Raw genomic sequence first — 55158 nt, forward strand, 5'->3', positions numbered from 1 at the left:
GAGGCGCGTGCCAACGAACTGGCCAACGAGATCATCGCCGCGGTCCGCGAGGGCAGCTCGCTGGCCGATGCCGTGAGCGCGGTCGCGGAAAGCAGCGGCTTTGCCCTGCCCGCGCCCGAAAGCCCCGAGCTGACCCGTCTCGAGCTCGGCCAGTTCGGGGGCCAGCCCCCCGCCCCGCTCGCCATGCTGTTCCGCCTGTCGGAAGGTGCCACCCGCACCGTCGGCGATGCCGAACAGCGCGGCGTCTTCGTGGTCGAGCTGACCGAGATCGAACGCGGCAATGCGCTTTCGCGTCCCTCGCTCATCAGCCAGACGGCCGAAGCCTTCGCCCCGACGCTGGAGGGCGAGCTGCAGCAGCAGTTCCTCGCCGCGATCGAGCGTGAAGTCGGCGTCACCCGCGAGCCTGCCGCCATCGAGGCGACCCGCGCGCGCATCATCGGCGGGGGCAACTGATCCCCCGCCTGCTCGCGCTCGACAATCGCGACAGCTTCACCTTCACGCTCGTCGATTATCTGCGGCAGGCGGGCGCCGAGGTCGTCGTCACGCGCAGCGATGCCATGAGCGTCGAGAAGGCGCTCGCCGAGGGCCGCGACGGGATCATGGTCTCGCCCGGCCCGGGCACGCCCGAGGACGCAGGCATTTCGGTCGCTCTCGCCGCCGCCTGCATCGAGGCGCGGCGGCCTTACTTGGGAGTCTGTCTTGGTCACCAGGCACTGGCGCTGGCCTGTGGCAGCACCGTCGGGCGCGTGCCCCCCGTCCACGGCAAGGTCGCACATGTACGGCACGACGGCAGCGGCCTGTTCGCCGGCCTGCCCTCGCCGCTCGACATGACGCGCTACCATTCGCTCGCCGTGCCCGATCCCCGGCCCCCGCTCCTCGCCAATGCGTGGAACGAGGAGGGGCTGTGCATGGGGCTACGGCACGAGGCGGCGCCTGCGCACGGCGTCCAGTTCCACCCCGAGAGCATCGCCAGCAGCCACGGCCGCGCGCTGGTTGCCGCCTTTGTCGCTCTTTGCGGCCGCGAAACGGCTTGACAGCTGCCTTGAAGGTTGCCTAGATGTTCCGCGTTCGTTCTCTAACGGGAACATTTGCGGTCAAGGGGGACCCGAGATGCTGACGCCGAAGCAACACGAGCTGCTCGCCTTCATCCACCAGCGCCTGTCGGAGACGGGGATCAGTCCCAGTTTCGACGAGATGCGCGAAGCGCTCGACCTCAAGTCCAAGTCGGGCGTCCACCGCCTGATCGGCGCACTCGAGGAGCGCGAGTTCATTCGCCGCCTCCCCAATCGCGCCCGCGCGCTCGAGGTGCTGAAGCTGCCCGAGGGCATGGCCGAAGCCCCGCCCGCCGAGGCCGCGCCCGTCAAGGCCGCCGCGCCCAGGCGGGTCGATGTCATCCCGACACCGGCAAATGACGTGGTCGAGATCCCGCTCCACGGTCGCATCGCCGCGGGCACGCCGATCGAGGCGCTGCAGGGCAATGAGGGCTTTGCCGTGCCTGCCGCGCTGCTCGGCCCGGGTGAGCATTATGCGCTCGAGGTGGCGGGCGATTCGATGGTCGAGGAAGGCATTCTCGACGGCGACTTCGCGCTCATCCGCAAGGTCGACAATGCGCGCGACGGCGAGATCATCGTCGCGCTCGTCGATGGCGAGGAGGCCACGTTGAAGACCTATCGCCGCGAGGGCCAGATGGTCCGGCTCGATCCGGCCAACGCCGCCTACAGCCCGCAGCGCTACGAGGAAGGCCGCGTCGCCGTGCAAGGTCGTCTTGCCGGCATCATCCGCCGCTACTGATGCACCGCCTTTTCACCCTTGTCCCGGCGCTGGCGCTCGCCGCCTGCGCCGCCCCCTCCCTTGCGCCCGAGGAAGACCCCATGCCCACCGCCCGCTTCGATTATGTCGAACTGCCCGCCACCGATATCGACGCCACTAGGGCCTTCTACGAACAGGCCTTCGGCTGGGAGATGACGGGGTTCGGGCCCGACTATGCCGCGACGATCACCGGCGATACCGATGTCGGGATCACCAGCGATGCTGTGGAAAAGCCCGCTGCCCCGCTGCCCGCCATCCGTACCGATGAACTAGAAGCCGTTCTCGAGAGCGTCATCGCGGCGGGCGGGCGGCTCGAAAAGCCGATCTTCGCCTTTCCGGGCGGGCGCCGCTTCGAGGCGGTCGACCCCTCGGGCAACCGCTTCGCGGTCTACGAACCCGACGCCGAATAGGGCGACCAGGCGAGGTGGCGACTGCGCGCTGCCACCGTCTCCACCCGCGGCTGCTCCCCGAGATGGATTGCCATTCCGCCAGTGCGCGCGAGCGTTTCGCGATCGAGCTTGAGCCAGCGCGGGCTACAAGCCTTCGGTAGCCATCGTTCGCTGACCACGATATCGGCGCCCTCGCAGGCGTCGACCAGTTCGCGCCAGGCAATGAAGTCGCGCGACCGCGTCGCGAGCACGCGCCATTGCCGTCCTTCCCGTTCGATCACCGCGAGGCAGGCATCGCGGTTGCAGCGCGCGAGCGGCGAATCCTCGAGCGCGGGGAGCGCACCGTCATGCCCCGCCCCCTCGGCGAGCATGTCGCGCACGAAATCGCCGGCCCGCGCGCGCAGGAGGTGCGGCACGCCCGCCTCGTCGAGGAGGGCAAGATGGCGGCCGTCGCCCGTGACCAGCAGCGCCGGGCGCGGCGCCGCCATCGCCATGCCGATCCCCGCCAGCCACAGCGGCAGGCCGAGCCAGCGCCAGCGCTGCTGCCACAGGCACAGCCACAGGAAGCCGCTGATGCACAGGGCGAAGGCGGCGGCGGGCATGCTCGGTACCATCGCGACCGCGCCGGGGCTGGTCGCCACCCCGTGCGCGAGCGCGGTCAGCAAGTCCAGCGTCAGTCCCGTCAGCCACCAGAAGGGCGCGCCCAGCCCGACGAGGTCGAGCAGCAACGCGGCGGCGAGCGCGGGCATGATTACGAAGGTGGTGAGCGGGATGGCGATGAGATTGGCCGCCACTCCGTAGAGGCCGGCCTTGTGGAAATGGAACAGCGCGAAGGGAATGAGCGCCAGCTCGACCGCGAGACCGGTCAGGAGGAGCGCGAGGAAACCGCGCGCCATCCTGCCACTCCACCCGTCATCCCTTGGCGCCAGCCATCGCTTGGGCACGGGATGCGCATGGAGCGCGATGATCGCGGTCACCGCCGCGAAGCTCAGCTGGAAGCTCGCCCCCGCGATCGCCTCCGGGCGAAAAAGGAGGATGATCGTCGCCCCGGCCGCGACCATCCGTAGCGACAGCGCCTCGCGCCCGAGCGCCATGCCGAGCAGCACCAGCAGCGCGGCGATGCACGCGCGCACGGTCGCCACCTGCATACCCGTCAGCAAGGTGTAACCAACCCCCGCCAAGGCACCGATCGCCGCCGAGACGATAATGAGGTTGGTCCGCGCCGCCAGTCTCGGGAACAAGGCCAGCAACCGGAGCGAGAGCAGCATCGTGCCCCCGACTACCGCGGCGATATGGAGCCCCGACACCGCCAACAGGTGCGCAAGCCCCGAGCGCCGCATCGCCTCGGCATCCTCAGCTGCCACCGCATTCTTGTCGCCGGTCGCCAGCGCGGTGGCGATGCCGTCGCCGCGCCCCGGCAAGCGTGTCCGCACCCGCTCTCCGAGCCCCATGCGCCAGCTTGCGAGCCCCGAGGGCTCGGCGGGGGCGAGCACCTCCACCTCGCCGAGCGCCGTCCCGACAGCACCGATCTTTCGAAACCAGGCCGTGCGCGCGAAGTCGTAGCCGCCCGGCACCGACATGCTCGGCGGCGGGGTGAGCCGTGCCCGCAACCGCAGCCGCGCCCCCTCGCCCATCACCGCCTCATATTGCGCCGTCCGGAGCGATATCCGCATCCGTGCGGGCAGCCCCGCCTCCTCCACCGCCAGCGTGAGCCGCCACTTGTCCTTGGCCGTAAGCGGCTCGACCTTCTCGACCTCGGCCTCGAAAGAGGCGATCCGCACCCTGTCCAGCACCTCGTGTGCGACCATCTCGGCGCGCAGCCAGATCCACCCGCAACCGAGACTCGAGGCGATGAGCCCCGCCATCAGGAAGCGCCGCGCCCGGCCCTGCCCGCGCGCCGCCAGCCCCGCCAGGCCGAGGCCAAGCAGCATCGCCCCTGAGCGCGCTTCCACGCCAGGCAGCACGAACCACAAGGCGACGCCCGCGCCGAAAGCGGTGACGATCCAAAGCGGTAGCTGGGCCCGTTCGGCCTCGAGCAGCCGTTCGAGCCCCTTGCGCACAAGGGCCCACGCCGATACGAGGCCGCCGAGCCGACCCGGTTGCATGGACCTTCGCCATTGCGGGGTCTGCAAACCTTTCATGGCCGTAACAACAAAGGATTTGTCGCGTGAGCGCAAGCGAAACTGCAAACCAGGTGGTCACCCGCTTTGCCCCCAGCCCCACGGGCTTCCTGCATATCGGGGGCGCGCGCACCGCGCTGTTCAACTATCTCTTCGCCCGCCACCACGGCGGCAAGTATCTCGTCCGCATCGAGGATACCGACAAGAAGCGCTCGACGCCCGAAGCGATCGAGGCGATCCATGACGGCCTCGACTGGCTCGGCCTGCTCGGCGACGAGGAACCCGTGTTCCAGTCGCAGCGCGCTGGCCGCCACGCCGAGGTCGCGCAGGCGCTGCTCGACAAGGGCGCGGCCTACAAATGCTATCTCACCAGTGAAGAGCTGACCGCGCGCCGCGAAGCCGCGCAGGCTGCCAAGAAGCCCTTCCGCCTCAACAGCGAGTGGCGCGACTGCCAGCCCGGGCCGGACCAGGAAGGCCAGCCCTATGTCGTGCGCCTCAAGACGCCCAACGAGGGCGAGACGGTGATCGAGGACATGGTCCAGGGCCGCATCTCGGTGAAGAACGAGGAGATCGACGACTTCATCCTGCTGCGCTCGGACGGCACGCCGACCTACATGCTCGCGGTGGTGGTCGACGATCACGACATGGGCGTCACGCACATCCTGCGCGGCGATGACCATTTGAACAACGCCTTCCGCCAGCTGCCGCTGATCAAGGCGATGGGCTGGCCCGAACCGAAATATGGCCACGTCCCGCTGATCCACGGCGCAGACGGCGCCAAGCTTTCGAAGCGCCACGGCGCACTCGGCGTCGATGCCTATCGCGACGACATGGGCCTGCTGCCAGAAGCCGTGTTCAACTATCTCCTCCGCCTCGGCTGGGGTCATGGCGACGAGGAAATCATCGACCGGACACGCGCCATCGAACTGTTCGATGCCGGCGGCATCGGCAAGAGCCCCTCACGCTTCGACACCAAGAAGCTCCTGAACCTCAACGGTCACTATATCCGCGAGGCCGACAATGCCCGCCTCGCCGAGCTGACCGCCGCCGAAGCCGGTGCGACGAGCGAGGAGGACAAGGCGCTCCTCACCCGCGCCATGCCCGAGCTCAAGGCGCGAGCCCGCGACCTCCATGAACTGGCCGCCGGCGCGACCTTCCTGTTCAAGTCGCGTCCCCTCGAGATGGAGGAAAAGGCCGCGGGCCTGCTCGATGCCGAAGCGCGCCAGAATCTCGCCCTTGCCCATGCAGCCTTGGCCGATCTCCCGCGTTGGGAAATGGAAGAGGTTGAAACTGCCGTTCGCGAGGTTGCGGACAAGGCGGAATTAAAGCTAGGGAAGCTCGCCCAGCCGCTGCGTGCGGCATTGACGGGCAGCAACACCTCCCCGGGCATCTTCGATGTCCTCGTCCTTCTGGGCCGCGATGAATCGCTGGCCCGCATTGCTGATCAGATGACCAACGGAGCCGAATGAATGAGCGACAAGACCGCCACCCTGAACGTTGACGACAGCAGCCTCGAACTGCCCGTCCTGCCCGGTTCGGTCGGCCCCGAGGTTGTCGACATCCGCAAGATGTACGGCCAGACCGGCAAGTTCACCTACGACCCCGGTTTCACCTCGACCGCCTCGTGCCAGAGCGCGATCACCTATATCGACGGTGGCGAGGGCATCCTCCTTCACCGCGGTTACCCGATCGACCAGCTCGCCGAGAAAGCGAACTTCCTCGAGGTCGCCTATCTCCTCCTCCACGGCGACCTGCCCAAGAAGGAAGAGCTGGAAGAGTTCACCAACACCATCACCTATCACACGATGGTGCACGAGCAGCTGGCGCAGTTCTTCCGCGGTTTCCGCCGCGATGCGCACCCGATGGCGGTGATGACCGGCGTCGTCGGCGCGCTGTCGGCCTTCTATCACGATTCGACCGACATCACCGATCCGCAGCAGCGCCTCATCGCCTCGCACCGTCTCATCGCCAAGATGCCGACGATCGCCGCGATGGCCTACAAATATTCGGTCGGCCAGCCCTTCGTCTATCCGCAGAACGATCTCAGCTACACCGGCAACTTCCTGCGTATGACCTTCTCGGTCCCCGCCGAGCCCTATGAGGTCAACCCGATCATCGAGCGTGCGATGGACCGGATCTTCATCCTCCACGCCGATCACGAACAGAACGCCTCGACCTCGACCGTGCGTCTTGCCGGCTCCTCGGGCGCCAACCCCTTCGCCTGCATCGCGGCGGGCATCGCCTGCCTGTGGGGCCCCGCGCATGGCGGCGCCAACGAAGCCGCGCTCAACATGCTGCGCGAGATCGGCGACGAGAAGAACGTCAAGACCTATGTCGACCGCGCCAAGGACAAGAACGACCCGTTCCGCCTGATGGGCTTCGGTCACCGCGTCTACAAGAATTACGATCCGCGCGCGAAGGTGATGCAGCAGACCGCCGAGGAAGTGCTCAAGGAACTGAACATTTCCGACCCGGTCCTCGATGTCGCCCGCGAGCTCGAGCATATCGCGCTCAACGACGACTATTTCATCGAGAAGAAGCTCTACCCGAACGTCGACTTCTACTCGGGCATCATCCTCAACGCGATCGGCTTCCCGACCGAGATGTTCACCGCGCTCTTCGCGCTGGCCCGCACCACCGGCTGGGTCGCGCAGTGGAACGAGATGATCTCGGATCCCGAGCAGAAGATCGGTCGTCCGCGCCAGCTTTATGTCGGTGCGACGCAGCGCGACTACGTCCCCGTGGGCGAGCGCTAAGCGACAGGAAAAAGGGTCAGGGGCGCGGCAGCTTCAGCGTGAAGCGCGCGCCCTCGCCCAGCGCACTTTCGAGGCTCAGGTCCCCGCGCATCGATCGGGCGAGCCGACGGGAAATTGCCAGACCCAGCCCGGCATGGCCCTCGCCTGCCGGGCCTAGTCGTTCATAGGCCTCGAAAATCCGTCCCTGGTCGGCGCGCGCGATCCCCGGCCCCTGGTCGGCGATGGTCACCGACACATCGCGATTGTCTTCGTCGAACACGACCGCCACGGCACCGCCCTCGGGGCTGTGCTCGATCGCATTGCCGATGATGTTGACGAGGATCTGGAGGACACCGCGCGGCTCTCCCGCCGCCTTCAGTGCGTCCGTCTCCTCGACCTCGATCTCGATATGCTTGTCGCGCGCCTCGGCGCTGGTCATGGAGACCGCCTCGCGCACCAGTTCGAGAAGGTCGATCTCCTCGCGCGTGTCGCCGGCGGCCTTGCCAATCGAGCGGATGACCGAGAGCAGATGCCGCCCCGCCGTCGCGATATCGCCGGCATAATTGGCATAGTCCGAGCGCAGAGGCCCGTCGGAGCGGTCGACGATCTGGTCGGCCGCCGCGATGATCCGCGTCAGCGGGGTACGCAGCGTGTCGTCGAAATGCTCCTCGGCCGGTTTCTCGGGCGCGCCCTGTCCAAGGACGGTCATGGCAAAGCCGGTGACCTCGCCATTCTCGACCACGGGCTGGCCCGAAAAAGCGAACGCGAAATCGCGCGAGCGCACGTTGGCGCGCTGGCGCTCGAAACCCGTGCCGCGGGCGAGCGCGTCGAGGAAAGGCAGGCTCCCGTCCTTGCCCGGGATAAGCGTGACCTGGTCGGTGAGCGGCTGTGGCAGCGCATCGAGATCGACCCCGAAGCGGCGCGCGATGGCAGGTCGCAAGCTCGTCATGCGCATGCGCGTATCGACGGTGAAGTCGGGCGCATCGTCATTATCGGGTTCGGCGGTGAAGCGCGCCTCGCCGCGAGGGCGCACGCGCATGTCCTCGATCGTGATATTCGCGCCGCCCTCGCGCGGCACGACGCGCACGCGCAATTCGTAATCATGCCCCTCGTCGGCAGCGATAATGGCGCGGCGCAGTTCGCGGCCCCGCTTCACCGCTTCGCTCACCACGGCGCGGAGCTGCGGCACCGCGACCGGCTGGCCGAGCTTTGCGCCCGCTGCCGCCTGCAGGGCGTACAGCGGGGCATCGGCCGCAACGAGCCGTCCCTCGGCATCGGTCCGCCCCAGGAAGGGCAGGCTGGCCGGATCGTGGCGAATGGATTCGCTCATGACCCTTCCATTAGCGTAACAAAGTTAACGAGGGTTCAACCCTCACGCCGATGCACATAGAGGAAGCTCGCCGCCGATAGAAGCGCGAGGAGGAGCAGCGTATAGCCCGGCTGACCCGCCGCCACGCCGATCATCATCACGAGCAGCATCGGACGCCAGTGGAACAGCCACAGGCCGGTGCGTTCGCCAACCGGGCGTCGGCGGCGTTCGAGATCGCCCGACATGGCGAAGATCATGGTGACGGCGGCAAGCCCGGCTGCGCTCCAGCCCCATTCGGGGAACACGCGGAAGGCGAGCGCGCCGAGCAGCGCCGCGCCGGCCCAGCGGCGATAGAGGCGCCAGTGCACCGGTTCGGCCTGCAGGCGGCGGCGCGCGACCTGCCGCGCGACGAGGTCGGGAAAGAGGGCGAACAGGCCCGCCAGCATCACCGTCCACCACGGCCCCGTCGCGAGCGCGAGCATGACGAGGAACAGCGCGGCCAGCCCCATGACCTGCCAAAGCGCGGGCCGGATGCTCCATCCGGCGGCGCGGTCGCTGAGCCATTGCTCGGCGGGAAAGAGGACGTAGCGCGACAACCAGTCGCGGCGGTCACCGCGCGCGGCCTGCCGCAATCGTTCCTCATAGGGTCGCGCATCGGCGGCGGTCGCGACCCGCAGTGGCGGCTCGGCACCCAGTTCGCTCACGGGCAACAGCGCGACACGTGCCTGCACCATGCGCCGGAGGAGTGTCGAGACGAGGTCCCAGTCGCCGACCATCTTGGCGGTCGAACGAAGCCCCTCCCCGCTGGTCAGCGCGAGCCCCGCCCAGCGCCATTCGAGGTCGATCCGCTCGAAGGCCTCGCTCTCCTTGGCATCGGCCAGCGCCACGACCGCGGCGCGGTCGAGGCCGGCGACACCGGCAAGATGTTCGGGGCTCGGCACGATACCGTCTCCGAGCACGATGACGCGGTCATCGGGCGAGAAGCGCGCGGCCGCCTCCAGCGCATCGCCGACCAGCACCACGGGGAGCCCTTCGCCCTTGAGGCGCAGGACGGCCGCCTCGAGGTCGGCTTCCACGGCTTCGGGATAGATGACGATCGGGGCGACGCCCTGCGCGGCGAGCGCGCGCGCCTGCAGGTCGATGAGCGGCCGACCGCCCAGCGCGACCAGCGCGTGCCGTCCTTCCTCGCTCTCGCCATTGGCACCGATCAGCGCACCGAGCGCCATGCCTTTCCCTCCCCGAATCCGGATGTTGCGCGTCTCTGCCCCGCTGCCCCTGCGATGCCATCGGGCGCGGCCCGATGCAACGAAGGCGTGCAACGAAGGCTTTCCAGCGCGCCGATCCATGGTAAACAGCCCGGATGAGTGGACATCCCCTGCGTGGCAAGCTTGGTGGCGGGCAGCCGCCCCAACCCCCTGAAGATGGCGAAGAAGAGCGCCAGGTCGAACAGCAGCCGGTCGAGGCGCCGGAGGAGACCCTTGCGCCGCCGATCGAGCCTGGAGAAGCGGCCGCGACCACCATCGACGTGCCACCGGCCGATGCCGACGGCGACGGGGTGCCCGACCCCTTGGGGCCCAGTTTCCGCGTCTTCAAGAAACCCACCGTCACCCTACCCCCCGATCCCGATCCGCCGCTCGACCTTACCGAGGATGCCGAAGTCGAGCATGGCGCCGATCCGGTGAACCTCATCGAGGACGAATGGCAAAGCGAGGAGGCGCCGACCTATCCCGCGCAGCAGGCGGGCGAGGCGCTCGAAGCCCATCCCGAACCGCTCGCAGGGGAGCCGCATTACGAGGACAATGCCTTCGCCGAACCCGAAGTCGAGGCGCATGAGGCCTCCCACTGGGACCAGCCTGCGCCGCTCGAGAGTGTGGACGACGAGGATATGGTCGACGACCATCTCCTGCCCGACTTCAACGAGGAAGAGGACATCGGCTCGCCCGAACCGGTCGAGGTTCATGACGAGCCCGTGCCCGCCTACGAGGCCCCCGAACCCCTCGCCGAAGCGGCGCCGGTCGAATGGGCGGTCGATCCCGCCCATTACGAGGAAACCGTCGAGGACGTCCCCGCCACCCCCGCGGGGCGCAAGCTGCTTGCCTCCATCCTGATCGTCGCGGGGCTCGGCTGGCTCGGCTTCATCTTCTGGTCGGCGGGCCGTGCGCTCGCCGCCGACGGGCTCGCCGCGCCCGAGGTCGCGCTGTGGATCTCGGCGGCCACCGTGCCGCTCATCCTCCTCGCGCTCGTCTGGATGATGTTCGGTCGCACCCGCCGCCGCGAGGCCGAGGCCTTCACCCACCAGGTCGCGCTGATGCGCGCCGAGGCCGACGCGCTCGACCGCCGCCTCACCTCGATGAGCGCCAATCTCGGTGCCAACCGCCATCGCCTCGGCGAACTGGCGGGCGAGGTGGAGAACCGCGCCGACCAGGCCGCCGTCCGCCTCACCGCCATCGGTGCCGATCTCGAACGCGAAGTCGGCCGTCTCGCCCAGCATGGCAGCTCGATCGACCGCTCGGCGAGCGCCGCGCGCGCCGACATGAGCGCGCTCATCAACGCCCTGCCAGAGGCCGAGGAAAAGGTCGGGCGGATGACCGAGAAGCTGCAGGGCGCCACGCGCTCGGCCGTCGAGGATTCGGAGCGGCTCGAAGCCGCCATCGCCCGCCTGTCCGAAGGCGCCGGCGAAGCCGAAAGCCGCCTGCGCGACGCGGGCAGCGGGCTTGCCGAACAATTCTCGGCAATTCAGCAGTTCGGCGGCGACAGCTTCAACCAGGTCGAGGCCGCGCGCCGCGAGACGGCCATGATGGTCGACGAGCTCCTGTCGCGCTCGAAGGCCACGATCGAGGAAATCCGCGACGGCCTCGAAGCGCAGGGCCAGGCCGTCGATGTGCTCGTCAATCGCGCGCAGGGCGGGATGGAAGACCTCGGCACCGGCGCGGTCGGGGCGCTCTACGACCAGATCGAGAAGACCGAGGGTGCATTGTCGCGCATCGGCGAGCAGGTCCGCGAACGTGACGAGCAGGCCCGGGCCATGATCGCCGGCCTCGACCAGGGGCTCGGTTCGCTCGGCCAGCGCTTCGAGGCGCTTGGCGCCGATGGCGATGCCCGCGCCGAGCGCATCGCCGCCACCTTGTCGACCGTGCGCGAACAGCTCGCCGCGACCTCCGAGGAAGCGCGCGAGCAGGACGGCATGCTCGACACGCTCGCGACCCGTTCGGAAGGCATCCGCGACACGCTCACCCAGCTCAGCAACTATCTCAACCAGCAGCTCGCCGGCGATATCGGCGGGGCGCAGGACGCGATGGACCGGCTCGCCGGTGCGGGCGACGGGCTCGCGCCCCAGCTCGCCGAGATCCGCACGCAGGCGAGCGAGAGCAGCGAGGCGATCGAACGCGCCGGGGCGCGCATCGCCGACAATCGCGAAGCCCTCGCCGCGTTGGTGGAAGGGCTCGATGCCGGCACCAGCGAGGCACAGGCGAAACTCGCCGAGTTGCAGCAGTCGATCACCATCCTCCAGGACGATGCCAAGTCGATGACCGCCGAGACCGGCCCCGCGCTGGTCGATGCGCTGGTCAAGGTGCAGGAAGCCAGCGCGCGCGCCCGTGACGCCGCGCGCGAGGCGATCGCCAAGGCGATCCCCGAGGCTGCCGGCAACCTGTCGGAGGAAGCGCGGAAGGCGCTCGAAAATGCGGTCGAGGACGTCGTCCTGTCGCAGATGAAGGAGCTCGATTCGCTGTCGGCCCGCGCGGTTGATGCCGCCAAGGGCGCGAGCGACCGCCTGTCGGCGCAGATGCTGTCGATCGGCCAGACTGCCGCCGCGCTCGAGGAGCATCTCGCCCATGTCGAGGAGGAAGGCCGCGAGGCACAGTCCGAGCGCTTCACCCACCAGGTCTCGCTGCTCATGGAAAGCCTCAACTCGGCCGCGATCGACGTCGAGAAGATCCTGTCCGACGACGTCGACGACAAGAGCTGGGCCGCCTATCTCAAGGGCGAACGCGGGGTCTTCACCCGCAAGGCCGTGCGGCTCCTGTCACAGGGCGAAGCGCGCGAGATCGGCGACATCTACGATAGCGACCCCGAGTTCCGAGGTGCGGTCAACCGCTTCATTCACGACTTCGAGGCCATGCTCCGCCGCGTGCTCGCCGAACGCGATGGCGGCATGATCGGGGTCACGCTGATGTCGAGCGACATGGGCAAACTCTATGCCGCGCTCGGGCAGGCGATCGAACGCAAGGTCGGTCGCTAGCCCCGGCTAGCGGCCACCGCTCCTAATTGTAGAAGTCGAGCCACTCGATGCCGACCCATCCGTAGATGTAGTTGGCAACATAGAGCGCGGTGACCGGCACCGCGATCAGCGCGGCGCGGCCGAGGTGGCGCCAGAGCGCGAACTTGTGCGGTGCGCTCTCGGCCTGTCCAGGTACCATCTCCGCCCCCATCTCCTCGTCGGTGCGCACGCCGAAGGGCAGCGAGATAAAGGCCACGCCGACGAAAAAGAGGAAGTAGATCGCGAGGACCGAGCCGATTTCCATCGCCTCAGTCCCCGACCGCCATCACTTCGACGATCGGTTTCTTGCCGGTCCAGGCAAAGGTGCAGCGACGCACCGCGATGCGCACCTTCTCGAGCGCCCTGTCGAGATCGCGGCCAGGCTCATAGGCCTTGGCCGCGCTATCGGCGAGATCGGCGAGGAAATCCTCCGCATCGGCCTCGACCGGCACGCCGAGGGCGCGCACTTCGGGCTCGCCCTTGAGGTTGCCCTTGGCATCGAGCCCAAGCGCCACCGCGATGACGCCATTGTAACCGATCTTGCGGCGCTTGCTCATCGTCTCGCCGTCGGCGGGCAGGATGACATCCCCGTCAAGGACGAGGCGCCCCGTGCGGACGTGATCGACCTTTTCGGGCTTGCCGGGCGCCAGCTTGATGACCTCGCCATTCACCTGGAAGACGGCATGCGGGATCCCGCTCTCGCGCCCCAGCTTGGCCTGCTCGCGCATATGGCGGTTCTCGCCGTGCACGGGCACCAGCACGTGCGGCCGGATCCACTCGTACATCTGACGGAGTTCGGGGCGGCCCGGGTGACCCGACACATGGACGTGCGCCTGCTTCTCGGTGACGATGTTGATGTCGAGGTCGGACAAGGCGTTCATCACCCGCCCGATCGAGATTTCGTTGCCCGGGATCTGCTTGGACGAGAAGACGACCGTGTCGCCCTTGGCGAGCTTCAGTTCATGGTTGCCCGTGGCAATGCGCGCCAGTGCCGCCCGCGGTTCGCCCTGCCCGCCGGTGGCGATGATCAGCAGCTTCTCCTTGGGCAGCCGCATGGCCTCGTCGAAGCGCACCGGTGTCGGGAAGTCCTGCAGATAGCCGGTCGCCTGCGCAACGCGGATGATGCGGTCGAGGCTGCGCCCCGCAACACAGATCTCGCGGCCGGTTTCCTTCGCGATCCGCCCAAGCGTCTCGAGCCGCGCGGCGTTGGAGGCAAAGGTGGTGACGAGCACGCGCCCCTTGGCGGCCTTGACCGCTTCGAGGAGGCCATCGTGCACCCCTTGCTCCGAGCCCGAGGAGTTTTCATCGAAGACGTTGGTGCTGTCGCACACGAGCGCGAGCACGCCCTCGTCGCCGATAGCATGCATGGCTTCATCGCCCGTCGGCGTGCCGAGCACGGGAGTCTCGTCGATCTTCCAGTCGCCGGTGTGGAACACCTTGCCATAGGGGCTGTCGATGAGGACGCCATTGCCCTCGGGAATGGAGTGCGACAGCGCGACGAAGCGCACGTTGAAAGGATCGAGGTCGACCGAACCGTCGCGGTCGATGATGCGCAGGTCGAGCTGGCCCGTCAGCCCCTCGGCCTCGAGCTTCTCGGCGATGAGGCCGGCAGTGAAGGGCGTCGCATAGAGCGGCACCTTCAGCTCGTCGGCAAGATAGGGAATGGCGCCGATATGGTCCTCATGGCCATGCGTCAGCACGATGCCGACCAGCTCCTCCTGCCGCTCCTCGATGAACTCGAGGTCGGGCAGGATGAGGTCGACGCCCGGATAATAGGGATCGGCGAAGGTCAGTCCGAGGTCGACCATCAGCCATTTGCCGCGGCAGCCGTAGAGATTGACGTTCATGCCGATCTCGCCCGACCCGCCGAGCGCGAGGAACAGCAGTTCGTCCTGCGGGCTCATGCGCGCACCGCCTGTTCGTGCATCAGCACGAGACCGCGCAGGGTAAGCTCGAAATCCACCTCGTCGAACAAGCCCTCATTATGGTCGAACAGCGCGGCGAGTCCGCCGGTCGCGATGACCTTGGCGGGACGCCCGATCTCGGCTTTCATCCGCTTCAGCAGGCCCTCGATCATGCCGACATAGCCCCAATAGACTCCGATCAGCATCTGGCTGGCGGTGGTTCGTCCGATCACGCTGTCATTCTCCGGTTCCTCGATGGCGATGCGCGGAAGTTGCGCGGTCTTGCCGGTCAGCGCATCGAGGCTGAGATTGATCCCCGGCGCGATGATGCCGCCCTTGTAGGCGCCGGTATAGTCGACGACATCAAAGGTCGTCGCGGTGCCGAAATCGACGATGATGAGGTCGCCCTCATGCGCGTCATGCGCGGCAACCGCGTTCAAGGCACGGTCGGCGCCGACATTCTGCGGCTCATCGACATCGAGCGCGAGCGGCCAGCGGGCACTGCCCTGCCCCGCGACGATGAGCTCGGTCCTGCAGTAGCGGGTGGCGAGCTGCGAGAGGTTGTGGATGGCGCGCGGCACGACAGTACCGACAATCATCGCATCGACCGCATCGAAGCCCAATCCCTCAATGTCGAGCAGCTGCTTGAGCCAGACGGCATATTCGTCGGCGGTGCGGCGCGCCTCGGTGGCGATGCGCCAGCGGTGGCGCACCTCGCCCCCCTCGACCAGCGCGAAGACCATGTTGGTATTGCCGACGTCGACCGCGAGCAGCATGCGTGCCTCCCCTTACGCTTCGGGCGGCGGCGAGAGCATGACGTCGCCGGCGCGGATGACATGGACACCATCGCCCGTGTCGAGCCGCATGGCGCCATCTTCCTCGAGCCCCGCGAAGCTGCCGCCGAGCGCCCTGCCCTCGCCATCATGGACGGTGAGCGGGGTGCCGACGGGATGGCCGCGCTGCATCCACGCCATCGACAGCGCCGACGGGGTGGAACTGCGCCAGGCCGAGAGCATGCGGGCAAAGGCGCCCGCGAGCAGCGGCGCGAAGGCCTGCGGGGCCATCTGGACATGATCGGCCAGCGAGGTCGTCGCGCGGCCCTCGATCTCGGGCGCGACGGCGAGGTTGACGCCGAAGCCCGCGACGATGCGGTCGCCCGAGCGCTCGAGCAGGATGCCGGCGACCTTGGCGCCGTCAAGCATCAGGTCGTTGGGCCATTTGAGCGTCACGCCTGCCTGCGGGGCCGCAAGCTCCACGGCATCGACCAGCGCGAGGCCGGCGGCGAGGCTGAGGCTGGCCGCCTCGGGATCGCCCTCCTTCAGGCTGACCAGCGTCGAGCCGAAGAAATTGCCCTCGAGGCTCTGCCACTCGCGTCCCTGGCGACCGCGCCCAGCTTCCTGCCGCCGCGCGACCAGCCAGTCGCCCTCGACCGCGGCGGGATCGCCGAGAAGGTCGCTGTTGGTCGACCCGGTCGTGTCGATGACGCGGATACGGCTCAGAAGAGCGCCCCCGCTGCGCTCGCCGACCAGTCGCCGATCGGGCGGATGGCGAGATAGCCGAGCGGGCTGATGATCAGCGCGAAGACGAGCACGAACAGCCCTTCGAGCAGGCCCGCATTCTTCGTCACCTTCTGCTCGGCATCGTCGAAGAACATGATTTTGACGATCTTGAGATAGTAGAAGGCGCCGACCACCGCGCCGACCGCAGCGGCCACGGCGAAGGCCAGCAGGCCTGCCTCAACAGCAGCGTTGAAGACGAGGAGCTTGGGAATGAAGCCCAAGAGCGGCGGAATGCCCGCGAGGCTCAGCATGAAGAACATGAGCGCCCAGGCCATGCCGCGATTGGTCGTCGACAGGCCCTTGAGGTCCTCCATCTCCTCGACCGGCTCGCCCTTTTCGTTGCGCAGCGACAGGACGACGAGGAAGGCGCCCAGCGTCATGACGGTATAGACCGCCATGTAGAAGAGCGCCGCGCTCGCGCCGTCGGCGGTGCCGGCGGCAAGACCGACCAGCACGAAGCCGATATTGTTGATCGAGGAATAGGCCAGCAGGCGCTTGATATTGGTCTGCCCGTAGGCCGCGATCGCACCCAGATAGATGGAGGCGAGCGAGGCGAAGATGACGATCTGGCGCCACGCGTCGACCGCGGGGCCCATCGCCTCGAAGCAGACGCGCATGGCGAGCAGCACGGCCGCGACCTTGGGCGCCGAGGCGAAGAAGGTCGTGACCGGCGTCGGCGCGCCTTCATAGACGTCGGGGGTCCACATGTGGAACGGCACCGCCGAAATCTTGAAGGCGAGGCCCGCCATGGTGAAGACGAGGCCGAACAGGAGGCCGATGCCGAGCGCTTCGTCGCGCCCGAAAGCCACCGCGATACCGCTGAAATCGGTCGTCCCGGTAAAGCCGTAGACGAGGCTGATCCCGTAGAGGAGGATGCCCGAGGCCAGCGCGCCGAGCACGAAATATTTCAGGCCCGCTTCGGCCGAGCGCGCGTCGGTGCGACGGTAGCTGGCGAGGATATAGGCGGCGAGGCTGTTGAGCTCGAGGCCGACGTAGAGGGTGACGAGGTTGGTCGCCGAGACCATGACGCTCATGCCCACCGTGGCGAGCAGCATCAGCACCGGATATTCGGGACCATGCTCCTCGTCACCGCCGAACCAGCGGTCGGCGGCGATGATGGCGACGACGCCCGACAGGTAGATGAGCACCTTGCCGTAGACGGCGAAGGGGTCGGCCGACAGGAGGCCGCCGAACAGCGGGCCCGCGACCGACGGCTCGGTCGTGAAGACCGCCGCGATCGAGGCGGCGATCAGCAGCGCGACCGTGCCCCAGGTGGTGATCTTGGTCGCGCGCGCACCCATGGTGCTCGCGGTCAGCATCAGCACCGGTTCCCCGAAGATGAGGATCAGTTCCGGCAGGATGGCAGCGAAATTGTAGGTCATCAGTGGGCCCCACCCTCGTGATCACTGTCGGCGGCGTCATGGTCGGCCACCACCTCGCCCGTGCCCTCGGTCGGGCGGGCATCGAAATGCGGTTCGGAAGGCTCGATACGCTCGAGCAGGTAGCCGACATCGTCGCGCATCGGCGCCATGAAGCTCTCGGGATAGATGCCCATCCACATGACGACCGCAGCGATCGGCACGAGGAGCAGCCATTCGCGCGTGACGAGGTCGGGCATGGCCGCCGCGTCGGCGTGTCGCTGCGTGCCGTAGCACATGCGCCAGTAGAGCCAGAGCATATAGCCCGCGCCGAGGATGATGCCGGTGGTGGCGACGATCGCCGCCCAGCTCGACATCTCGTAGGTGCCGACGAGGCTCAGGAATTCGCCGACGAAGCCCGAGGTGCCCGGAAGGCCCACGCTCGCCATGGTGAAGAGGAGGAACAGAACGGCATAGCCCGGCATGTTGTCGGCCAGCCCGCCGTAGCGCGCAATCTCGCGGGTGTGGAGGCGGTCATAGACGACGCCGACGCACAGGAAGAGCGCGCCCGAGACGAGGCCGTGCGACAGCATGACGATGAGACCGCCCTCGATGCCCTGCCGGTTGAAGGCGAACAGGCCGAAGGTGACGAACGCCATGTGCGCGACCGACGAATAAGCGATGAGCTTCTTCATGTCCTTCTGCACCAGCGCGACGAGGCTGGTGTAGACCACCGCGATGCCCGACAGGATGAACACCAGCGGCACGAAGGTCGCGCTCGCATCGGGGAACATCGGCAGGCTGAAGCGGATGAAGCCGTAGCCGCCCATCTTGAGAAGCACGCCGGCAAGGATGACCGAGCCCGCGGTCGGCGCCTGGACGTGCGCGTCGGGAAGCCAGGTGTGGACCGGCCACATCGGCATCTTCACGGCGAAGCTGGCGAAGAAGGCGAGCCACAACCACCATTGGACGCCGGCGGGGAAGTCGGTTTCCATCAGCACCGGGATGCTCGTCGTGCCGGTCTCGAGGATCATGTAGATCATCGCGATCAGCATCAGGATCGAGCCGAACAGCGTGTAGAGGAAGAACTTGTAGGCCGCCTTGATCTTCTCGGCGCCGCCCCAGATTCCGATGACGAGATACATCGGGATGAGGCCGCCCTCGAAGAAGATGTAGAACAGGAGCAGGTCCTGCGCGGTGAACACGCCGATGATCAGCGCCTCGATCCACAGGAAGGCCGACATATATTCGGGCACGCGGCGGGTGATCGCCTGCCAGCTCGCGCCGATGCAGATCGGCATGAGGAAGACCGACAGCATGATCAGCATCAGCGCGATGCCGTCGATGCCGAGCGCCCAGGCGGGGATCATGGTCCCCTCGCCCAGCGAGACGAACTCGGTGAACTGCCAGCGGTCGCCGCCGACCTCGAAGGCGCTCCACAGCCAGATGCCGAGAGCAAGGTTGACCAGCGTCGCGACCAGCGCCGTCCAGCGCGCGGCATTCGCGCCCATGAACAAGACGATGATCCCCGCGATCGCGGGAACGGCGATCAGAAGAGAAAGAATGGGAAAGTCCATCAGTTCGCCCACCAGAAGGCCCAGGTCGCCGCGGCAATGAGGCCGAGCAGCATGACCAGCGCATAACTATAGAGATAACCCGACTGCAGGCGGGTCGACAGACCATTGCCCCAGTCGACGAGCTTGGCCGCGCCGTGCGGGCCGAAACGGTCGATCGTCTTTTCATCGCCGCGCTTCCAGAAGAAGCGGCCGATGGCCAGCGACGGCTTCACGAAGAGGAAGTGGTAGAGTTCGTCGAAATACCACTTGTTCTTGAGGAAGCTGTAGAGACCACCGGTGGCCGCGACGATCTTCGCGGGGGTGCCGGGGTTCTTGATGTAGTTGTTCCAGGCAAGGAACAGGCCCAGCGCCATCACCGCGAAGGGCGACCATTTCACCCAGGTCGGGACCTCGTGCGCCGCGTGGACGAGATGCTCGTCATGGACGAGGCTGCCCGCCCAGAAGGCCGCGCCTTCCTCCACCCCGAAGAAGGGATAGTAGAAAACATAGCCAGCGAGCACCGCGCCGAGCGACAGCACGCCGAGCGGGATCAGCATCGAGACGGGGCTTTCATGCGGATGATAGCCCGCGGTGCCCTCGACCGGCTTGTCGGCATGGTCGTGATCGGTTTCCTCCTCGGGCAGCTCGTGATGGCCGTGCACCGCATGCTGGATATGCTCCGAAGCGGCCCAGCGGGGCTTGCCGTAGAAAGTGAGGAAGATGAGGCGCCACGAGTAGAAGCTCGTGAGCAGCGCCGCGAGCACGCCGATGAAGTAGGCGAAGCCGGCGGGCGTCGAGCCCATGGCAGCGGCCGCATAGGCGCTCTCGATGATCGCGTCCTTCGAGAAGAAGCCCGCGAAACCGAAATAGGTGCCGGGGATGCCGACGCCGGTGATCGCCAGCGTACCGAGCATCATCGCCCAGAAGGTCAGCGGGATCTCTTTACGAAGGCCGCCATAGTAACGCATGTCCTGCTCGTGGTGCATGGCATGGATGACCGAGCCCGCACCGAGGAACAACAGCGCCTTGAAGAAGGCGTGCGTGAACAGGTGGAACATTGCCGCGCCATAGGCGCCGACGCCCGCGGCGAAGAACATGTAGCCGAGCTGCGAACAGGTCGAGTAGGCGATGACGCGCTTGATGTCGGTTTGGACGAGGCCGACGGTCGCTGCGAAGATCGCGGTCGCCGCACCGACATAGGTGACGATGTCCATCGCATAGGGCGCGACTTCGAACAGAGGCGACAAACGGCAGACCATGAACACGCCCGCCGTGACCATGGTCGCGGCGTGGATGAGCGCCGACACCGGGGTCGGGCCTTCCATCGCGTCGGGCAGCCAGGTGTGGAGGCCGAGCTGCGCCGACTTGCCCATCGCGCCGATGAACAGGAGGATGCAGATCAGCGTCAGCGTATCGACGCCCATGCCGGCAAAGCCGATGGTCGAGCCGACCATCGAGGGCGCCGCCTCGAGGATCGCGGGGATCGACACGGTGCCGAAGACGAGGAAGGCGGCGAAGATGCCGAGGCTGAAGCCGAAGTCGCCGACGCGGTTGACCACGAAGGCCTTGATCGCGGCGGCATTGGCCGAGGGCTTGTGATACCAGAAACCGATGAGGAGGTAGGAGGCAAGGCCCACCCCTTCCCAACCGAAGAACATCTGCACCAGGCTGTCGGCGGTCACGAGCATGAGCATCGCGAAGGTGAAGAGCGACAGATAGGCGAAGAAGCGGGGCTGCGAGGGATCCTCGCTCATATAGCCCCAGCTGTAGAGGTGGACGAGGCTCGACACCGTCGTGACCACCACCAGCATGACGGCGGTCAGCGTGTCGACGCGCAGCGCCCAGTCGACCGACAGGTCACCCGAATTGATGAAGTCGAGGACCGGCACGACCGTGGCCGTGTTTGCGCCCGTCAGGAAGCCGATGAAGATCGGCCAGCTGAGCGCGCAGGCGATGAACAGCGCGCCGGTGGTGACGACCTTGGCCGGCACCTTGCCGATCGCGCGGCCACCGAGGCCGGCGATGATCGCTGCCAGGAGCGGCAGGAAGACGATGAGCTTGATCGAAAGGTCCATTAGCCCTTCATCCGGTTGACGTCGTCGACCGCGATCGAACCGCGGCGACGGAAGAAGATGACGAGGATCGCGAGCCCGATCGCGGCCTCGGCGGCGGCGACGGTCAGGACGAACATGGCGAACACCTGACCGGTAAGGTCACCGAGATAGGCCGAGAAGGCCACGAGGTTGATGTTCACGCTGAGGAGGATGAGCTCGATCGCCATCAGCATCAGGATGATGTTGCGACGATTGAGGAAGATGCCGAGCACGCCGATGGTGAAGAGCACCGCGGCGACGGCCAGATAGTGTCCAAGTCCGATCACAGGTCGACCCCCTTGCCGCTTTCCGGCTGCTTCAGGACCACCGCTTCCTCGGGGCGACGGCGGTTCTGCTTGTCGATATTCTGCGGACGCGCATCACCGCGCGAACGATGGGTCAGCACGATCGCGCCGATCATGGCGACGAGCAGGATGAGACCCGACAGTTCGAACGGCACGAGATAGCGCCCGTACATGAGCTCGCCCAGGGCGACGATGTTCGACTGTTCGAGCTGCGGCGGCGCATCGGCGATGACCGGCCCCGCCTGCCCCGCGATGACGGCGATGCCCATCTCGGCCAGCAGCACCAGCGCGATGAGGATGCCGAAGGGCAAGTTCCTGGTGAAGCCCGAGCGCAGCTGCGCAAAGTCGATGTCCAGCATCATCACGATGAACAGGAACAGCACCGCGACCGCGCCGACATAGACGAGGATCACGAGGATCGCGATGAACTCGGCACCGAGCAGGATCATCAGCCCGGCGGCGTTGAAGAAGGTGACGATGAGCCACAGGACGCTGTGCACGGGGTTGCGCGCGAAGACGACCAGCAATGCCGAGATGATGGCAAGGCTGGCGAACAGCGTGAAGACGAGAGTTGCTAGGGTCATGATGTCCTTGCTCAGCGCCGTTAGCGATAGGCCGCATCGGCGGCAAGGTTGGCGGCAATCGCCGCTTCCCACTTGTCGCCGTTCTCGAGGAGCTTGGCCTTGTCGTAATAGAGTTCCTCGCGGGTTTCGGTCGCGAATTCGAGGTTGGGCCCTTCCACGATGGCATCGACCGGGCAGGCTTCCTGGCACAGCCCGCAATAGATGCACTTCACCATGTCGATGTCGTAGCGGGTCGTGCGACGCGAATTGTCCTCGCGCGGCTCGGCCTCGATGGTGATCGCCTGCGCGGGGCAAATCGCCTCGCACAGCTTGCAGGCGATGCAGCGCTCTTCCCCGTTGGGATAGCGACGCAGCGCATGCTCGCCGCGGAAACGGGGGCTCTGCGGGGTCTTCTCATAGGGATAGTTGATGGTCGCCTTGGGCTTGAAGAAATACTTCAAGGTCAGGACGTGGGCCTTCAAAAATTCCCACAGGGTGAAGGACTTGATGGCGTGTGCGATCACAGCGCACCTCCCGAATAGCGGGTCAGCATGATGTAGCCCGAGACGAGCATGACGAAGAGGATCGAGAGCGGCAGGAAGATCTTCCACCCGAGCCGCATCAGCTGGTCGTAGCGGTACCTCGGCACGGTCGCCTTCACCCACCCGAAGATGAAGAAGAAGAGGAGGATCTTGGCGAACAGCCAGACGATGCCCGGGACCCAGTAGAGCGGCTCCCAGTCGATGGGCGGCAGGAACCCGCCCCAAAAGAGGATGGCATTGAGCGCGCACATCAGCAGCACGTTGGCATATTCGCCGAGCCAGAAGAGTGCGAAGCTCATCGAGCTATATTCGGTCTGGTGGCCCGCGACGAGCTCGCTCTCCGCCTCGACGAGGTCGAAGGGGGTGCGGAACGTCTCGGCCATCGAGCTGATGAGGAACACCACCGCCATCGGGAACAGCAGCGGCGAGAAGCCGTAGCCGTTGAGGAAGCCGAGCGCGAAGCCCTTCTGTCCCATGACGATCTCGGTCATGTTGAAGCTGTTGGCGAACAGCACGACGCAGATGATGACGAAGCCGAGGCTGACCTCGTAGCTGACCATCTGCGCGGCCGCGCGAAGCGCCGAGAAGAACGGGTACTTCGAGTTGGACGCCCAGCCCGCGATGATCACGCCATAGACGCCGATCGAGCCGATCGCGAGGATGTAGAGAAGGCCAATATTGAGGTCGGCCAGCACCACGCCGACATCGAACGGCACCACCGCCCAGACGAGCAGCGCCACTGTGAAGGTGATGATCGGGGCGATGAGGAACAGCGCCTTGTTGGCGCTCGCGGGGATGATGGTTTCCTTGAGGAAGACCTTCAGGCCGTCGGCGAAGCTCTGCAAGAGGCCGAAGGGGCCGACCACGTTGGGACCACGACGCAGCGCGATGGCGGCCCAGATCTTGCGCTCGGCATAGATGATCATCGCCACCGCCAGCATCAGCGGCAGCGCGATGGCAAGGATGCCGATCATGTTGGCGATGAACCAGGCCCAGCCATGGCTCATGCCCAGACTTTCGAACCAGGCGGTCATTCCGCGGCCTCCGCAAAGCTTTCGCCATGCACCAGCTCGGCCGAGCAGCGCTGCATCGTCGGGCTGTGACGGCAGATGGCGTTGGTGAGATAATAGTCAGTGATCGGATAGCTGATCGCGCCCATGCCCTTCGCCGCGATCGAGGCGGGCTTGAAGGGCATGTCGACGATCGTGCCTTCATCGGCGCCGAGAGCGGGCACGTCCTTCACCATCGCGGCACGCAGCTGCGAAAGGTTGTCGAACGGCAGGGTCTTGCCGGTGAGGTCCGACACGGCGCGGAAGATCGACCAGTCCTCGCGGGCATCGCCCGGCGCGAAACAGGCCTTTTCCGAGCGCTGCACGCGGCCCTCGACGTTGACATAGGTGCCATGCTTTTCCGCCGGCGCCGCCCCCGGAAGCACGAGGTCGGCAAGACGCGCACCCTTGTCGCCATGATGGCCGACATAGACCTTGAAGGCCTTGGGGAAGGCATCGGCCGACACTTCGTCGGCACCCAGAAGGATCACCATTTTGGGCTTGGCGTCGATGATGCCCGCCACGCCCTTCTCGTTCGCATAGCCGAGCATCAGGCCGGCCATGCGCGAGGCGGCGGTGTGAAGGACGTTATAACCCTTCCAGTCATCCCGCATGACGTTGAGTTCGTGCGCTGCGGCATGGGCATCGCCCTGCCCGCCCGCGGCGAGCACGGCGGGGCCGGTAATGAAGACGGGCTTGGTCGCCGCCTTGAAGGCGTCCTTGACCGCCCTGGGCAGCTTCGACAGCGCCTTCAAATCCTCGCCCAGCCACTCGACCGGATAGCCGAGGTCGACGGGCGCGCCGACCGCATAGACCTTGGCGCCGCGGCGCACGGCCTTGCGGACGCGGGTGTTGATGAGCGGTGCTTCCCAGCGAAGGTTGGTGCCCGCGAGGAAGATCGCGTCGGCATTTTCCACCTCGCCGATCGGCGTGTTGAAGCGCACGCTGCCGAGGTCGGAGACGTCATAGTCCATCCCCGTCTGGCGGCCTTCCATCAGCGTCGACTTCTGCGACTTCAGGAGCGCCTTGGCCGCATACATCGTCTCGGCGTCGAGGAGGTCACCGGCAATCGCCGCGACCTTGGTCTTCGCTTCACCGAGCTTGTCGGCGAACAGCTGGAGCGCCTCGCCCCAGTCGGCGGCGCGCAGCTTGCCATTCTCGCGGATCCACGGGCGATCGAGACGCCCGCGCACCAGCGCGTCGACATGGTGACGGCCCTTGTCCGACAGCCACTCCTCGTTGACGTCGTCGTTGATGCGCGGCAGCACGCGCATCACCTGGCGCCCGCGCACCTCGTAACGGATGTTCGAGCCGACCGCGTCATGCACGTCGACGCTCGGGACCTTCTTCAGCTCCCACGGACGCGCCTCGTAGCTGTAGGGCTTGCTCATGAGCGCGCCGACGGGGCACAGGTCATGCAAGTTGCCCGACAGCTCCGAGGTCAGCGCCTTTTCGAGATAGGTCGTGATCTGGCTGTCTTCGCCGCGGAAATACATGCCCATCTCGGGCGTGCCCGCGACTTCTTCGGCAAAACGCACGCAGCGGGTGCACTGGATGCAGCGGGTCATCGCCGTCTTGACGATGGGGCCCATATACTTGTCCTCGACCGCGCGCTTGTTCTCGTCATAGCGCGAGGTGCCGCGACCGTAGCTCATCGCCTGGTCCTGGAGGTCGCATTCGCCGCCCTGGTCGCAGATCGGGCAGTCGAGCGGGTGGTTGATGAGGAGGAATTCCATCACCCCTTCGCGCGCCTTCTTGACCATCGGCGTGTCGGTGCGGATTTCCTGCCCCTCGGCGGCGGGCAGCGCGCAGCTGGCCTGCGGCTTGGGCGGCCCCGGCTTCACCTCGACGAGGCACATGCGGCAGTTGCCCGCGATGGTGAGGCGTTCATGATAGCAGAAACGCGGGATTTCCTTGCCCGCAAGCTCGCACGCCTGCAGCACGGTCGCGCCCTGCGGGACCTCGAGTTCGACGCCGTCGACGGTAACCTTCGGCATTATTCGGCAGCCTCCTGGACGCCGCCATGCTCATGGATGCGGCGTTCGAGTTCGGGACGGAAATGTTTGATCAGGCCCTGGATCGGCCAGGCGGCGGCATCGCCCAGCGCGCAGATGGTGTGGCCCTCGACCTGCTTGGTGACGTCGTAGAGGCGGTCGATGGTGCCGACTTCGGCATCGCCCTCGACCAGCTTCTCCATGGTGCGCCACATCCAGCCCGTGCCTTCGCGGCACGGCGTGCACTGGCCGCAGCTCTCATGCTTGTAGAAGTAGCTGATGCGGCTGATCGCCTTCACGATGTCGGTCGACTTGTCCATGACGATGACCGCCGCGGTGCCAAGGCCCGAGCCCTGCTCCTTGAGGCCGTCGAAGTCCATCGGGCAGTCCATGATGTCCTTGGCGGGCACCAGCGGGACCGACGAGCCGCCCGGGATCACCGCGAGGAGGTTGTCCCACCCGCCGGTGATGCCGCCGCAATGCTTCTCGATCAGCTCGCGGAAGGGAATGCTCATGGCTTCCTCGACCACGCAGGGCTTTTCGACATGGCCCGAGATCTGGAACAGCTTGGTGCCGTGGTTGTTCTCGCGGCCGAAGCTCTTGAACCAGGCCGCGCCGCGGCGGAGGATCGTCGGCACGACCGCGATCGATTCCACATTGTTCACCGTCGTCGGGCAGCCGTAGAGGCCCGCGCCCGCGGGGAACGGGGGCTTGAGGCGCGGCTGGCCCTTCTTGCCCTCGAGGCTCTCGAGCATCGCGGTCTCTTCGCCGCAGATATAGGCGCCCGCGCCGCGGTGCAGGAACAGGTCGAAGTCATAGCCCGAGCCACAGGCATTCTTGCCGATGAGGCCGGCCGCATAGGCTTCGTCGATCGCCTTCTGCATCGCCACCGCTTCGGCGATATATTCGCCGCGGATGTAGATATAGGCGGCGCGCGCGCGCATCGCGAAGGACGACAATAGCGCGCCCTCGATCAGCTTGTGCGGATCGTGGCGGATGATCTCGCGGTCCTTGCACGAGCCGGGCTCGCTCTCGTCCGCGTTGATGACGAGGAAGTTGGGACGGCCGGGCGCGGGGTTCTTGGGCATGAATCCCCATTTCACGCCGGTCGGGAAACCCGCACCGCCGCGCCCGCGAAGGCCGCTGTCCTTCACCTCCTCGATGATCGCATCGGGGTCGCGCTTGAGGAGCGCCTTGGTGTCGTCCCAATCGCCGCGCGCCTGTGCCTCTTTCAGTCCGGGCGACTGGAAGCCGTACAGGTTGGTAAAGATCCGATCCTTGTCGGTGAGCGAGGTGATACCGCTCATGACTTCTTCTCCAGCATCTTGGTCGCGCCGACATAGAGGAGGCCGGCAAGGACGATCCCGATGATCAGCCCGAAGGCGTTCTTCAAAATCCACAGGGCGAGCATCAGGCCGAGGAGCGCTGCGCCGATCTTGATGATCGTGTGCATCATGCTCCTACCACTGCCCCCGATAGTCGTAGTTGCGCTCGGTCATCTTCTTGAGCGTCGTCGGCCCGCCTTCGGGCTCCGACGAAGTGCGCCCGACCTGTGACCCCACCTTGGGCTGTTCGCCCTTGGCCAGCGCCTCGAGGATCGCGGTCATGCTCTCCTCGGTGAGGTCCTCGTAATTGTCGTCGTTGATCTGGACCATCGGCGCATTGGCGCAGGTGCCCATGCATTCGACCTCGGTCAGCGTGAACATGCCGTCCTCGGTGGTGTGGCCCTTCTTCATGCCCTTGGCCTTGCAGGCCTTCATGACATTGTCCGAACCGCGCAGCATGCAGGGCGTGGTGCCGCAGACCTGCACGTGGAATTTGCCGACCGGCACGAGGTTGTACATCGTGTAGAAGCTCGCGACTTCCATCACGCGGACCACCGGCATGTCGAGCGTCTTGGCGACGAACTCGATCACGGGGATCGGTAGCCAGCCTTGCGTATCGGTCATACGCCCGACCTGCCGCTGGGCAAGGTCGAGGAAGGGCAGGCAGGCCGAAGCCTGGCGCCCTTCGGGATATTTGGCGAGGATGAAGTCGGCCTTGGGCTGCGACACCTCATCCCACGCGAACCCACCCCACGTTTCGCGGAGTTCGGGCGTTTCCGGAGCGAAATAACGAAGCGCCATTAGCGGTCACACTCCCCGAAGACCACGTCGATCGCGCTGAGCACCGCGGTGGTGTCGGCGAGCATGTGGCCCTTCATCATGAAATCCATCGCCTGCAGGTGGCTGAACGCGGTCGGCCGGATCTTGCAGCGATAGGGTTTGTTGGTCCCGTCGGCGACGAGATAGACGCCGAATTCGCCCTTCGGGCTTTCGGTCGCGACATACACTTCGCCCTCGGGGACGTGATAGCCCTCGGTGTAGAGCTTGAAGTGGTGGATGAGCGCTTCCATCGACTGCTTCATCTCCGCGCGCTTGGGCGGGAAGACCTTGCGGTCCATGCTGCCGATCGGCCCGTCGGGCATTTCGGCAAGGCACTGGCGCATGATGCGCGCCGACTGGCGGACTTCCTCGACGCGGACCATGAAGCGGTCGTAGCAGTCGCCCTTGGTCCCGACCGGCACGTCGAAGTCCATGCGGTCATAGACCTCGTAGGGCTGCGACTTGCGAAGGTCCCACGGAATGCCCGAGGCGCGGATCATCGGGCCGCTAAAGCCCCAGGCCAGCGCATCGTCCTTCGACACCACGCCGATATCCACGTTGCGCTGCTTGAAGATGCGGTTGTCGGCGACGAGGCTGATCGCGTCCTCGAACAGCTGGAGGCGGTTGTCGAGCCAGTCGCCCATTTCCGCCAGCACGCTCTCGGGGATGTCCTGGTGGACCCCGCCGACGCGGAAATAATTGGCATGCATGCGCGCGCCCGACACCTTCTCGTAGAATTGCATCGTGTCTTCGCGCACTTCGAACAGCCACAGGTTGGGCGTCATCGCGCCCACGTCCATGACGTGGCTGCCGAGGTTGAGCATGTGGTTGGAGATGCGGGTCAGCTCCGCCATCAGCACGCGGATATATTGCGCGCGCAGCGGCACCTCGAGCCCGAGCAGCTTTTCCACTGCGAGCACATAGCTGTGCTCCATGCACATGGGCGAGCAGTAATCGAGGCGATCGAAGTAAGGCAGCGCCTGCGCATAGGTGCGATATTCGATCAGCTTCTCGGTGCCGCGATGGAGCAGGCCAACGTGCGGATCGACGCGTTCGACGATCTCGCCATCAAGCTCCATGATCAGGCGAAGGACGCCGTGCGCCGCAGGGTGCTGCGGGCCGAAGTTGATGGTGTAGTTCGAAACCGTGTCGTCGCCCGGGGTGTGGTCGACGGCGCCCGTGCGCGCGGCTTCGAAATCGGCCGCCCGCTCGTCGGGGAAGGTCTGGATCTCGACCTTGGCCATTAGCTGTCTCCCTTGCGCGGCTTGGCCGGCGCATCTTCACGCGTTTCGGGCGCGTCGACGTCGGTCTTCTTGCCGCCCGCATGCGCGGCCTTGTCGGCAACGCTGTCGCGCGCCTCTTCCTCGGCTTCCTGGTTGGTCGGCTGGCCCGCGCCCGTATCCTTGACGCTCTCGGTCACCTTGGGATCGCCCGGGCCGGCCTTCGCCTTGACCTTGGTCGGCTCGCCGGTGGCCTTGGCAGGGCTCGCCCCGCCCGCCTCGTGCGGCTCGGCCTTTTCATCGCCCGGCAGGCGATATTCGGGGCCTTCCCACGGGCTGAGGAAGTCGAACGAACGGAAATCCTGCGGCAGCTTCACGGGCTCGTAGACCACACGCTTCTCGGCTTCCGAATAGCGCAGTTCGACATAGCCGGTCTGCGGGAAGTCTTTCCGCAGCGGATGCCCCTCGAAACCGTAATCGGTGAGGATGCGGCGAAGGTCGGGGTTGCCCGCGAAATCGACGCCGTAAAGGTCGAACACCTCGCGTTCGAGCCAGCCCGCGGCAGGCCACAGGCCGGTCACGCTCGGCACGGCGGTGTCGGCGTCGGTCAGGACCTTCACGCGCAGGCGATGGTTATGCGTCACCGACAGGAGGCAATAGTTCACCTCGAAACGTTCGGCACGCTCGGGAAAGTCGACACCCGCGATTTCCATCAGCTGCTGGTAGCCGTGGCTGTCGCGAAGGCTGCGCATCACCTCGACCAGCGCATTGCGCTTCACGGTCACCGTGAGCTCGCCCACAGCCGTGTGATGGCTGACGATACCGTCGCCGAAATCGCGCGTCAGCGCGTCGAGAAAGTCGTCGCGCACTTCGATCTTGGGAAAGGCAAGGCTCATCGCTCGATCGTCCCCTCGCGGCGGATCTTCCGTTGCAGCTGCATGATGCCGTAGAGCAGCGCTTCCGCGGTCGGCGGGCAGCCCGGCACATAGACGTCGACCGGCACGATGCGGTCGCAGCCGCGAACGACGCTGTAGCTATAGTGGTAATAGCCGCCGCCATTGGCGCAGCTGCCCATCGAGATGACGTAGCGCGGCTCCGACATCTGGTCGTAGACCTTGCGCAGCGCGGGCGCCATCTTGTTGCACAGCGTGCCGGCGACGATCATCACGTCGGACTGGCGCGGCGAGGCGCGCGGTGCAGCACCAAAGCGCTCGAGGTCGTAGCGCGGCATGTTGACGTGGATCATCTCGACCGCGCAGCAGGCGAGGCCGAAGGTCATCCACCAGAGCGAGCCGGTACGCGCCCATTTGAACAGGTCTTCGGTCGAGGTGACGAGGAAGCCCTTTTCATCGAGCTCGCGGCGCATCTCCTCGAACTTTTCCATGTCCGGGCTGCCCACTTCGAGACCCGCGGCACGCGCGATGTCCTGCTCGGTCGGCTTGGGGCTGTAGGTTACTCCCATTCGAGGGCTCCCTTTTGCCAGGCATAGACAAGGCCCAGCGTCAGTTCGGTGAGGAAGATCATCATCGCGATCCAGCTCGCCCAGCCCGTGCCCATCAGGCTCACGGCCCAGGGGAAGAGGAAGGCGGCTTCGAGATCGAAGACGATGAAGAGGATGGCGACGAGGTAGAAGCGCACGTCGAACTGGTCGCGGCTGTCCTCGAAGGCGGGAAAGCCGCACTCATATTCGCTAAGCTTCGCCGCGTCGGGCTTGTGGGCGCCGGTCAGGCGCGACACGCCCATCGGCAGGAAGACGAACAGCGCCGACAGCCCGCCTGCGACGAACAGGAAGAGAAGGATCGGCAGATAATCGACGGCAACGTCGGCCAAGGAAGGTCTCCGGCTACGTGGTTTGGCGCGGCTTTAGGACAGGAAGGTAGCGGTTCGCAACCGCCAAAAGGCCCTCTTTGTTACAAGTTCAACCGGCGCACGTGATTGGGCTCCAATGGTTCATCGCCATCAACCATCCCGCCCTCGCCGAAACGCTCCCATTGCGGGTTGGCGATATAGAGGAGTTCGCCGCCCCGATATTGCCCCGTCGTCGGCTCGCCCCAGTCGGGATGCGCGCGCTCGGGGACGAGCAGCTGGGTCACCGCGCCGCCATCGGTACGCAGGTTGAGGATCATGATCCGGTGGGGCCGCACCCCGTTCTGGATCGCTACCAGCCCGAGCCGGTCGTCGAAGAACAGGCCGTCGACCCCGTCGAGCATCTGGCTGTCCACCGCGAGCAAGCGCTTGGCCACGCCGGTCGCAAGCTCGAGGATGGCGATGCCATAGCTATAGTCCGACACATAGGCGAAGCCGCCCTGCGGGTGGACGGCGATCCCCTGCGGCGAGCGGAAGGTGCCGGGCACGTCGACCCGCGCGATCGCGGCACCGCCTGTCGCCAGCCGGTACACGCCGCCGCCGAGGCTGTCGCTCGCCAGCACGCTGCCGTCGCGGGCGACCGTCAGGTCGTTCAGCGAGGCGGCATCAGGGACGGCGTGGCGGGCGAGCTCCCGTCCGCTGTCGAGGTCATAGGCCGCAAGGCCGACGAAGGCCTCGTCCTCCTCGCCCAGCCGACCGAAGCTCACCCACAATCGCCGCGCGTCATGATCGATGGCAATCCCCATCGGTCGCCCCGGAAGGTCCACCGGCAGCGCGCGCCACGTCGCCCCGTCGTCGCTGGCGATCAGTTGCTGCGCGGCGACCGAGAGCGAATAGAAGCGCCCCGTGGCCTCGTCGCGCGCCACGCTTTCGCTCAAGGGAAAGTCGGCGGGGATGGTCGCGGCGAGCGTGCTGGGCGTGCGCGGCGTGCCCGCCACTTCAACCCCGGCGCGATAGGCGGAGACCGCCGCTTCGCCGAGAAAGGGCCCGAGCTGACCGAGCGCGCCATCGGACAGGACATAATCCATGTCTCCCAGCCGTACGAGGGCCGCCTGCGCCGCGTCGCGGTCCCCGGCCGCGAAGGCCGCGCCGAGAATGCGCCGCTGGACCGAGGCGCTATTGGGGTAGCGGTCGGGGAGCGCCTGCAGGCCCGCGAGGTCGCCCACCTTCCCTGCCTCTCCGCTCGCCGCCCAGTCGGGGTAATCGGCAAAGCGCTCGGCCGGAGGGCGGTCGTCGCTCGCATAGGTAACGGGGCCGGGCGTCGAGCAACTTGCCAGGGCAAGGCAGGAGGACAGGAGGCCGGCACGAAAAAGGCCACTTGGAGCCCACGAAATCGGATCGATCATGACGATCTCCTTGGTCGCGGCCCCAAGCGGCCTTTTCAGATTGTCGTGGCGGGTATCCCCCGCCCCCGCGCCGGTGCTGGCCGTGCGCGGGAAAATTAGCGTAACGCGCCCGCGACCAGCTTGTGAAGCTTCGAGTGCAGGTCGCCGTTGGCGGCAAGGAACTCGCGCTTCTTGAGCATGCGGTCCTGCCCGCGATAGTCGGTCACGAAGCCGCCCGCTTCCTTGACGAGCAGGAGGCCCGCCGCGACGTCCCAGATGTCGAGATCGTCTTCCCAGAAACCGTCGAGGCGCCCTGCGGCGACCCAGGCGAAGTCGAGGCTGGCGGCACCGAAGCGTCGCACCGCCGAGACCTGCCCGCCGATGGCGCCATAGATGCGCGTCCAGCGGCCGATGTCACCGCGTCCGAAATGCGGCATGCCGGTGCCGATCAGCGCCTCGTCGAGATGGCGACGCGCCGAGACGCGCAGGCGCTGGTCCTGCAGCCAGGCACCGCGCCCCTTCTCGGCCCAGAAACTCTCGTCGGTGATCGGCTGGTAGGTGAGCGCATGGGTGATCTCGGGATCGCCGTTGGGCTTCTTGTCCTCGACCGCGATGGTGATCGCGAAATGGGGAATGCCGTGAAGGAAGTTCGACGTGCCATCCAAGGGATCGACGATCCAGCGCGGCTTGTCGGGATTACCCTCGATCACGCCGCCTTCCTCGAGCACCATGCCCCAATCGGGACGCGCGTGGCGCAGTTCGTCGACGATCGTCGCCTCGCAGCGCTTGTCGGCCATCGACACGAAGTCGGCGGGGCCCTTCTTGGAGACCTGGAGGTGCTCGACTTCGTTGAAGTCACGGCGCAGGCGCGGCGCGGCCTTGCGCGCGGCACGCTCCATGACGGTGATGAGGCCAGAGTGGCTAACCATTATTCGCTATCTTCCTTCTGCGTGGCGGCGTCGGGTCCCCTGCCCGCCGCGGCCATCGCCAATCCTTCCAATGCCCCCGAAATCGTCTCGATGCGGTCGTCCTGCGCCTCGATGCCGTGGCGCGAGGCGAGCCAGATCGGGCTGTTGTAGCTGACCTGCGTCACCCCTTCGGCGTCCCGGTAGACCGCCATGCGCTGCGGCAGGTCAAGAGCCGCCGATGGGGCCACGCGCATCAGGTGCGTGCCGACCTCGGGCTTGCCGAAGAAGATCGACACCGCCGGCCCCATGTCGAGTTCGACGCTCGCCGCATTGCTGGCATGGTCGAGCTTGGCGACCGTGGTGAAGCCGCCCTCCTCGAGCGCGGCTTCCAGCCGTTCGACCGTCTCCTCGACGCTGGCATCGCTCGCCACCGTCTTCACGCCGTTGCCGAAGGTCGCGACTTCCTTGCCGCTGGCCTCGACCTCGGTTTCGCCCTCCTGCCCGGCCGGCCGCTCCTCGGGGGGCGTCGACCATTGCTGGTCGCACCCCGCAAGACCGAGGGCGCATGTCAGGAGAAGCGCGAGCCGCATCAGTCGGCGCGCTTCGAATAGCTGAAGTCGGTGGTGTCGACGATCACGCGGGTACCCGAGGTGATGTGCGGCGGCACCATGATGCGCACGCCATTGTCGAGCACGGCCGGCTTGTAGCTGGCGCTGGCCGTCTGGCCCTTCACGACCGCGTCGGCTTCGACCACCTCGGCCTCGACGAACTGCGGCAGCTGGACGCTCAGCGGGCGACCCTCGTGCGTTTCGAGAATGACGTCCATGCCATCGGTGAGGAACGCCGCCTGGTCACCGAGCAGATCCTTCTGGACGATGACCTGCTCGTACGTTTCCTTGTCCATGAAGGTCAGTTCCTCGCCGTCGGCGAACAGATACTGGTAATCCTGCGTCTCGAGGCGCACCTTCTCGACCGATTCCGCCGAACGGAAACGGACGTTGGTCTTGCGGTTGTCCTCGATGTTCTTGAGCTCGACCTGCATGTAGGCGCCGCCCTTGCCGGGCTGCGTATGCTGGATCTTGACCGCCTTCCACAGGCCCTTCTCATACTCGATGATGTTGCCGGGACGGATATCGACCGCATTCATCTTCATGACACGACTTCCTCTACTGTTTCGCCCGACCGGCAGGACATCCGCTGATGCCCTTCACTTCACCGACAGTCTGAAAGAACCGGGTTCGCTGACAAACGAACCGTCCGGACGCGTTGATCCTTATGGCTCACGCCCCTAGCCGTCCTCATCCTCGCCTGCAAGCAGCGGATAGGGATTGACGGGGCGGCCTTCCCACCAGCCCTCCTCGGGCTCCATCCGATGGACCGCGAAATGGAGGTGGGGACCGTCGGGGTTGGCATTGCCCGTATAACCCACCGTGCCGAGCCGCTGGCCGAGCGCGATCGCATCGCCTTCCTCGAGCCCCGGCGCATATTCATCGAGGTGGGCGTAATAGTAGATCCACTTCTTGTCGCTTGAGCGGACATAGAGCGTCTTGCCTCCGCCGCCGTCCGAAAAATAGATCTTCTCCAGCACGCCGGGCGCCGCCGCGACGACGGGCGTGCCGGTATCCGCCATGATGTCGATCGCGTCGTGGCGCCGGGCCCCGCCGGCACGCGCCTGCGTATAAGTGTCGACCAGCGCTTCGGGCGCCACGCCCGCGACCGGCACCGCCATGCCGCGCGGACCGATCTCGACCGAGCGGGCGCGCCGCAATTCGGGATCGAGCCGCAACGTGTCGCCGCGGTCGAGCCCCTCCTCGCCCACCGTCTCGAATTCGGCATCCTGCATCGGGCGCGGTTCGGGCGCTGCGGCAGTGGGGGCAGGCGCCTCGGCGACCTTCTCCTTCGCGGGCGACACTATCCCCGAGTTGAACGCGACCAGCCAGCCCATCGAGGTGACGATGGCGGTGACGACGGCGACGAGCAGCGACTTCATCTAGGAGATCACGCCTTGAAGGTGGCGCGGAAGCCGGGCTCGAGCATACGTGTGAGCGTCAGCACGTCCCAGTTGGTCAGGCGGATGCAGCCATGGCTTTCGGCATAGCCGATGGTCTGCGGCTCGGGCGTGCCGTGAAAGCCGTAATGCTCCTTGGTGAGATCGAGCCAGGCGACCCCGACCGGTCCGTTAGGTCCCGGCGGCAGGGTCACTTCCTCTTCGCTATCGGCGACATCCCAGAACAGGTCGGGCTGGTAGTTGAATGGCGGCAGATAGGCATAGGTGGTCGCCTTCCAGTCGCCGAGCGGCAGCGGGTCGTTCTCCGAGCCCGTCGTCACGGGGAATTGCGCGACCAGCTTGTCGGCATCGTCATAGACGCGCAGTACCTTGTCGCTCTCGTCCACCGTGACATAGGCGCCCTTCACGCCCGGGTCGGGCTGGACATTCAGGGCGTTGAACATGTCGCGCTCGGCCTCGTCGATATCGCCATAATCGCGCGCGGCCGGCAGCACGTTGGGCAGCTGAAGCACGGTGCCGATCTCGACGTTGCGCGCCTTGTCACCATTCAGGGCGATCAGCGTCTCGCGGGTGGTGTGGAAGCGCTCGGCGACTTCCTCAAGCAAATCCTCATAGGGCATGCGCTCGAGGTCGGCCTGCTTGGTCGGATCGTCGGGGATGGTCTTGAAGGGCGAACCGAAGCTGGTCTCGTCGATGCGCAGGAAGCGGGTCGGCTTTCGCGCATCGCGCAGCAGCTTCTTTCGCGTCGGCGTATCGAGTTCGCCCGTCACCTCGAGCCCATGGGCTTCCTGATAGCCTTTCAGCGCCATGATGAAATTCTGCCCCTCGCGCCCGTCGATCACGCCGGGCGAGAAATGGGCACGGTCGAGCAGGACCATGGCGTGAAAGACGTCATTGTCGATGTCGCCCAGCCCGCGCTGGTCGCTCTTCCCCTCGTCGAGCGCGGTCGAGCCATAGGTATTACCCTGCTTCGTCGGCTTCTCGGCCGCCGTGGCCTGTGCGGCATTGGCCTTCTGCTGGGCCGGCTGCGCCTCGGCGCCCTCGGACGACAGGACGGCCCCGCCCGCGGCAAGCGCGATGGCAGCGGAGAAAGCGGTGATGATCTTGTTACGCGGAAGACGAACGCGGGGCTTACGAGCCATTTTTGGTACCCTCACTGACTGGTTTCTTTCCCAGCCAACGCAGCACCCCCCGACTTTATCCCTAGTGTCTAACCTTGGGTCAGCGCGTCCTCGAACGCTGCCACGGCAGCGGCGACATCCTCGGCGCCCCACACCGCGCTCGACACGGCGAGGAAGTCGGCGCCCGCGCGCACCAGCGGCGCGGCATTGTCGGGGGTGATCCCGCCGATCGCCACGCAGGGCAGTTCGAACAGGCTCGCCCACCACGACAGGATGCCGGGTTCGGGGCGATGCTCGCTCTTCTTGGTGGGGCTGTCGTAAAAGGCACCGAAGGCGACATAGTCGGCCCCCGCTTCGCCCGCTTCCATCGCGAGGTGGCGTGAGGCGTGGCAGGTGACGCCGATCTGGACCGAGGGTCCGAGGATGGCGCGCGCGTCCTTCACGTCGCCATCGCCCTGCCCGAGATGGACGCCGTCGGCCTTCAGCCGCTTGGCCATCGCCACGTCGTCATTGACGATGAAGGCGACCTCGGCTTCCGCGCAAATCTCCTGCAGCGGCGCGGCAAGACGGGCCAGCTCGTGGCTCTCCATGCCCTTTACGCGCAGCTGGAAGGCGCTGACCCGCTCATGCGCGACGGCGGCCTTGAGGCGCGCCGGAAAGTCGCCGCCCACGTCCTGCGGGCTGATGAGATAGAGGTCGCAAGGGTGCTCGCGCTCGGGGGCGGCAAAAACGGAAAAGTCGAAATCGTCCATGCCCCGCCCCTAGCGCAAGCTTTCCCCTTCGCCAATCACTCGCCGAAGAGTTCGAGCCACTTGGCCGCGATCGGGCTCGTCTCGACCTTTGCATGGTCGAGCGGATTGCCCCAGAAGATCGCCTCGGTATTGGCCAGCACGATGAGCGTCAGGCCTTTTTCGGGCCGCTTGAGGTAGAGCGCCGAATATTTGTCAGGCTCCCAGCCGCCGTGCCAGGTCAGCCGCTCGCCCTCATAGTCCTGCACCCACCAACCGTAGCGATAGTCGCCGGTCTCGCCGACAGGTTGCTCGAACAAAAGGTAGCGATAGTCGTCGGACAAGAGCTGCGGGATGGCGCGGTCGAACTTGGCGATCTCGCGGGTCGAGGCATAGATGCCCGCCGCTGCGCGCAGGTCATCATCGGGGAGCGCCGCTTTCTCGGGCCCCTGCTCGGTCGACTTGAAGGGCGGCACCAGCCGCGCCAGCGCCACCGCGCCTTCCTCGTCGCGCCAGCCCAGCGCCGTCGCGTCCATGCCCGCCGGCTCGAGCACGCGTTCGCGCATGATGGTGCGCAGCGGCCGCCCGCCAGCACCCTCGATCATGCGGTCGATGCGCGCATAGGCCATGGGGTTGTAGATCGAGCGACTGCCATCGCCGTTGACGCGCATCGTCAGTACGTCGCGCAAGTTGAGGTCGCGATCGCAGGCCACGGGCGCGAGGGTCTCGTTGCCGCCCATATAGGGGATGGGCGAGGTCTTCATGCGCTCGCAAAAGCCCTGCCAGCCTGCATCGGCGCTCATCGGCACATCGAGGCTGGTGCCATCGGCTTCGACTTCCGCGATGATCGCGGCGGCGGCGATGGGCTTGGTGACCGAAGCAATAAAGAAGCTGTTGTCGGGCGTGGCCGGGTGATCACCCTCATCGTCGCCGACGCCATAGGCCTTTTCAAAGACGGGTTCGCCGTCCTCGAGGACCAGCACCGAGAGCGCCGGAATGCGCTTTTCCTTGCGGAACTCGGCGAGAAAGCTATCGAACTCGTCGGCGGGCGCCGCAACCGCTGGCGCCCCACCGACCGTGGCCGCAACGGCGGCCGTCAGGATCATCGAAATCATGATGTCACGCTAGCCTTCGACTACGGCTGTAGTCAAGGGTGTATTAGCCGTTGCATACACTCGCGGCGTAGATGCTGTCGATCGCGCTGCCCAGCGCCTTGTCGAACGCGGCATCGTCCATGTCGGCGCGAAGGTCCTGCAGGAGCGCACGGCTGAAGCTGGCGATCATGCCGCGGTTCTTGGCGAGCTTGGCATTGGCCTCGTCGCGCTCGTAACCGCCCGACAGCGCGACCACGCGCGCCACCGCCGGATGCGCCACCAGCGGGGCGTAGAGATCATCTTCTTCGGGCAGGGTGAGCTTGAGCATCACGCGCTTGCCGGGATCCATGCCGTCGAGCGCGGCAAGGAGATGCTTCAACAGCAGCTTCTCGGCCTCGCCGCGGGTGGCCGACTTGATGTTCACCTCGGGCTCGACGATCGGCATCAGCCCGCCGTCGAGGATCTGGTTGGCGGCCATGAACTGCTGGGTGACGATCGCGTGGATGCCGTCGTCATTGGCCTCGTTGATGACGCTGCGCATCTTGGTCCCGAACACCCCGCGGGCCTTGCCCTTGGCGACAAGCTCGTCGAGGCGGGTCATCGGCTTCATCTTCTGGACGCCGTCGGCTTCATCCTCGAGGCCCTGGTCCACTTTCAGGAAGGGCACGACGCCGCGTTCCCACAGGAGCTGGGGCACGGGCTTGCCGTCCGCCTCGCCGTCCATCGTCTTCTCGAACAGGATGGCGCCGAGCACCTTCTGCCCCGAAAAGCTCGGCGCGGTGACGATGCGCGTGCGCATATCGTGGATAAGGCCGAACATCTCTTCCTCGGTCGACCAGGCGTCCTCGCCGATCCCGTAGGCCTTGAGCGCCTTGGGGGTCGAACCACCCGACTGGTCGAGCGCGGCGATGAAGCCCGAGCCGCCCACCATCTGCGCCATCATCTTGGGATCGAATGTCATGGAAATTGGCCTCCCCGCCGGTTCAACTGCATACGTATGCGAGCGCGGCTAGCGGGCGCTTTTCGCAGGCGCAATGCTGTGAACGCTCACGCCAATGAAAAAGCTGGTGGCGGTAACTTTCCCCCGCCCTCGCACGTATCATGTCGAAGCAAGAGAGGGAGCCCAGCCATGTCGAGGATGTCCGACCAGCAGGAGGAAATCTGCGCCGAGGCCGCCTTCGACGGCAGTGGCCTCAAGGCCGTGCTCGTCAACGCCACCTTGAAGCCGCCCGGGCAGGACAGCCACACCGACACGCTGCTCGAGGTGGTCGCGGAGATCTTCTCGCGCTCGAAGGTCGCGGTCGACCGCCTCCGCCTATCGGGCCACCTCCTCGCCCCCGGCGTCTATCCCGACATGACCGACCATGGCTGGGAGCGCGACGACTGGCCCAAGATCAGCGACCGCGTGCTGGAGGCCGACATTCTCGTCCTCGGCACTCCCATCTGGCTCGGCGAGAAATCCTCGCTCGCCGCCGCTTTCATCGAAAAGCTCTACGCCCATTCGGGCCAGACCAACGACAAGGGGCAATATCGCTTCTACGGCAAGGTCGGCGGTTGCGTCGTCACCGGCAACGAGGACGGCATCAAGGCGGTCGCATCCTCCTGCCTCTACGCGATGAGCCATGTCGGCTACACCATCCCCCCGCAGGCCGATTGCGGCTGGATCGGCGAGGCGGGCCCCGGCCCCAGCTATGGCGATGAAAAGGAAGACGGCTCGGGCCGCGTCGGCTTCGACAATGTCTTCACCCAGCGCAACACGACCTTCATGGCCTTCAACCTCATGCACATGGCGAAGATGCTGAAGGACAATGGCGGCATTCCCGCCATCGGCAATGTCAGGACAGAATGGGACGACGGGTCAAAACCCGGCTGGCCCAACCCCGAATATCGGATTGACGACTAGCCTAGCGCCAGAGCTGGAGCGAGCGGATCGCGCCGGCGACGCGCTCGTCATCCTCGGTGCGCGAGAGGGCGCGTTCGACGAGCTGCCAGTTGCGGCTCATCCCGCCCTTTCGCCACAGGTCCTGCATCCAGAAGGTGCCGTTCCAGCGCCGTCCCTCAAGGGTCATCTCGAGCTCGGCCTGCGTGGCGAAAATCACGCTCGCGCCATGGCGGCGGCAATAGACGTTGCCGAAGCGATAGCCCTCGCTGCTGAACTGGTCGGGCGCGGCGTCGAGCAGGCTCGAACGGTCGAGCAACACGGGCTTGGAGGCCGCGACGACGAAGCGGAAGGCGCGGCCGGTAAGCTTCTTGAGCTGCTTGCGGTCGCGCTCGATCCAGCCGCGCATCCAGCGGTGCTCGAGCGTCTCGATGCTGGCGGAAATGTCGGCCATCAGCGCTGGAGCGCCGCCACGCCGGGCAGTTCCTTGCCTTCCATCCATTCGAGGAAGGCGCCGCCCGCGGTCGAGACGAAGCTGAAGTCGCCTGCAACGCCCGCCTGGTTCAGGGCAGCGACGGTGTCGCCCCCGCCCGCCACGCTGGTGAGGCTGCCTTCCTTGGTGAGCGCCGCCGCGGTCTGCGCGAGCTGGACGGTGGCGCGGTCGAAGGGCTCGGTCTCGAAGGCGCCCAGCGGACCGTTCCACACCAGCGTCTTGCAGGTCTTCAAGGCATCGGCGAGCGCCTCGACGGCATTGGGGCCGATGTCGAGGATCATCTCGTCCGCCTCGACCTCGTGGACGTTGCAGGTGCGAAGGCTGTCGGGGTTGGCCGCAAATTCCTTCGAGACGACCACGTCATAGGGAAGATGGATGGTGCAGTCGGCCTTGTCCGCAGCAGCGAAGATGTCGTTCGCCTGCGGGACGAGATCGGCTTCCATCAGGCTCTTGCCGACGGCGACACCGCGCGCGGCGAGGAAGGTGTTGGCCATGCCGCCGCCGATGATGAGGTGATCGACCTTGGCGACGAGATTTTCGAGGACCGCGAGCTTGGTCGAGACCTTCGCGCCGCCGACCACTGCGGCGACCGGATGCTCGGGGCTGCCGAGCGCCGCTTCGAGTGCCGACAGCTCGGCCTCCATCGCGCGGCCAGCGAAGCTTTCGAGGTGCTCGGTGACACCGACCGTCGAGGCGTGGGCGCGGTGCGCCACCGAGAAAGCGTCGTTGACATAATAGTCGGCGAGCGCCGCCATGCCTTTCGCAAGCTCGGGGTCGTTCTTCGTCTCGCCTTCATGGAAGCGGGTGTTCTCGAGGATACCGATCGCGCCCGGGAGCATGATCGAGATGGCGCGCGCTGCCTCGGGGCCCTGGCAGTCCTCGACATAGCGCACCGACAGGCCGGTGATCTCGCGCATCGGCTCGACCAGCAGCGCGGTCGACATGTCGGGACGCGGGCGCCCCTCGGGACGGCGGAAGTGCGACAGCAGCAGGACCTTGGCCCCCTTGCCCGCCAGCTCGCGGATCGTCGGCAAATGCGCGCGGATCCGCGTGTCGTCGGTGACGTCGCCGTCGGCCATCGGCACGTTGAGATCGCAGCGCACCAGCACCGTCTTGCCGTCGAGGTCGGCAGGCAGGTCGTCGAGGGTCTTGAAGGAGGTCATGTCACTATCCTCGCGAAGGTCGCGCCTCCGCATATGAAAAAGCGCCCCGACGGACCCGCCGGGGCGCCATTTAGCTTACAGCTTGGAGGCCATCACGCCCGCAGTGTCGATCATGCGGTTCGAGAAGCCCCATTCATTGTCGTACCAGCTGACGACGCGGGCGAGCTTGCCCTCCATCACGCCGGTCTCGAGGCTGTCGACGGTCGAGGAAGCCGGATGATGGTTGAAGTCCGAGCTGACGAGCGGCTGTTCGGTGAAGTCGAGCACGCCCTTCATCGGGCCTTCGGCGGCCGCCTTGAGCGCCGCGTTCAGCTCTTCGGCCGAGGTGTCGCGACCCGGCGTGAAGACGAGGTCGACGAGGCTGACATTGGGCGTCGGCACGCGGATCGAGGAGCCGTCGAGCTTGCCGTTCAATTCGGGCAGGACGAGACCGACCGCGCGGGCAGCGCCGGTGGTGGTCGGGATCATATTCTGCGCACCGCCGCGGGCACGGCGCATGTCAGAATGCATCTGGTCGAGCATGCGCTGGTCGTTGGTATAGCTGTGCACGGTGGTCATGAAGCCGCGCTCGATACCGACGGTGTCGTTGAGGACCTTGGCGACCGGCGCGAGGCAGTTGGTGGTGCAGCTGGCGTTGGAGACGATGTGATCATCGCCCGTCAGCGTGTCATGGTTGACGCCATAGACGATGGTCTTGAGATCGCCCTTGGCCGGCGCCGAGATGAGGACGCGCTTGGCGCCCGCATCGAGGTGCGGCCTGGCGGCATCGACCGACTGGAAGAAGCCGGTGCACTCGAGGACGATGTCGATCCCCATCTCGCCGTGCGGCAGCTTGCCGGGCTCGCGCTCCTTGGTGACCGCGATCTTCTTTCCGTTGACGATGATCGCATCGCCGTCGACTTCGACCGAGCCGGGGAAGCGGCCATGGGTGGAGTCGTACTGGAACAGGAGCGCGTTCGACTTGGCGTCGGCCAGGTCGTTGATCGCGACCAGTTCAAGGTCGTGATCGTCGCGCTCGAGCAGGGCGCGGGCCACGAGGCGACCGATGCGGCCGAAACCGTTGATGGCGACTTTAGTCATTGTTCAAACGCTCCATGATCTTGGAATGGATGGCTTCGGGGGTGAAGCCGAATTTCTCGAAAAGGTCGGGCGCCGGCGCCGACGCGCCGAAGCTGTCGATGCCGATGTTGAGCCCGTTCTTCATGGTCATGTCGGACCAGCCGAAGGTAGTGCCCGCCTCGATCGAGACGCGCAGGATTTCCGACGGATCGACATCGGGCAGCAGGTCGGCCTGGTAGGCGGCATCCTGTGCGCGGAATTTCTCCCAGCTCGGCATCGAGACGACATCGGCGCCGATGCCGTCATTCTCGAGCCGCTCGGCGACCTCGGCGGCGAGATGCACCTCCGAACCCGTCGCGATGAGGATCACTCGGCGCGGCTTGTCCGCCGCCTTGAGGCGATAGGCCCCCTTGGCGGTGAGGTTGGCCTCGCTCTTCTCGAGCCGCATCTGGGGCAGGCCCTGACGCGACAGCGCCAGCAGCGCGGGGCCGTCACCGGCCAGCGCATCGCCCCACGCCTCGGCGGTCTCGACCGCGTCGCAGGGGCGATAAACGGTGAGTCCCGGCATGGCACGCAGGCTCTGGACATGTTCGACCGGCTGGTGGGTGGGGCCATCCTCGCCGAGCCCGATCGAATCGTGCGTCATGACATGGACGACCTTGGCCCCCATCAGCGCGCCGAGGCGGATCGCGGGGCGCGAATAGTCGGAGAAGACGAGGAAAGTGCCGCCATAGGGCAGCACGCCGCCGTGCAGCGCCATGCCGTTCATCGCGGCGGCCATGCCGAATTCGCGGATGCCGTAATAGATGTAGCGCCCGCTATAGTCCGAGGCGGTGAGCGGCCCGATGCCGCCCGCCTTGGTGTTGTTCGAGCCGGTAAGGTCGGCCGACCCGCCGATGGTGGCGGGGATCGCCTCGTTGATCGCGCCGAGCACGATCTCGCTCGCCTTGCGGGTCGCCATCTTCTCGGGATTGGCGATCAGCTTCTCGATCAGCTTGCCCTGCCAGCGGCGGTCCCACTTGCCGTCGAGCTGGTCCTTGAAGGCCTGTGCCTTGTCGGAAGCGGCAAGACGCTCTTCCCACGCCTTTTTCTCTTCCTGCGCGCGCTGGCCGATCGTCGTCCACGCCTCGCGCACGTCGTCAGGAATGACGAAGGGCTCGGCGTCCCAGCCGAGCTCTTCGCGTGCCTTGGCGATTTCCTCAGGCCCGAGCGGCGCGCCGTGCGTCGCGGCGGTGCCCTGCTTGGTCGGGGCGCCATAACCGATGGTGGTCTTGCAGCGGATGAGGCTCGGCTTGTGGGTCTTCTTGGCCTCGGCGATGGCGCGGCTGACCGCATCGGCGCTCATGCCGTCGCATTCATGCGTCGACCAGCCCATCGCCTCGTGACGCTTGAGCACGTCCTCGGTGCGGCTGAGGTCGGTCGAGCCGTCGATGGTGATCTCGTTATCGTCCCACAGGACGATGAGGCGGCCGAGCTGGAGGTGGCCCGCAAGGCCCGCGGCCTCGTGGTTGATGCCTTCCATCAGGCAGCCGTCGCCCGCGATCACATAGGTGTGATGGTCGACGAGGTCATCGCCATAGATAGCATTGAGGTGGCGCTCGGCAATCGCCATGCCCACCGCGGTGGCGAGCCCCTGCCCGAGCGGGCCGGTGGTCGTCTCGACGCCGTCGAGGAGGAAATTCTCGGGATGCCCCGCGCACGGGCTCTTCAGCTGGCGGAAATCCTTGATCTCCTGCATTGTCGGATGGGCATAGCCCGACAGGTTGAGGAGCGAATAGGCGAGCATCGAGCCATGGCCTGCCGACAGGACGAAGCGGTCGCGGTCGGGCCAGTGCGGATCGCTGGGATCGTGCTTGAGGTGATCGGCGTAAAGCGCCACGGCGGCATCGGCCATGCCCATCGGCATGCCGGGATGACCCGAATTGGCGGCTTGCACCGCATCCATCGAGAGGGCGCGAATGGCATTGGCTAGGCGGCGCTTGGTCGGCATGCCGGCTCCTTAGGATAAGAGGTCCCCGAGCGAGCGGTAGCCGCCCACCCCTGTCTGGCTCGCTATTGCCGTGCCACGCGCGGGCGTCAACCATGTGGGAACGTTCACGAGCGGCTTTTTGGCACTTTGCTTGGCAAGCGGTGTGGCGGGCGCTACGGCTTTAACCATGTCCTCGTCCCGCCTCGCCGCCGCGCTGACCCGTGCCGACGCCGCCCTCGCGCGCGCCGAAAGCGCTATCGCGCACCTCGAGAAACGGGGCGAAAAGGACCAGGCATTGCGCGAGGAAGTGCGCGCCGCGCTGGCCGAACTCGACCAGCTCATCACCGCACGGGAAGAAAGCGAATGAGCGAGGTCACCCTCCATATCAACGGCCGCAATTATACGGTGCGCGCCCGCGACGGCGAGGAGGAGCAGCTCGTCCGCGCCGGCCAACTCGTCGAGCAGCGCTGCAACGATGCCCGCGCCGCGATGGGCACGCTGTCCGACACCAGCCTCTATTTCTACGCCGCGTTGATGCTCGCCGACGACCTTGCCGGCGGCAAGAGCGCAGGTCCGTCAGCAGAGGATGAAGCGAGCGTCAAAAGCGCCGAAAATCTCGCCGCCCGCCTCGAAACGCTCGCGAACCGACTTGAGAAGGCGGCGCGCCGCGCCTAAATGGTGCTGGACGGGTACTGCCTGGCACGAGCCACGACTATCCCTGAGGCTTTCTACATCCTAGGGAGCCGTCCCTAGCCGGGCCCTGGCCCGGCATATATGGCGCCCACCTGACGTTCTGGCGTCAGAGGATTAAGAGGCAAACGACCATGGCGGTCCCGTCACCTGACCTTCTCGAGCCCGATTCCACCAAGGACGAGATCCGGCGCTCGCTGCGCGCCAGGCGGCGCGAGTTCGTCTGCAATCTCGAACCCTCGACCCGTCATGCGCTCGAGGAACAGCTGGCCGAACTGCTCGCCCCCATGCTGGCGGCGGCGCGCGTCATCGGCGCCTATTCGCCGATCGGCGGCGAGATCAGCCCCCTGCCCGCGCTGGCACGCGCCAAGCGCCTCGGCCGGACCATCGGCTATCCCACTTTCGAGGGCGATGCCGATCATTTCATCTATCGCGCGGGCGAACCCGAGGTCCCGGGGCCGCACCGCATCGCCCAGCCGCGTCCTTCCTGCCCCGAAGCCTCCCCCGACCTCGTCCTCGTGCCGCTGCTCGCGGTCGGCAACCAGGGCTATCGCATCGGCCAGGGTGCGGGCCACTTCGACCGCGTCCTGCCCAATTTGGCGGGCGCGCGCTTCGTCGGCCTCGGCTGGCAGATGCAGCGGCTCGACATCGACCTGCCGCACGACAGCTGGGACGTGCCGCTCCACTGTTTCGCCAGCCCCCGCGGCATCGAGGAATTCACACCCCGTGGATAATGAAGTGCACGAACCAAAGTCGCGCGTCGCCATCGGCATGGTCATCATGCTCGCCTGGCTCACCGCCTATGTCGTCGTCGCGATTCTTGCCTTCGACCTGATCGCGGGCTGGCCCGCGCTCGTACAGATGCCGCTCTACCTCGTCGCCGGCCTCGCCTGGATCATCCCGCTGAAGCCGCTGCTGGCCTGGATGGAAACCGGCCACCAGCGCTAGTCTCCGCGCCCCCTCCGAAACGAGAAAAGGCCCCGAGCGATCGGGGCCTTTTTCTTGTCCGTCTTTGATGGAAAACCAAGCCGTGCGAGGGGCCACTTACCCTTGGGCAAGTGGCGCGAGTGACGGGACTCGAACCCGCGACCTCCGGCGTGACAGGCCGGCGCTCTAACCAACTGAGCTACACCCGCATCGGCTTGGTGGCGGCGAACTATGACAGGCTCGCCCACCTGTCAAACACTAATTTCAATCTTTTTCATCTTCCTCGCCGACGTGGGTCAGCGTGCCATGCTCGAACAGGAATCCGGCGATGTCCGGCGTGCCCGCGGCGGCAAAAACGGTTTTAATAATGATGAGCAATGGCACCGCCAGCAGGGCACCGAGGAAACCCCAGATCCACGCCCAGAAACTCAGGGAAATGAGGATCAGGAGCGGCGAAAGGCTGACCCGCTTGCCGACGATCATGGGGGTGAGGACATTGGCCTCGAGATTGTGCAGCACGATGAAGATGAGCGGCGGCAACATCGCCGCCCAGACGTCGACGAAACTCATCAAGCCGCCGATCGCGAGGAGAATCGCCGCGAAGATGGGCCCCAGATAGGGAATGAAATTGGTCACCGCGACGATACCGCCCCACATGATCGGGCTGTCCATGCCGATCAGCCAGAGGATGAGCGCGGTCACCGTGCCCAGCGTCACGTTGATGAAGGTGATGGTGCCGATATAGGTCGAGGTCGCATCGACCACCTGCTGGATCACCCGCGCGGTGGTCAGCGCCCCCTCGAAGCTGCCGCGGCTGGTGATGGTGCGCTCGCGCATCCGCGTCCAGCGCGACAGGAAGAAGAAGATCACCAGCATGGCGAAGAACATCTGGATGAGCGCGATGGGCGCCGAGGTGGCGAACAGGTCGAGGAGCGAATCGGGCGTCGTCAGCGTGACGCTCGCCTGGCGCTCGCCCGACACCGCGATGTCGTCGAAGATGCCCTCGATGAAAGCCTCGAGCTCGGCATAATATTGCATGATCGGCAGCACCGTCTCGCGGATGCGGTCGATGCGCTCGGGAATGAGCGCGAAATAGTCGATCGCGGGCAGCACGATCGAGGCGATCACGAAGGTCGCGAAGGCGATGAACAGGATCAGCGCGATGATCGCCGCCAGCGCGCTCGGCACGCCGCGCCGCTCGAACCATTCGAGCACGGGCACGAGGGCGATGGCGATCACCATTGCCGCCGTCACCGGCAGGAAGAATTCCTCCCCCGCCTGCAGCGCGAACGGCAGGGCAAAGAGGAAGCCCGCCCCCAGCACCAGCGCGATGGCCGCGAGGAGCCGCACCCGCTTGACCTCGAGCGTGTGGCTGTCCTGGAATTCGATCGGGGCGTCGGGATATTGCTGCTGCTCGGCCATTTCGGCAGCGTAGCGAGCGTGTCAGGCGCGGAGAAGGGGAAAAAGCGGGGGGAGCGCCGCGCCCTCCCCCGCCATATGGATCAGAAGCGCAGGCCGATGCCGGTCATGACATTCAGCCGGTCGCCGTCGAGCCGCGCCGAAAAATCGGGCCCGAGATCATATTCGACCGTGGGGAGGCTGGTGTAGCTCATCTCGCCCTTCACATAGGCCGCGCCGAGAGGAACTTCGATCCCGGTGCCGAGCTGGAAGCCGCTGCGGTCGAAACCGGCGTCGTTGTTGAAGCCCGGCTCGATGGTCTCGCTGTAGCGCACCGAAAGGTCGCCATTGGCATAGCCGCCCTTCACGAAGAAATTCACGTCGCGGCCGGTCAGCATGGCGAGGCGAAGCCCGACGGCGACCGTCCGCGCCGCTTCGACCGTATATTCGGCCCAGACCCTGCCGTCGGAATAGGCGCGCACTTCCTCGTAGGACGCGTCCGACAGGTCGATGCTGGCATAGGGCCCGACCGTGAGGCCCGACCGCAGGGCGAAATCGAAACCCGCCTCCGCGCCATAGGCGAGTGCGCCCGCCCGGTCGGCGAAGGTGCGCGCATTGATCTGGCTGTCCGCCACGCCGCTGAGGTCGACCTGGTCGTATCCGATCCGCGCTTCGATGCGGGGACCGGCGGTATCCGGTGCCGCTTCGGCGGCGGGCATGGCGAAGGTCGCGGCGCCGGCCGCGATCAAAAGCTCGTACATCATTGTCCTCTGTCGTTGTGGCAGGACTGCCGCCGACGGAACCCTAATGATGCAGGCTGGAGATGAAAGGCCTTTATTGGTGGCCGCGTGCGCCCGCCGGCGCGTCGCTCCGGACCAGCGGCCAAACCGTCCCCCCGGACGGTTTGTCTCGCTGGTACCTCTGGCCGGACTCGAACCGGCACTTCCGAAGAAAATCGATTTTGAGTCGATCGCGTCTACCAATTCCGCCACAGAGGCAGATACCAGCGGGAGCGCACGCCTAGCGAATGCCGTCCCCGCTTTCAATTGGAGAATGGCGCCCGCGCACGCGACTCGCCCGTCCATGCTATCATGGTGTCCCCGCGCAACGGAGACGCCCCATGTCCCTGCCCCAGCTGTCCGCCCCCTTCCTGACCGATGCCGGGCTCGAGACCGACTTCCTCTTCAACAAGGGCTACGACCTTCCCTGCTTCTCGGCGATCACGCTGGTCGATGCGGGGCACCGCGAGGAAGCGCTGCTCGATTATTATCGCGCCTTCCTCGACCTCGCCGAGGCGCACGGGCTCGGCTTCATCCTCGAGAGCCCGACATGGCGCGCCAGTCCCGACTGGGCCGGGCCGCTCGGCCTCTCGATGGAATCGCTGGCCGAGCGCAACCACCGCGCCATCCGCATCCTCGACGAGCTGCGCACCGAGAAGGACCGCGCCATCTCGATGATCCTCTCGGGCTGCATCGGTCCGCGCGGCGACGGCTACAGGCCCGACGCCACGATGAGCGCGGAGGACGCCAAGGCCTATCACCAGTGGCAAATCGACATCTTCGCCGATGAGGAGGTCGATCTCGTGACCGGCATGACGATCAACACTGTCGCCGAGGCGACCGGCATCGTCCACGCCGCAAGGGCCGCCGGCCTGCCCGCCGTCATCAGCTTTACCGTCGAGACCGATGGTAACCTCCCCGACGGCACCGCGCTCGGCCAGGCCATCGCCGCGACCGACGAGGCGACGGGCGCCCATCCGGCCTATTATATGATCAACTGCGCCCACCCCGACCATTTCGCCGCCACCCTCGACGAAGGCGCGGACTGGATGGAGCGGATCGGCGGGCTGCGCTGCAATGCCTCGCGCTGCAGCCACGCCGAACTGGACGAGGCCGAGGAGCTGGACGCGGGCGATGCCGCCGACCTCGCGCGCCAGCATGCCGCGCTGGTGGAGGCGCATCCCCGCCTCCACGTCCTCGGCGGCTGCTGCGGCACCGACCTTGCCCATGTCCGCGCCATTGCCGAGGCGGTGCACGGGTGAGCATATAGGCCCCGCATGCCGGGCTATCTCCTCCTCTTCCTTGCCGTCTTCGGCAACAACCTCCTGCCCGCTTTCGGGCCGCCGACCTGGTCGATCCTCGTCTTCTTCACCCTCAAGGGCGGGCTCGACCCGTGGCTGATGGTGCCGGTCGGCGCGGCGGCGGCGGCGAGCGGACGCTTCGTCCTTGCGCTCGGCTTTCGCCATTTCGCCACCCGCCTGTCGGCAAAGAGCCGCGCCAATCTCGCCAGCGCCCGCGCAGCGCTCGAGGCGCGGCGGCACCGCTCCATCCTCGCGCTCGGCCTGTTCGCCTTGTCGCCCTTGCCCTCGGCGCAGCTGTTCGCAGCCGCCGGCATGGCGGGCGTCAGGCTCCTCCCCTTTACCCTCGCCTTCTTCGCGGGCCGCATGGTGAGCTACAGCCTCTACGTCTGGGGGGCGGTCGAACTGAAGAAGACCAGCTTCGGCGAGACGCTGATGGACAGCTGGAAGGACCCGGTCGCCATCGCCATCCAGGTCGCGCTGCTCGTCTTCCTCGTCGCCATGACGCGGATCGACTGGAGTCGCTACATCCCCAAGGACTAGTTGCGCGGCGGCTGGTGGCGATAGCTGAGCGCTTCGGCGACATGGATGCGTCCGACCGTCTCTGCCCCCGCCAGGTCGGCAATCGTCCGCGATACCTTCAGCACCCGGTGATAGGCGCGCGCGGACAATCCCATCGCGCCCGCCGCCTCGGTCAGTAGCCGCCGTCCCGCCTCGTCGGGCGCGGCATGCACCTCTATCGCCTCCGAGGTCGCCTCGGCATTGGTGCGAAAGCCCTCCGCCCCGTAGCGCGCCACCTGCACCGCCCGCGCCCGCGCGACACGGCTCGCGACATCCTCGCTCCCCTCCGCGGGTGGCGGCAGGGTAAGGTCCATCGCGCTCACCGCCGCCACCTCGACATGAAGGTCGATACGGTCGAGCAGCGGCCCCGAAATCTTCGACTGGTAATCGGCAGCGCATCGCGGTGCACGGCTACAGGCGCGGCTGGCATCGCCGAGATGCCCGCAGCGGCACGGGTTCATCGCCGCGACCAGTTGGACGCGCGCAGGAAAGGTAAGATGCGCATTGGCGCGCGCCACGCTCACCGTGCCGGTCTCGAGCGGCTGCCTGAGCGAATCGAGCGTCGCGCGCTGGAACTCGGGCAGTTCGTCAAGGAACAGCACGCCAAGGTGCGCGAGGCTGATCTCGCCCGGCTTCACCTTGAGGCCGCCGCCGACCAGCGCGGGCATGCTCGCGCTATGATGCGGGTCTCGAAACGGCCGTCGCCGCTTGAGCCGCCCGCCGTCGAGCGTCCCCGCCACGCTGGCGATCATCGACACTTCGAGCGCCTCGGCCGGTTCGAGGGGCGGCAGGATCGAAGGCAGGCAGCTCGCCAGCAGCGACTTGCCCGACCCCGGCGGCCCGCTCATCAACAAATTGTGCCCGCCCGCCGCGGCGATCTCGAGCGCACGCTTGGGCGTCTCCTGCCCCTTCACGCTGCGTAGGTCTGGCCCGCCGACCATCTCTTCGGCCTCGCCCGCCAGCGGCATCTCGAGCGGCTCTGTCCCCTTGAAATGCGCAAGCAGCGCGAGGAGGTCGCGCGGGGCGATCACCTCCACCTCGCCCGCCCAGCGCGCCTCGGGTCCCTGGTCGTGCGGACAGATGAGCCCCATGTCGCGCCCCGCCGCATGCATGGCGGCGAGCAGCACGCCGGGCGATGAGGCGATGCGCCCGTCGAGCCCCAGCTCGCCCACCGCGACATAATGCGACAGCATTTCGACATCCACGACGCCCATCGCGGCGAGCAGCCCGAGCGCGATCGGCAGGTCGAAGTGCGAGCCTTCCTTGGGCAGGTCGGCGGGCGACAGGTTCACCGTCACCCTTTTGGGCGGCAGCGAGAGGCCGATCGCCGACAGCGCCGAGCGCACCCGCTCGCGGCTCTCGGCGACCGCCTTGTCGGGCAGGCCGACGATGACGAAATTGGGCAGGCCGGCAGAGAGCTGCACCTGGCATTCGACGCTGCGCGCCTCGAGGCCGAGATAGGCGACCGTATCGACGATCGCGACCATCAGTCGAGGCCCCCTCGGGCCGCGTGAAAATCGGGCAAAATCCCCCCTGGCTTCGGCCCTGCCACCCTAGCGCGGCCGCCGCCCTTGGCAAGTTTGTCGAAAAAGCGGGCCCGCTGTCTTGAGAGAATCATCGATCATCGCCACATGGAGCTTCATGGGTGGGACGAAGAAAAAGTGGATCGACAAGGAGCCGCAGCGGACGATCGCGTTCGTTGTCGGGGTGCTGACGATTCTCGTCTCGCCCGTCGTCGGCCTGCTGCCCGGCCCCGGCGGGGTCTTCGTCTTTGCCGCCGGCCTTGCCCTGTGCCTGCGCACCAGTCGCTGGGCGCGCCGCCAGTATGTGCGGTTCAAGCGCTGGCAGCCCGAGGCGGGTCGCTGGGCCGACTGGGGCCTTCGCCGAAAGTCGGCGCGCCGCCGAGAACGGCTGCGCAAGGCGCTCCGCGAGGAAAAGTCGGGCAATGGATCTTCCAGGGACATTGCCAAGGATGGGGCGACGGGGATTTGACTTCCGCCCTCGCGCCCGCTAATGGCGCCCCCAACGGGAGGCCGCGTCCACTCAATTGTTGGGGCGGCCCTTTTTTGTTCAATCGAATTCGAATGAATTCTCAACATCGGGATATGAGCGATGAAGCGCACTTTCCAGCCCTCGAACCTCGTCCGCAAGCGTCGCCACGGGTTCCGCACCCGCATGGCCGACGTCAACGGTCGCAAGATTCTGGCGCGTCGCCGCGCCAAGGGCCGCAAGAAGCTCAGCGCCTGATTTCGACGATCCGGGCCCGTCGCGACTTCCTCGCCGCCAATGCGGGGACTCGGGTCGCGACTCCCGGCTTCGTGTTGCTGGTCCATGACCGGCGCGACGGTGATGACGCGATCCGCGTCGGCTACACCGTGTCGAAGAAGGTCGGCAATGCGGTCACCCGCAACCGGATGAAACGCCGCCTGCGCGAACTCGCACGGGCGGCGTTGCCGCATTTGGGCCAGCCCGGCGCCGACCATGTCATCATCGGTCGCCAGCGGGGCGTCGAGCGCGACTGGGACAAGCTCGAACGCGAACTCGCCACCGCCCTGAAGAAAGCCGCCAAGCGGTGATCTCCAAGGCGCTCATTCTCGTTGCCAAGGGTTGGCAGAAGGGCCCCTCGCGGATCCTGCCGCCGACCTGCCGCTACCAACCCAGCTGTTCGGCCTATGCGATCACCGCATGGACGCGCTATGGCGCCTTCAAGGGCAGCTGGCTCGCCATCAAGCGGATCGCCCGCTGCCATCCCTGGGGGGGACAGGGTCATGATCCGGTCCCGTAAGATGAAACGGAATTTCTGACGTGAACCAGAACCGCAACATGCTGCTCGCCATCGTGCTGAGCGCCCTCGTCCTCATCGGCTGGTCGCTGCTCGGCGACCGCTATTTCCCGACCTCGACCGAGGACGAGACGAGCCTTGTCGAGGCCGATGCGCCGAGCACGGCGCCCGATGGCGCGGTCGTGCCCACGTCCGACACCCTCCCCGCCGCCGAGGAAGTCGCCACCGCGCCGCGCGATGCCGATGAAGTGATCGCCGAGGGCGGTCGCGTCACCATCGACACTCCCTCGGTCGACGGCTCGCTCAACCTGACCGGCGCGCGCTTCGATGACCTCATGCTCAAGCGCCACAGCGTCGAACTCGACGGCGAGGAAGAGGTCCGCCTCCTCGCCCCTGCGGGCTCGAACGGCGCCTATTTCGCGCAATATGGCTGGACCGGCGAGGGCGTCGAGGTGCCCGGCGCCTCGACCGTGTGGACCGCCGACGGCGACACGCTCACCCCCGAGACCCCCGTCACGCTGAGCTGGTCGAACGGCACCGGCCAGACCTTCATCCAGAAGATCTCGGTCGACGAGGACTATCTCTTCACCATCGAGCAGCGCGTCGAGAACCGCTCGGCCAATGCCGTCGCCATCCGTCCCTTCGCGCTCGCCAGCCGCGCCGAGCAGTCGCAGGACGAAAGCTTCTGGACCGTCCATGTCGGCCCGATGGGCGTGTTCGACGACGCTGCCGATTATGACGTCTCCTACGAGGACCTCGAAGAGGCCGGCCCGCAGGGCGAGCGTCGCACCACCACCGGTGGCTGGCTCGGCTTCACCGACAAATATTGGCTGACCGCGCTCGTCCCCGATCAGGGCAGCCGCGTCACCGCGACCATGCGCCAGGGCGCCTCGGGCGCCTTCCAGACCGATTATCTCGGCGCGCCCGTCGTGCTCCAGCCCAACCAGGCCTCGGACTTCCGTGCCCAGCTCTTTGCGGGTGCCAAGGAAAAGGGCGTCCTCGACGCCTATGAGGACGCCGGCATCCCCAAGCTGTCCAAGTCGATCGACTGGGGCTGGTTCGAGTGGTTCATGCGTCCCCTCTTCGACCTCCTGCGCCTGCTCTTCGACGTCACCGGCAACTTCGGTGTCGCGATCATCCTGATGACCTTCCTCGTGCGCGGCGCGCTCTACCCGCTCGCCAACAAGCAGTTCCGCTCGATGGCGGGCATGCGCCGCGTCCAGCCCAAGCTGAAGGCGCTGCAGGAGCGCTACAAGGACGACAAGCCGCGTCTCCAGCAGGAGATGCTCAAGCTCTACCAGGAGGAAAAGCTCAACCCCGCCGCGGGCTGCCTGCCGATCCTCCTCCAGATCCCTGTCTTCTACGCGCTCTACAAGGTGCTGCTGGTGTCGGTCGAAATGCGCCACCAGCCGTTCGTGCTGTGGCTGCAGGACCTGTCCGCGCCCGATCCGCTCACCCCGGTCAACCTGTTCGGCCTGCTGCCGTTCGACCCGCCGGGCATGCTGGCGATCGGCATCCTGCCGATCCTGCTGGGCATCACCATGTGGCTGCAGTTCAAGCTCAACCCCGCGCCGATGGATGACATCCAGAAGCAGGTGTTCGGCATCATGCCGTGGATCCTGATGTTCGTGATGGCGCCCTTCGCGGCGGGTCTCCAGCTCTACTGGGTGACCTCGAACATCCTGACCATCGCCCAGCAGAAGTATCTGTACCGCAAGTACGATCTCGAAAAGGACAGCATGAAGGCGGGTGCCCACCCGAAGGGCACGTGAGCGAGGGTCCGCAGACCCTCGAGGAGCGCGCCCGCAAGCTCCTGACCGGCAAGGTGGAATTCCTACTGTCGGCACCTGCTCTCAAGTTCCTGCCCGACGCGGGCGCGCCCGAGATCGCTTTCGCGGGCCGCTCGAACGTCGGCAAGTCGAGCCTCTTGAACGCCCTCACGGGCCGCAAGAAGCTGGCGCGCGCCTCGGTCACCCCGGGGCGCACGCAGGAACTCAACTATTTCGAGGCGGGTGAGCCGGTCGAGATCCGTCTCGTCGACATGCCGGGCTACGGCTTTGCCAAGGCGCCGTTGAAGGTGGTCCAGCAGTGGCGCCACCTCATCAACGACTACCTGCGCGGGCGTACCACCTTGAAGCGAGCCCTCGTGCTCATCGATTCGCGGCGCGGCATCAAGGATGTCGACCGCGAGGTGATGAAGATG

Annotated in this window: 58 protein-coding genes and 2 tRNA genes (2 of these 60 only partly in view); 20 read left to right on the top strand and 40 right to left on the bottom strand. The window is 66.4% G+C overall.

The genetic code is table 11. The features are described from left to right. From NUW81_RS02160 to NUW81_RS02175, 4 genes are all read left to right on the top strand, one after another. Positions 1-453 carry the final stretch of a peptidylprolyl isomerase gene (locus NUW81_RS02160; protein WP_245109955.1) on the top strand. The gene continues 1491 nt to the left of window position 1, outside the view, so the window shows 453 of its 1944 coding nt (coding positions 1492-1944); its start codon lies off the left edge, out of view; the stop codon is at positions 451-453. Further along, the gene (locus NUW81_RS02165) at positions 453-1034 is read left to right on the top strand and encodes an anthranilate synthase component II (protein ID WP_245113633.1); all 582 of its coding nucleotides are present in this window, start codon (positions 453-455) and stop codon (positions 1032-1034) included. The genes NUW81_RS02160 and NUW81_RS02165 overlap by 1 nt, the downstream gene beginning before the upstream one ends. 76 nt (positions 1035-1110) lie before the next feature. Continuing rightward, positions 1111-1791, top strand: coding sequence for a transcriptional repressor LexA (gene lexA / locus NUW81_RS02170; RefSeq protein ID WP_245109958.1), 681 nt, complete (start codon positions 1111-1113; stop codon positions 1789-1791). Beyond that, complete coding sequence (locus NUW81_RS02175; RefSeq protein WP_312025043.1) at positions 1791-2219, top strand: VOC family protein; 429 nt, start codon at positions 1791-1793, stop codon at positions 2217-2219. Before lexA ends, NUW81_RS02175 begins: the two co-directional genes overlap by 1 nt. On the opposite strand, the gene NUW81_RS02180 is transcribed toward NUW81_RS02175, so the two are convergent. Further along, entirely contained in the window at positions 2198-4303 is a 2106-nt protein-coding gene (locus NUW81_RS02180) for a ComEC/Rec2 family competence protein (protein WP_245109961.1), read from the bottom strand. The genes NUW81_RS02175 and NUW81_RS02180 overlap by 22 nt on opposite strands. Positions 4304-4365: 62 nt before the next feature. Between NUW81_RS02180 and gltX the strand changes: the two genes are divergently transcribed. Both gltX and NUW81_RS02190 read left to right on the top strand, forming a co-directional pair. Next, the gene (gene gltX, locus NUW81_RS02185; RefSeq protein ID WP_245109963.1) at positions 4366-5787 is read left to right on the top strand and encodes a glutamate--tRNA ligase; all 1422 of its coding nucleotides are present in this window, start codon (positions 4366-4368) and stop codon (positions 5785-5787) included. Further along, on the top strand, positions 5788-7074 hold the full coding sequence (locus NUW81_RS02190) for a citrate synthase (protein WP_245109966.1): 1287 nt from the start codon (positions 5788-5790) through the stop codon (positions 7072-7074). 16 nt (positions 7075-7090) lie between these two features. Here the strand turns inward: NUW81_RS02190 and NUW81_RS02195 are convergent, their stop codons facing one another. Both NUW81_RS02195 and NUW81_RS02200 read right to left on the bottom strand, forming a co-directional pair. After that, positions 7091-8383 (bottom strand): sensor histidine kinase, encoded by a 1293-nt coding sequence (locus NUW81_RS02195; protein WP_245109968.1) that lies wholly within the window; start codon positions 8381-8383, stop codon positions 7091-7093. A 35-nt stretch (positions 8384-8418) separates the two neighbouring features. After that, complete coding sequence (locus NUW81_RS02200; RefSeq protein ID WP_245109971.1) at positions 8419-9588, bottom strand: SDR family oxidoreductase; 1170 nt, start codon at positions 9586-9588, stop codon at positions 8419-8421. A gap of 134 nt (positions 9589-9722) precedes the next feature. Here NUW81_RS02200 and NUW81_RS02205 point away from each other — a divergent pair, with 134 nt between their 5' ends. Next, entirely contained in the window at positions 9723-12602 is a 2880-nt protein-coding gene (locus NUW81_RS02205) for a hypothetical protein (RefSeq protein ID WP_245109974.1), read from the top strand. 22 nt (positions 12603-12624) lie between these two features. Here the strand turns inward: NUW81_RS02205 and NUW81_RS02210 are convergent, their stop codons facing one another. From NUW81_RS02210 to NUW81_RS02345, 28 genes are all read right to left on the bottom strand, one after another. Next, entirely contained in the window at positions 12625-12885 is a 261-nt protein-coding gene (locus NUW81_RS02210; protein WP_245109976.1) for a DUF1467 family protein, read from the bottom strand. Between the two features lie 4 nt (positions 12886-12889). Beyond that, positions 12890-14524, bottom strand: coding sequence for a ribonuclease J (locus tag NUW81_RS02215; protein ID WP_245109978.1), 1635 nt, complete (start codon positions 14522-14524; stop codon positions 12890-12892). Further along, positions 14521-15300: a type III pantothenate kinase gene (locus NUW81_RS02220; RefSeq protein WP_245109980.1), complete on the bottom strand. Its 780-nt coding sequence runs from the start codon at positions 15298-15300 to the stop codon at positions 14521-14523. Before NUW81_RS02220 ends, NUW81_RS02215 begins: the two co-directional genes overlap by 4 nt. A 12-nt stretch (positions 15301-15312) precedes the next feature. Then, positions 15313-16053 (bottom strand): biotin--[acetyl-CoA-carboxylase] ligase, encoded by a 741-nt coding sequence (locus tag NUW81_RS02225; RefSeq protein WP_312025065.1) that lies wholly within the window; start codon positions 16051-16053, stop codon positions 15313-15315. Next, positions 16020-17465 carry an NADH-quinone oxidoreductase subunit NuoN gene (gene nuoN / locus NUW81_RS02230; protein WP_245109982.1) on the bottom strand — a complete coding sequence of 482 codons (1446 nt, stop codon included), beginning with the start codon at positions 17463-17465 and terminating at the stop codon, positions 16020-16022. The genes NUW81_RS02225 and nuoN overlap by 34 nt, the downstream gene beginning before the upstream one ends. Further along, positions 17465-19018, bottom strand: a complete 1554-nt coding sequence (locus tag NUW81_RS02235) for an NADH-quinone oxidoreductase subunit M (protein ID WP_245109984.1) — start codon at positions 19016-19018, stop codon at positions 17465-17467. The genes nuoN and NUW81_RS02235 overlap by 1 nt, the downstream gene beginning before the upstream one ends. Continuing rightward, on the bottom strand, positions 19018-21072 hold the full coding sequence (gene nuoL, locus NUW81_RS02240) for an NADH-quinone oxidoreductase subunit L (protein WP_245109987.1): 2055 nt from the start codon (positions 21070-21072) through the stop codon (positions 19018-19020). Before nuoL ends, NUW81_RS02235 begins: the two co-directional genes overlap by 1 nt. After that, positions 21072-21377, bottom strand: a complete 306-nt coding sequence (gene nuoK / locus NUW81_RS02245; RefSeq protein WP_244382939.1) for an NADH-quinone oxidoreductase subunit NuoK — start codon at positions 21375-21377, stop codon at positions 21072-21074. The genes nuoL and nuoK overlap by 1 nt, the downstream gene beginning before the upstream one ends. After that, entirely contained in the window at positions 21374-21979 is a 606-nt protein-coding gene (locus NUW81_RS02250) for an NADH-quinone oxidoreductase subunit J (protein ID WP_245109990.1), read from the bottom strand. The genes nuoK and NUW81_RS02250 overlap by 4 nt, the downstream gene beginning before the upstream one ends. 20 nt (positions 21980-21999) lie before the next feature. Further along, complete coding sequence (gene nuoI / locus NUW81_RS02255) at positions 22000-22482, bottom strand: NADH-quinone oxidoreductase subunit NuoI (protein ID WP_245109992.1); 483 nt, start codon at positions 22480-22482, stop codon at positions 22000-22002. Further along, positions 22479-23534, bottom strand: coding sequence for an NADH-quinone oxidoreductase subunit NuoH (gene nuoH, locus NUW81_RS02260; RefSeq protein WP_245109994.1), 1056 nt, complete (start codon positions 23532-23534; stop codon positions 22479-22481). The genes nuoI and nuoH overlap by 4 nt, the downstream gene beginning before the upstream one ends. Next, positions 23531-25546, bottom strand: a complete 2016-nt coding sequence (nuoG, locus tag NUW81_RS02265) for an NADH-quinone oxidoreductase subunit NuoG (RefSeq protein WP_245109996.1) — start codon at positions 25544-25546, stop codon at positions 23531-23533. Before nuoG ends, nuoH begins: the two co-directional genes overlap by 4 nt. Next, positions 25546-26850 (bottom strand): NADH-quinone oxidoreductase subunit NuoF, encoded by a 1305-nt coding sequence (gene nuoF, locus NUW81_RS02270; RefSeq protein ID WP_245109998.1) that lies wholly within the window; start codon positions 26848-26850, stop codon positions 25546-25548. Before nuoF ends, nuoG begins: the two co-directional genes overlap by 1 nt. After that, positions 26847-26999, bottom strand: a complete 153-nt coding sequence (locus NUW81_RS02275) for a hypothetical protein (protein WP_245110001.1) — start codon at positions 26997-26999, stop codon at positions 26847-26849. The genes nuoF and NUW81_RS02275 overlap by 4 nt, the downstream gene beginning before the upstream one ends. A gap of 4 nt (positions 27000-27003) precedes the next feature. Continuing rightward, positions 27004-27669 (bottom strand): complex I 24 kDa subunit family protein, encoded by a 666-nt coding sequence (locus NUW81_RS02280; RefSeq protein WP_245110003.1) that lies wholly within the window; start codon positions 27667-27669, stop codon positions 27004-27006. Beyond that, positions 27669-28931 (bottom strand): NADH-quinone oxidoreductase subunit D, encoded by a 1263-nt coding sequence (locus tag NUW81_RS02285; protein WP_245110005.1) that lies wholly within the window; start codon positions 28929-28931, stop codon positions 27669-27671. Before NUW81_RS02285 ends, NUW81_RS02280 begins: the two co-directional genes overlap by 1 nt. After that, positions 28931-29803, bottom strand: coding sequence for an NADH-quinone oxidoreductase subunit C (locus NUW81_RS02290; RefSeq protein WP_245110008.1), 873 nt, complete (start codon positions 29801-29803; stop codon positions 28931-28933). Before NUW81_RS02290 ends, NUW81_RS02285 begins: the two co-directional genes overlap by 1 nt. Then, positions 29800-30291 (bottom strand): NuoB/complex I 20 kDa subunit family protein, encoded by a 492-nt coding sequence (locus NUW81_RS02295; protein WP_245113636.1) that lies wholly within the window; start codon positions 30289-30291, stop codon positions 29800-29802. Before NUW81_RS02295 ends, NUW81_RS02290 begins: the two co-directional genes overlap by 4 nt. A gap of 68 nt (positions 30292-30359) precedes the next feature. After that, positions 30360-30737, bottom strand: coding sequence for an NADH-quinone oxidoreductase subunit A (gene ndhC / locus NUW81_RS02300; RefSeq protein ID WP_245110010.1), 378 nt, complete (start codon positions 30735-30737; stop codon positions 30360-30362). Positions 30738-30817: 80 nt separating this feature from the next. Beyond that, positions 30818-32119: an SMP-30/gluconolactonase/LRE family protein gene (locus NUW81_RS02305; RefSeq protein WP_245110013.1), complete on the bottom strand. Its 1302-nt coding sequence runs from the start codon at positions 32117-32119 to the stop codon at positions 30818-30820. Positions 32120-32214: 95 nt separating this feature from the next. Beyond that, the gene (locus tag NUW81_RS02310) at positions 32215-33027 is read right to left on the bottom strand and encodes an inositol monophosphatase family protein (RefSeq protein ID WP_245110015.1); all 813 of its coding nucleotides are present in this window, start codon (positions 33025-33027) and stop codon (positions 32215-32217) included. Beyond that, positions 33027-33596: a DUF302 domain-containing protein gene (locus tag NUW81_RS02315; RefSeq protein ID WP_245110017.1), complete on the bottom strand. Its 570-nt coding sequence runs from the start codon at positions 33594-33596 to the stop codon at positions 33027-33029. Before NUW81_RS02315 ends, NUW81_RS02310 begins: the two co-directional genes overlap by 1 nt. Then, on the bottom strand, positions 33596-34159 hold the full coding sequence (gene efp / locus NUW81_RS02320) for an elongation factor P (RefSeq protein ID WP_245110020.1): 564 nt from the start codon (positions 34157-34159) through the stop codon (positions 33596-33598). The genes NUW81_RS02315 and efp overlap by 1 nt, the downstream gene beginning before the upstream one ends. A 135-nt stretch (positions 34160-34294) precedes the next feature. Then, positions 34295-34996: a M23 family metallopeptidase gene (locus NUW81_RS02325; RefSeq protein WP_245110021.1), complete on the bottom strand. Its 702-nt coding sequence runs from the start codon at positions 34994-34996 to the stop codon at positions 34295-34297. Positions 34997-35004: 8 nt separating this feature from the next. Then, positions 35005-36156 carry a L,D-transpeptidase family protein gene (locus NUW81_RS02330; RefSeq protein ID WP_245110023.1) on the bottom strand — a complete coding sequence of 384 codons (1152 nt, stop codon included), beginning with the start codon at positions 36154-36156 and terminating at the stop codon, positions 35005-35007. Positions 36157-36224: 68 nt separating this feature from the next. Beyond that, positions 36225-36887, bottom strand: a complete 663-nt coding sequence (gene thiE, locus NUW81_RS02335) for a thiamine phosphate synthase (protein ID WP_245110025.1) — start codon at positions 36885-36887, stop codon at positions 36225-36227. 35 nt (positions 36888-36922) lie between these two features. Next, positions 36923-37978: a serine hydrolase domain-containing protein gene (locus NUW81_RS02340; protein ID WP_245110027.1), complete on the bottom strand. Its 1056-nt coding sequence runs from the start codon at positions 37976-37978 to the stop codon at positions 36923-36925. A gap of 43 nt (positions 37979-38021) precedes the next feature. Then, positions 38022-38918, bottom strand: coding sequence for a fructose bisphosphate aldolase (locus tag NUW81_RS02345; protein WP_245110030.1), 897 nt, complete (start codon positions 38916-38918; stop codon positions 38022-38024). A 168-nt stretch (positions 38919-39086) separates the two neighbouring features. Between NUW81_RS02345 and NUW81_RS02350 the strand changes: the two genes are divergently transcribed. After that, the gene (locus NUW81_RS02350; protein ID WP_245110032.1) at positions 39087-39860 is read left to right on the top strand and encodes a flavodoxin family protein; all 774 of its coding nucleotides are present in this window, start codon (positions 39087-39089) and stop codon (positions 39858-39860) included. Between the two features lies 1 nt (position 39861). On the opposite strand, the gene NUW81_RS02355 is transcribed toward NUW81_RS02350, so the two are convergent. The 4 genes from NUW81_RS02355 to tkt form a co-directional block, all read right to left on the bottom strand. Next, positions 39862-40290: a DUF4440 domain-containing protein gene (locus NUW81_RS02355; RefSeq protein ID WP_245110034.1), complete on the bottom strand. Its 429-nt coding sequence runs from the start codon at positions 40288-40290 to the stop codon at positions 39862-39864. Beyond that, on the bottom strand, positions 40290-41492 hold the full coding sequence (locus NUW81_RS02360) for a phosphoglycerate kinase (RefSeq protein ID WP_245110036.1): 1203 nt from the start codon (positions 41490-41492) through the stop codon (positions 40290-40292). The genes NUW81_RS02355 and NUW81_RS02360 overlap by 1 nt, the downstream gene beginning before the upstream one ends. 75 nt (positions 41493-41567) lie before the next feature. Next, on the bottom strand, positions 41568-42572 hold the full coding sequence (gene gap, locus NUW81_RS02365) for a type I glyceraldehyde-3-phosphate dehydrogenase (RefSeq protein ID WP_245110039.1): 1005 nt from the start codon (positions 42570-42572) through the stop codon (positions 41568-41570). Beyond that, entirely contained in the window at positions 42565-44541 is a 1977-nt protein-coding gene (tkt, locus tag NUW81_RS02370) for a transketolase (RefSeq protein WP_245110041.1), read from the bottom strand. Before tkt ends, gap begins: the two co-directional genes overlap by 8 nt. Before the next feature lie 166 nt (positions 44542-44707). On the opposite strand from tkt, the gene NUW81_RS02375 reads away from it, so the two are divergent. The 4 genes from NUW81_RS02375 to NUW81_RS02390 all read left to right on the top strand — a co-directional run bounded on the left by NUW81_RS02375 (position 44708) and on the right by NUW81_RS02390 (position 46158). Continuing rightward, positions 44708-44887 (top strand): hypothetical protein, encoded by a 180-nt coding sequence (locus NUW81_RS02375; RefSeq protein ID WP_245110043.1) that lies wholly within the window; start codon positions 44708-44710, stop codon positions 44885-44887. Then, entirely contained in the window at positions 44884-45195 is a 312-nt protein-coding gene (locus NUW81_RS02380) for a cell division protein ZapA (protein ID WP_245110045.1), read from the top strand. The genes NUW81_RS02375 and NUW81_RS02380 overlap by 4 nt, the downstream gene beginning before the upstream one ends. A gap of 149 nt (positions 45196-45344) precedes the next feature. Then, positions 45345-45944 (top strand): 5-formyltetrahydrofolate cyclo-ligase, encoded by a 600-nt coding sequence (locus NUW81_RS02385; RefSeq protein WP_245110046.1) that lies wholly within the window; start codon positions 45345-45347, stop codon positions 45942-45944. Then, positions 45937-46158 (top strand): DUF2842 domain-containing protein, encoded by a 222-nt coding sequence (locus tag NUW81_RS02390; protein ID WP_245110047.1) that lies wholly within the window; start codon positions 45937-45939, stop codon positions 46156-46158. Before NUW81_RS02385 ends, NUW81_RS02390 begins: the two co-directional genes overlap by 8 nt. A 111-nt stretch (positions 46159-46269) precedes the next feature. On the opposite strand, the gene NUW81_RS02395 is transcribed toward NUW81_RS02390, so the two are convergent. The 4 genes from NUW81_RS02395 to NUW81_RS02410 all read right to left on the bottom strand — a co-directional run bounded on the left by NUW81_RS02395 (position 46270) and on the right by NUW81_RS02410 (position 48533). Then, positions 46270-46346 (bottom strand) — tRNA-Asp (locus NUW81_RS02395). Positions 46347-46401: 55 nt separating this feature from the next. Next, positions 46402-47559: an AI-2E family transporter gene (locus tag NUW81_RS02400; protein ID WP_245110048.1), complete on the bottom strand. Its 1158-nt coding sequence runs from the start codon at positions 47557-47559 to the stop codon at positions 46402-46404. An 80-nt stretch (positions 47560-47639) separates the two neighbouring features. After that, the gene (locus NUW81_RS02405; RefSeq protein ID WP_260508526.1) at positions 47640-48299 is read right to left on the bottom strand and encodes an outer membrane protein; all 660 of its coding nucleotides are present in this window, start codon (positions 48297-48299) and stop codon (positions 47640-47642) included. Between the two features lie 149 nt (positions 48300-48448). Then, a tRNA-Leu gene (locus tag NUW81_RS02410) sits at positions 48449-48533 on the bottom strand. 122 nt (positions 48534-48655) lie between these two features. On the opposite strand from NUW81_RS02410, the gene NUW81_RS02415 reads away from it, so the two are divergent. Both NUW81_RS02415 and NUW81_RS02420 read left to right on the top strand, forming a co-directional pair. After that, positions 48656-49576, top strand: coding sequence for a homocysteine S-methyltransferase family protein (locus tag NUW81_RS02415; RefSeq protein WP_245110052.1), 921 nt, complete (start codon positions 48656-48658; stop codon positions 49574-49576). 15 nt (positions 49577-49591) lie between these two features. After that, the gene (locus NUW81_RS02420) at positions 49592-50155 is read left to right on the top strand and encodes a hypothetical protein (RefSeq protein ID WP_245110055.1); all 564 of its coding nucleotides are present in this window, start codon (positions 49592-49594) and stop codon (positions 50153-50155) included. On the opposite strand, the gene NUW81_RS02425 is transcribed toward NUW81_RS02420, so the two are convergent. After that, on the bottom strand, positions 50152-51660 hold the full coding sequence (locus NUW81_RS02425) for a YifB family Mg chelatase-like AAA ATPase (protein WP_245110057.1): 1509 nt from the start codon (positions 51658-51660) through the stop codon (positions 50152-50154). The genes NUW81_RS02420 and NUW81_RS02425 overlap by 4 nt on opposite strands. 154 nt (positions 51661-51814) lie before the next feature. Here NUW81_RS02425 and NUW81_RS02430 point away from each other — a divergent pair, with 154 nt between their 5' ends. The 6 genes from NUW81_RS02430 to yihA form a co-directional block, all read left to right on the top strand. Further along, positions 51815-52165 (top strand): hypothetical protein, encoded by a 351-nt coding sequence (locus NUW81_RS02430; protein WP_245110059.1) that lies wholly within the window; start codon positions 51815-51817, stop codon positions 52163-52165. A gap of 120 nt (positions 52166-52285) precedes the next feature. Beyond that, positions 52286-52420, top strand: a complete 135-nt coding sequence (rpmH, locus tag NUW81_RS02435) for a 50S ribosomal protein L34 (protein WP_245113637.1) — start codon at positions 52286-52288, stop codon at positions 52418-52420. 8 nt (positions 52421-52428) lie between these two features. Continuing rightward, positions 52429-52749 carry a ribonuclease P protein component gene (rnpA, locus tag NUW81_RS02440; RefSeq protein WP_245113638.1) on the top strand — a complete coding sequence of 107 codons (321 nt, stop codon included), beginning with the start codon at positions 52429-52431 and terminating at the stop codon, positions 52747-52749. Continuing rightward, a complete protein-coding gene (gene yidD / locus NUW81_RS02445; protein ID WP_245110062.1) occupies positions 52746-52958 on the top strand; it encodes a membrane protein insertion efficiency factor YidD in 213 nt (70 codons plus the stop codon). Before rnpA ends, yidD begins: the two co-directional genes overlap by 4 nt. 20 nt (positions 52959-52978) lie before the next feature. Continuing rightward, positions 52979-54727 carry a membrane protein insertase YidC gene (gene yidC / locus NUW81_RS02450; RefSeq protein WP_245110064.1) on the top strand — a complete coding sequence of 583 codons (1749 nt, stop codon included), beginning with the start codon at positions 52979-52981 and terminating at the stop codon, positions 54725-54727. After that, positions 54724-55158: the 5' portion of a ribosome biogenesis GTP-binding protein YihA/YsxC gene (gene yihA / locus NUW81_RS02455; RefSeq protein WP_312025045.1), read on the top strand. Its footprint extends 207 nt past the window's final position; only the first 435 of its 642 coding nucleotides appear in the window; the start codon lies at positions 54724-54726; its stop codon lies beyond the right edge, outside the window. Before yidC ends, yihA begins: the two co-directional genes overlap by 4 nt.

The organism is Sphingomicrobium aestuariivivum (genome assembly GCF_024721585.1).
GTDB classification, from domain to species: domain Bacteria; phylum Pseudomonadota; class Alphaproteobacteria; order Sphingomonadales; family Sphingomonadaceae; genus Sphingomicrobium; species Sphingomicrobium aestuariivivum.

Excerpts from the sequence above, each read along its gene's own strand:
- lexA (WP_245109958.1), top strand. The coding sequence starts at position 1,111 with ATGCTGACGCCGAAGCAACACGAGCTGCTCGCCTTCATCCACCAGCGC.
- NUW81_RS02175 (WP_312025043.1), top strand. The coding sequence starts at position 1,791 with ATGCACCGCCTTTTCACCCTTGTCCCGGCGCTGGCGCTCGCCGCCTGC.
- NUW81_RS02180 (WP_245109961.1), bottom strand. The coding sequence starts at position 4,303 with ATGCAACCGGGTCGGCTCGGCGGCCTCGTATCGGCGTGGGCCCTTGTG.
- NUW81_RS02190 (WP_245109966.1), top strand. The coding sequence starts at position 5,788 with ATGAGCGACAAGACCGCCACCCTGAACGTTGACGACAGCAGCCTCGAA.
- NUW81_RS02195 (WP_245109968.1), bottom strand. The coding sequence starts at position 8,383 with ATGAGCGAATCCATTCGCCACGATCCGGCCAGCCTGCCCTTCCTGGGG.
- NUW81_RS02200 (WP_245109971.1), bottom strand. The coding sequence starts at position 9,588 with ATGGCGCTCGGTGCGCTGATCGGTGCCAATGGCGAGAGCGAGGAAGGA.
- NUW81_RS02205 (WP_245109974.1), top strand. The coding sequence starts at position 9,723 with ATGAGTGGACATCCCCTGCGTGGCAAGCTTGGTGGCGGGCAGCCGCCC.
- NUW81_RS02210 (WP_245109976.1), bottom strand. The coding sequence starts at position 12,885 with ATGGAAATCGGCTCGGTCCTCGCGATCTACTTCCTCTTTTTCGTCGGC.
- NUW81_RS02215 (WP_245109978.1), bottom strand. The coding sequence starts at position 14,524 with ATGAGCCCGCAGGACGAACTGCTGTTCCTCGCGCTCGGCGGGTCGGGC.
- NUW81_RS02220 (WP_245109980.1), bottom strand. The coding sequence starts at position 15,300 with ATGCTGCTCGCGGTCGACGTCGGCAATACCAACATGGTCTTCGCGCTG.
- nuoN (WP_245109982.1), bottom strand. The coding sequence starts at position 17,465 with ATGACCTACAATTTCGCTGCCATCCTGCCGGAACTGATCCTCATCTTC.
- NUW81_RS02235 (WP_245109984.1), bottom strand. The coding sequence starts at position 19,018 with ATGGACTTTCCCATTCTTTCTCTTCTGATCGCCGTTCCCGCGATCGCG.
- nuoL (WP_245109987.1), bottom strand. The coding sequence starts at position 21,072 with ATGGACCTTTCGATCAAGCTCATCGTCTTCCTGCCGCTCCTGGCAGCG.
- NUW81_RS02250 (WP_245109990.1), bottom strand. The coding sequence starts at position 21,979 with ATGACCCTAGCAACTCTCGTCTTCACGCTGTTCGCCAGCCTTGCCATC.
- nuoH (WP_245109994.1), bottom strand. The coding sequence starts at position 23,534 with ATGACCGCCTGGTTCGAAAGTCTGGGCATGAGCCATGGCTGGGCCTGG.
- nuoG (WP_245109996.1), bottom strand. The coding sequence starts at position 25,546 with ATGCCGAAGGTTACCGTCGACGGCGTCGAACTCGAGGTCCCGCAGGGC.
- nuoF (WP_245109998.1), bottom strand. The coding sequence starts at position 26,850 with ATGAGCGGTATCACCTCGCTCACCGACAAGGATCGGATCTTTACCAAC.
- NUW81_RS02275 (WP_245110001.1), bottom strand. The coding sequence starts at position 26,999 with ATGATGCACACGATCATCAAGATCGGCGCAGCGCTCCTCGGCCTGATG.
- NUW81_RS02280 (WP_245110003.1), bottom strand. The coding sequence starts at position 27,669 with ATGGCGCTTCGTTATTTCGCTCCGGAAACGCCCGAACTCCGCGAAACG.
- NUW81_RS02285 (WP_245110005.1), bottom strand. The coding sequence starts at position 28,931 with ATGGCCAAGGTCGAGATCCAGACCTTCCCCGACGAGCGGGCGGCCGAT.
- NUW81_RS02290 (WP_245110008.1), bottom strand. The coding sequence starts at position 29,803 with ATGAGCCTTGCCTTTCCCAAGATCGAAGTGCGCGACGACTTTCTCGAC.
- NUW81_RS02295 (WP_245113636.1), bottom strand. The coding sequence starts at position 30,291 with ATGGAAAAGTTCGAGGAGATGCGCCGCGAGCTCGATGAAAAGGGCTTC.
- NUW81_RS02305 (WP_245110013.1), bottom strand. The coding sequence starts at position 32,119 with ATGATCGATCCGATTTCGTGGGCTCCAAGTGGCCTTTTTCGTGCCGGC.
- NUW81_RS02310 (WP_245110015.1), bottom strand. The coding sequence starts at position 33,027 with ATGGTTAGCCACTCTGGCCTCATCACCGTCATGGAGCGTGCCGCGCGC.
- NUW81_RS02315 (WP_245110017.1), bottom strand. The coding sequence starts at position 33,596 with ATGCGGCTCGCGCTTCTCCTGACATGCGCCCTCGGTCTTGCGGGGTGC.
- efp (WP_245110020.1), bottom strand. The coding sequence starts at position 34,159 with ATGAAGATGAATGCGGTCGATATCCGTCCCGGCAACATCATCGAGTAT.
- NUW81_RS02325 (WP_245110021.1), bottom strand. The coding sequence starts at position 34,996 with ATGAAGTCGCTGCTCGTCGCCGTCGTCACCGCCATCGTCACCTCGATG.
- NUW81_RS02330 (WP_245110023.1), bottom strand. The coding sequence starts at position 36,156 with ATGGCTCGTAAGCCCCGCGTTCGTCTTCCGCGTAACAAGATCATCACC.
- thiE (WP_245110025.1), bottom strand. The coding sequence starts at position 36,887 with ATGGACGATTTCGACTTTTCCGTTTTTGCCGCCCCCGAGCGCGAGCAC.
- NUW81_RS02340 (WP_245110027.1), bottom strand. The coding sequence starts at position 37,978 with ATGATTTCGATGATCCTGACGGCCGCCGTTGCGGCCACGGTCGGTGGG.
- NUW81_RS02345 (WP_245110030.1), bottom strand. The coding sequence starts at position 38,918 with ATGACATTCGATCCCAAGATGATGGCGCAGATGGTGGGCGGCTCGGGC.
- NUW81_RS02350 (WP_245110032.1), top strand. The coding sequence starts at position 39,087 with ATGTCGAGGATGTCCGACCAGCAGGAGGAAATCTGCGCCGAGGCCGCC.
- NUW81_RS02355 (WP_245110034.1), bottom strand. The coding sequence starts at position 40,290 with ATGGCCGACATTTCCGCCAGCATCGAGACGCTCGAGCACCGCTGGATG.
- NUW81_RS02360 (WP_245110036.1), bottom strand. The coding sequence starts at position 41,492 with ATGACCTCCTTCAAGACCCTCGACGACCTGCCTGCCGACCTCGACGGC.
- gap (WP_245110039.1), bottom strand. The coding sequence starts at position 42,572 with ATGACTAAAGTCGCCATCAACGGTTTCGGCCGCATCGGTCGCCTCGTG.
- tkt (WP_245110041.1), bottom strand. The coding sequence starts at position 44,541 with ATGCCGACCAAGCGCCGCCTAGCCAATGCCATTCGCGCCCTCTCGATG.
- NUW81_RS02375 (WP_245110043.1), top strand. The coding sequence starts at position 44,708 with ATGTCCTCGTCCCGCCTCGCCGCCGCGCTGACCCGTGCCGACGCCGCC.
- NUW81_RS02380 (WP_245110045.1), top strand. The coding sequence starts at position 44,884 with ATGAGCGAGGTCACCCTCCATATCAACGGCCGCAATTATACGGTGCGC.
- NUW81_RS02385 (WP_245110046.1), top strand. The coding sequence starts at position 45,345 with ATGGCGGTCCCGTCACCTGACCTTCTCGAGCCCGATTCCACCAAGGAC.
- NUW81_RS02400 (WP_245110048.1), bottom strand. The coding sequence starts at position 47,559 with ATGGCCGAGCAGCAGCAATATCCCGACGCCCCGATCGAATTCCAGGAC.
- NUW81_RS02405 (WP_260508526.1), bottom strand. The coding sequence starts at position 48,299 with ATGATGTACGAGCTTTTGATCGCGGCCGGCGCCGCGACCTTCGCCATG.
- NUW81_RS02415 (WP_245110052.1), top strand. The coding sequence starts at position 48,656 with ATGTCCCTGCCCCAGCTGTCCGCCCCCTTCCTGACCGATGCCGGGCTC.
- NUW81_RS02420 (WP_245110055.1), top strand. The coding sequence starts at position 49,592 with ATGCCGGGCTATCTCCTCCTCTTCCTTGCCGTCTTCGGCAACAACCTC.
- NUW81_RS02425 (WP_245110057.1), bottom strand. The coding sequence starts at position 51,660 with ATGGTCGCGATCGTCGATACGGTCGCCTATCTCGGCCTCGAGGCGCGC.
- NUW81_RS02430 (WP_245110059.1), top strand. The coding sequence starts at position 51,815 with ATGGGTGGGACGAAGAAAAAGTGGATCGACAAGGAGCCGCAGCGGACG.
- rpmH (WP_245113637.1), top strand. The coding sequence starts at position 52,286 with ATGAAGCGCACTTTCCAGCCCTCGAACCTCGTCCGCAAGCGTCGCCAC.